A 57,671-nucleotide genomic window follows, 5' to 3' on the forward strand; every position below is an offset into this window, starting at 1 on the left:
AGTAGTGGGTGTCGTGGGCTACGAGATCAATTTCAACCGCTATTTCTATCGCTATCAGCCCCCTCGCGATCTGGAAAAAATCGACGCCGATCTGAAGGCTGTTGAAGCCGACATCGCTTCGCTTCTGGACGAGGTGACCGAATGAGCGAGATAGACTTTCTCGATGATTTCGCAGAGTCGTCGCTATGGTCGACAGTGCCAGCGAAACGTCGGTTCCAATACTCCAAAGAACTCAACGCCGGCATGAAGGAAAGCCATCGACTGGCTTTGACTATGAACGGAGTGGTCGATCGCGCTCTCGATGACGCAGAGGGTCTGCAAACTTCCGATTTTGATGGCTATCAGATCTTTGAAGAGGGGGATCTCGCTTTCAAGTTGATTGATCTGGAGAATATCAAGACCAGTCGTGTGGGGCTTGTTCCTCGACGTGGAATAATGAGTCCTGCTTATATTCGCCTAAGACCAAGTGATCTGGACGGGTGCTTCACGCCGTTCTATTACTGGTATTTCTACGCCGCCTATAGAGGCAATATCTTCAATGGCCTCGGGGGCGGAATTAGGCAAAGCCTGAGCCAGACCGAACTACTAAATTTTCCCATTCCAGAAATCGATTATGAAGACCAAGTTCGGATTTCTAATTATCTAGAACGGGAAATCGCACGGATCGATCAACTAATTTCCCGGAAAATTGGCTTCCAAACGCTGCTGGACGAAAAGTCGAAGGCGACTGCAGCCCATGCCATTACGGGCGGCATCTCAAAGCGTAACGACACCAGCATAGATGCCCCAGCGTGGCTTGGCCAAGTGCCTTCATATTGGAGAACTGTCCGCATCGCCGAACTCTTCCAGGAGATCGTTCGTCCCGCCGATACGAGCCTACCAGTGCTTGCTGTTTCAATTCGTGACGGCGTATCTGATAAGGAGTTGGAGGACGAGGATCGCGCACGCATGGTCAACCTCAGCGAAGACCGGACCAAGTATCAGCGCGTCCAACCCGGTGATCTCGTCTACAATATGATGCGTGCATGGCAGGGGGCTTTCGGCACCGTAACCGTCAATGGGCTGGTTAGTCCGGCGTATGTAGTCGCCGAGCCGAAGGCCGAATTCCGGACGAAGTTCATCGAGCTACAACTCCGCACGGCTTCTGGTGCAGAAGAGGTCCGGCGCTATTCCAAAGGTATCGCGGACTTTCGGCAGCGCCTCTACTGGGAGCATTTCCGGAACCTCAAAGTCTGCCTCCCGCCACTGAAAGAGCAGGACGACATCATTGCTCACATTGAATCGGAACAGGCTCGTTTAGCACTGCTGAAGACCAAGACGGAACGCAGCATCGAACTGCTTCGCGAACATCGCACCGCCCTCATCACCGCCGCTGTGACCGGCAAGATCGACGTCAGGAATGCCGCATGAGCGACCTTCACCACGAAAAGCACCTCGAAGCCTATATCGTTGACAAGCTCGACCAGCAGGGCTGGCTGGTCGGGGTTTCGTCCGAATATGATAAGGACTTTGCGCTCTACACCGATGATCTCGTCGAATGGATCAAGGAAACGCAGCCGGTCAAGTGGGACAAGCTTGTTGCCCTGAACGGCAACAATGCGCTCAAGGTGCTGAAGAACCGGCTCGACCAGTCTCTGGAGAAGCACGGAACCGTCCAGATCCTGCGCCGCGGCTTCGACATCGCCGGTTGCGGTCATATCGACGTGAGCGAGGCTGCTCCCGAGGATCAGCGCAATCAAGACGTGCTGGCGCGCTACGCCGCAAACCGCATCCGCGTCGTGCCGCAACTGCGCTACCATCACAGCGCCGACTACGAAATCGACCTCGTTTTCTTCATCAACGGCCTGCCGGTTGCCACGGTCGAGCTCAAAACTGACTTCGTCCAGTCAGCAGAAGCTGCCAAGCAGCAGTATCGCGAGGATAGGCTGCCGATCGATCCCCGCACGAAGCGAACGGAACCGCTCCTCACCTTCAAGCGCGGTGCCGTCGTCCACTTCGCCATGTCGGATAGCGAGATTTGGATGGCTACCAAGCTGGCCGGCGACAACACCTTCTTCCTGCCGTTCAATCAGGGGGGTAACGGCCGAGCTGTCAATCTGCCGAGAGATGATGGGGAATATCCGGTCGCCTACTTGTGGGAAGATGTGCTTCAGCGTGATGCCTGGCTGCGCATCTTCCACAGCTTCGTTTACGTCGAGAAAAAAGAAGTCGTCGACCTAAAGGGCAAATGGTCGACCAAAGAGACACTAATTTTTCCACGTTTCCATCAGTGGTCCGCGGTCAACAGAATGATCGATGACGCGAAGGAAAATGGCCCGGGGCAGGCTTACCTATGCGAGCACAGCGCTGGATCGGGTAAGACTTCCACCATTGCGTGGACGGCTCACGATCTCGTCAAGCTCCGAAAGGATGACGGCACACCAATCTTCGATGCTGCTATCATCGTCACCGACCGTAATGTGCTCGACAGCCAGTTACAGGATGCGGTCCAGCAGATCGATCATCAGGCCGGCCTCATCGCGGCGATAGACCGCGACAAGAGTTCAAAATCGAAGAGCCAGCAGCTGACAGAGGCGCTGCTGAAGGGAGTGCCAATCATTGTCGTTACGATTCAGACCTTTCCATACGCTATGGAAGCGATCTTGACCGACAATTCACTCAAAGAAAAAAGCTTCGCCGTGATAATTGATGAAGCGCATAATTCACAAACTGGAACGACGTCATCGAAGCTACAGGCGACCCTGGCGCTCAGTTCCAAGGCCGTGATGGAGCAGATGTCAGTGGAGGATCTACTTACCGAGATCCAGAATTCACGCGTGCGCCCAAAAAACGTATCTCAGTTCGCCTTCACGGCAACGCCCAAGCACTCCACGCTTATGCTGTTCGGAAGGCCATCAGATCCATCACAGCCGGCTTCAGACGATAACCAACCGGAGTCTTTCCACAAATATACCATGCGCCAGGCGATCGAGGAGGGCTTCATCCGGGATGTCCTGGAGGGCTATATCCCTTACAAAACTGCCTTCAATCTCGGGAAGGACATGATCGACGCCAAACGCGTTGACGGGAAAGCAGCCAAGCGCGCGCTCGCAAAATGGATGTCCTTGCATCCGACGAACGTGACCCAGAAGGTCCAGTTCATCATGGAGCATTTTGCGCGAAATGTTGCGGACCTCCTCGAGGGCAAAGCCAAGGCAATGGTCGTGACCAGCTCACGCTCGGCCGCAGTCCGTTACAAGAAAGCGTTTGACACTTTCATCGATACGCACCCGCAGTATAAAGACATACACACTCTGGTTGCCTTTTCAGGCCAATTAACGGGCAAGGAGGTTATGCACGCCGATGATGCCGGTAAGCATGGAGAAGCTTTCATTATTGATGATGAGGCGATCTTCAGCGAGGACTCCATGAATCCGGCGGTGCGCGGCCAAGACCTGCGTCTTGCCTTTGATCGACCTGAATACCGCGTGATGCTTGTGGCGAACAAATTCCAGACCGGATTTGATCAGCCCAAGCTAGTAGCAATGTATATCGATAAAAAGATCGCCAACGATGTAGAAATCGTTCAGACCTTCTCGCGCCTAAATCGGATGTTTCCGGGCAAGGACCGAACATTCATTATCGATTTCGTAAACGATCCAGACGTTGTGCGAGCCGCTTTCGCTCAATATGATGACGGTGCAAAAATTGAAGAGGTTCAAGATCTCAATGTAATTTATGAATTGCGCGATCAGCTCGACGCTGCCTTTATTTACACTGATAGACATCTTGAGCAATTCAAGCAAGCGCGGTTCAATACAGCGTTGGCGCTCGCATCTAATGAAGGCGCCCAGCATAAGCTGCTGTTTGCCGCAACGCAGGAACCAACTGACATCTACAACGGGATGCTGAAGGACAACCGTAAAGGTGTTCAGACAGCCGAAGCCGACTATCAGAGGGCAAAGGAAAAGGGCGATGTAGATGGCCAGGAAGCAGCCGACCATCGCCGGGAATTAGCATCTACGGTCATCGGCACCCTAACGGACTTCAAGGCCGGCCTGGCGCGCTTTGCGCGGACCTATGCCTACATTTCCCAGTTGGTCGAGCTCGGTGATCCGGATCTTGAAAATTATGCTACCTTTGCCAAATTGCTCTCCAAGAGGATCGATGGTGTTGCACCGGAAGATGTCGACTTGCGCGGCCTCACGCTGGCAGGTTTCGAAATCACGGAGCGGGATGACACAGGAGGCGGAACAACCACAGGCGAAGATCGTATCATTCTTAAGCCCATTGGCGCTGGCGGATCACCCATGCCAGGCAGCAAGCCAGTCTATCTTCAGGAAATTATCAAGCGCCTGAACAGCCTGTTCGGCGAAGTCGCACCGCTTCGCGATCAGGCACATTTCGTCAATCAGATCGCGGCTATCGCGCAGGAAAATGACATTGTGATGGCACAGGTAAGCCAGAGCGACAAGCAACTGGCAATGAAAGGCAACCTTCCCGGTTCCGTTCAAAGTGCTGTTGTTCGATCGCTGATATCAAACAAGAGTCTGGCATCGCTACTGTTGAAGGAGGATCGCCAGGCGATGGGGATCTTGACGAACATAATCTATGACATCCTGAAATCGGGCGACAAGCTCGATCTGGATTCGTTGACGTTCGATTGATCCTGTGGTGACCAAAAAAATCACTGCCAATCAGATCATTGGGGAGATCGGCGAAAATGAGGTCCGTGGACGGTTTCTGACACTAGGCTGGCAGTTCGATGGACGGTCCAGATTGGAAGCGGGCATTGATGGGATCGCGGAAGTCATGAACGAGGGCCAACCAATGGCCCGCATGATCGCAGTGCAAATAAAGTCCACCAAGGAGGGGAAATATACCTCCGAATCTGACACGAGCTTCACTTACCTTTTGCGCACCCAAGACCTTGCCTATTGGAGAGGGTCAAACCTTCCAGTCATCGTCGTTTTTTACAGACAGTCGGACCACAGTTTCTACTGGAAAGAAGTGTCGCGGGATGCTGGTCCCGGCGAGCGGCGACTGAATATCGACAAGGTCGCGGACCTCTTTAACGCTAGCACCGTGAACAAATTGGCCGCATTGACTGTCCCAAAAACCGGCCTGGGATATTACGTGCCTCCGCTCGGCGGTGGTGAAGATGCATTGATCAATATGCTCCCACTTACGCTTCCAAATGAAATGTATATCGCTTCGACGACATACGAGCCACGGAAGGCTATAGCGGTCATTCTTAATGGAGATGGCCCAAAGCGCTTCGACTGGGTGATCAATGGCGGAACGTTCTGGTCTTTCCATGACCCTAGAACTTCAGCATGCTCAGAGATTGTGGATATCGATCAAGTGGAAGCTATCAACACTAAAGAGTTGGCACTTCATGACGATATCGATGAGCAAAATAGATTTAGCCACCTCCTTCGCCAAACGCTCCGGTATCAAACTGATTCTGACCTCGGTTGGGATAAGGATCACAAAGCCCTTTATTTTCGCGCAATTGAAAGAGAAGTTTCCCGTAATTTTGCTTACACATCATCTAAAAAGAAAACCGACGCTAACGTTGTTAGCGTATTTAAAAACTCAAAAGATGAGACCAGGGTTTCCTTTGTGCGCCACCATGCCTTCAGCCCCCGGTTCGAACTCATGGCAGATCAGTGGTATCTAATCATAACTCCTACGTATTATTATACGACGAATGGATATGCTCCGCATCAATTTGCTGCCCCGCTTTTGGCAGGGAAAAAACGGCTCGATAAAAGCGCAGCTCTGAGGGGGCAGGTCATTATGTGGCATCGCTTTCTCACTCAAAGCGATCACGAAGATTTATTCCATAGTGAAGAAACGCCAGAGGCGTATTTGATGTTTGGCGAACCGCCTTCAATTCATTTGGATGTAAGGGTTCCTGAAGATGGCTGGGTGAAGGAAAAGGTCAAAAGGATCGACGAGGCGGCTCAGGGTGAGGGGTTGTTTTCCGATGACATTTGAAACGCGCATTTTCGATGAGCCAGAACTGGAATTTGGCGATCATCATCATCACCAAGATCCACGCCTGGGCTTATCAGAGGCGGGACCGCTTCAAACCTTCCTAGGGGATGTCATAAAAATAGGCGTTGTTGGAAACTCCAAGACAATCGAGGACACTCGAAAATTCATCGAGACCGTCAGTAGCGGTGTTGAGGGTAAGGGCGAAAAACACCCCAACATGCACCCGCCTTTTCCGGGACTTGGCAATCAAAGTCCATATCGATGCCGATTTGAGATCGAAGACGGTGCAACGGCTGCGTTGACCAAGAGCAAACTCGATAAGATCGGAAAGGAGCCCGACCACTACCGCGCTGTGGAAATGGCAGTCGACGAAATCATTGGCGAACTGCAGGCTATGGATGATGGCGGAAGCCGTCCTGACGTTGCAATCATAGCACTGCCAGTAAAGCTTCTGGAGCGCGTATGGAACGCAAAAGTCGATGCTCGTGGGACAACCGAGAAGTCGGACAGCAGTGGCTCTGACGCTCCTAATTTTCGCGGAATGCTAAAAGCGAAAGCAATGGGGCTAAGTTTTCCAATTCAAATTGTTTGGGAAGATGTGATCGACGACAAGGTTACGATCCCGCAGAAGGTCAAAGAAAGTAGCTCTCGCAAAATCCAGGATATTGCCGGTCGCACATGGAACCTAATGACCAGCCTCTATTACAAAGGGAGCGGACGTATTCCTTGGCGCCGTATGCCATTGGAGGGCGAATTTTCTGCCTGCTACGTCGGAATAAGCTTCTACCGTGAAGCAGACGGCCAACAACTTTTTACCAGTGCGGCCCAGATGTTCGACGAGCGCGGCCGAGGTTTTGTATTGAAGGGAAGGCGCGCACGGACCGAGAGTCGCGGCAGGCATCCATACATGGCTCGTGAAGATGCCAAAAAAATTATAGAGGATGTTCTGGCTGCCTATAAGCTTCATCATAAGACCCTGCCAGCCCGCGTATTCATCCTGAAGACCTCACGTTTTAAGGACGAGGAAGCGGACGGAATAATTGCTGCATTGGATGAGGCTGGCACCGAATTACGCGATCTGGTTTGGGTTCAAGAGTCCTATACTGCACGGATCCTACGCGATGGAAATTATCCCGTCTTGCGCGGCACGTTTGTTGATTTGCATGGTAAGGGATTGCTCTACACTAGCGGAAGCATGCCTTACTACGGCACCTACCCTGGCAAATACGATCCTAATCCGCTCTTGCTGTGCCCGCATCATACCAGTGAAAGCACGGTCGCCCAGCTGGCAGAAGAAATTTTCTCACTGACAAAAGTGAATTGGAATTCCACACAAATGAACCAACGTCTTCCGATCCCAATCAGGGCTGCGCGAAAGGTGGGTGAGGTCCTAAAATATGTTGGTGAGGGCGAAGTCATCAGCGCGGATTATCGGAAATATATTTGAGCATGCACTAATCCGATATCCATCCGGATTTGATTTTTTTGCGCCATAAGGGCGCATTTCCCCCGTGCCCTGTCGCGATCAGCTCAATCGCTTGCGATTCGCCTTCACGGTGCCGGCATAATGGCGCATCACCTGGCGCGATCCGGTGGCCGGATCGCTGGAGATTCCGCCGGTCAGGAACTTCATCTGAAGCTCGCCCATCGCCTGCATCTTTTCCTCGACCATGCGCTGCGATTCGCTCTGCGCCCCGGCACCGCCGCCAGCGATCTTCATCATCCGCAGGCCAATGACCGACCAGGCTTCCAGACCCAGCGACCAGGCTTCCATGCCAGCGGCCATCCAGTTGTCGTCCTGTTTCTTGGTCATACACAATCTCCGGCGGTCGCAAGACGCGACGCATGGACCATCTAGCAGACAAATGCGCAGGCAGCGCACCAATTATGCTGCACTGCAAAAAACTCCGTCGCCCGCTGGGGTCAGATCTTGTCCGCGTAGATCATGCTGCCGGGCGGCAGAGCCTCCATGACGGCGGGAAGATCGGCCGATGAAAAGGCAAAACAGCCCTGGCTGCGGCCAAGCCGCTTCTGCTTTGCCACCACATCCGGCTCGGCATACCAGGCATGGTGCATGACGATGGCCCTGCTGCGCGCGGTGCGATTGCTGGGATCCAGTCCGTCCAGCCGTTCGGCCTGCCCATATTTGCCGTCATAGACCTCCGCCGTGCGATAGGCCCCGCGCGAGGTGGCGTTGGAGCCATCCTCGTCCGAGAAGCGATCCAGATAGCCATCATGGTCGCGGTCCGATCCACTGCCATGGGTCACGCGCACCGCTTTGGCCGTGCGTTGCTCCAGATCGACGATGAAAAAGCGGGGCATGCTGCTGTGCGCGGCATAATCGGCGATGCCGATGGTGGTGGTGTTGGCCAGATCGCCCCGGTGCGTTTCCAGCGCGGCAAGCGCCCGGTGGAGCAGGGCGTCCGGCACCCCGGCGATGGATGACGGCATATCCGTGGTCGGCACGGCGCCGATCGACGGGACGGCAGCATGGGTTTCGGGACGGAAAGACGCCGCGCGCTCGTCAAGGTCCGGCGCGCTCTCGGCAGTAGAGTGAGACCCTTCGGCAGTGCTCGCGCTCCCTTCGACCGGGAATGCCGCGACCGTGGCGCCGCCTGCAAGCAGCAGGCCGCCGGCAGATGCCATCGTCCAGTGTCTCAAGCCCATATCGTCTCCAGATTGTCTGTCGAACCCGCCATGGCGTCAGTGTAGCACAGCAAAGCCGGGATCGCACATGTCAGCATCGCACAGGACCGTCGCCTGCGCTCGGTTGCCATCGGAATAGCGCGATGTCCTGAACACAGGCTGAAATCGAAAGGGGCCATGGAAGCGGCCACGCCCTTGACCATCAGCCCGGGGTCTGGCCGTCCCGCTTGCGCAGATCATTGTGCATGGTGGTGGCCGCGATCGCACCATGGCCCATCGCGACGCTGATCTGGTCCAGCGCGGCCACGATATCGCCCGCAGCATAGAGCCCGCGATCGTTCAGCCGCTGATGATCGTCCGCTGGCACGCATTGTTCGTCCACCAGGGATATATCGAGCGCCTGCAACAGCGCGCAATTGCCGTTCGAACCCAGCGCGGGATACAAGGTGTCGAACGTTCGGTCATGGCCGTCCGCGAAGGTTGCCGACAGCGTGTCCTCCGCAAAATCGAACGCCGATACGGGGCAGGGTTCCACCTCTATGCCCGCCCGATCGAGATCGGCGCGATCGCCCGCGTCCAGATCGGTGGCGATCAGGGTCAGCAGCGTCACCTTGTCGCTATAGGTGGAAAGGAACAGCGCTTCGGCCACGCCGTGGCCATCTGCGCCCAGCACTGCCACCCGCTGATCGCGCACTTCGAAGGCATCGCAGATCGGGCAATAGCGCAGCAATCCGGCCTGCAGGGCACGCTCATGGGTTTCCTCGTCCAGCGGCGGGCGGCGATTGACCACGCCCGTGGCGATCAGTACCGCCCGCGCTTCCAACGGGCCATCATCCGTCTGCATGCGGTAGCCATCCGCAATCATTTCGATATCGCGCACCTCGCCCACGCGAATTTGGGCACCGAACTGCGTGGCCTGATCGCGCATGCGCTCCAGCAGCGCCGGTCCGCCGATCCCTTCCGGAAAACCGGCATGGTTGCGGGAACGCGGGATCATGCTCGCACGGCTGTTGCCGGCGTCGATCACCACGACTTGCCGGCAAAAGCGCGCAAGATAAATGGCCGCCGTCAAACCGGCCGGACCACCGCCGATCACCACGCATTCTGTCTTTTCCACCATCCTGCCGCTGTAGTGCCGCCGGAGGGCGCAGCAAGGATAATGATTGATAGGGGCTTGCCGCCCACCGCACACCCGGCTAGGGGCGGCTGCAGTCGGGGAGTGGCGCAGCCTGGTAGCGCATCTGTTTTGGGAACAGAGGGTCGCAGGTTCGAATCCTGTCTCCCCGACCATCCTTCCATCATCACCATATCTCGGGCCCCAATATCTCGGGCCCATATCTCGGGCAGGGCGCTTTACGTGCAGCACCCGCCCTGTATGGTCCTCAGGCTGAGGATAGCCGAGGAGTGATTTGATGTGCGAGCGTGACGATCTGGCCGACATGGGCCGCAAGACTGCATTCGACTGGACACCCAATCGCCGGCAATTCGCCGCGCTCGGCAGCATGGTGACGCTGGCCGCCTGCACAACCGGCGCAACCGGCATGGGCGAGGCTACACTGGCCGAGGATATGGTCACGATCACCACGGCGGACGGCACGATGGATGCCTTCTATGTGCGGCCCAGCAGCGGCACCTATCCCGCCATTCTTACCTGGCCGGACATTGCCGGGCTGCGCGATGCGTTCAAGGTGATGGCGCGGCGGCTGGCGGGGCAGGGCTATGCCGTGCTCGTCGCCAATCAATATTATCGCAACGGCCAGGCGCCGATGTTCAAGGATTTTTCCGACTTTCAGGCCAATGACGGCTTCGCCAAGGCAGGCGAGATGCGCAAGCTGCTCGGCCCCGACGCGATCATGCGCGATGCCAAGGCGGCGGTCGCCTGGCTGGATGCCCGCGATGAGGTCGATACGGCCAAAGGCGTCGGCACCCATGGCTATTGCATGGGCGGGCCGTTCACGGTGTTTTCTGCCGCTGCAGTGCCAGAGCGCATTCGCGCCGCCGCGTCGCTGCATGGCGGCGGACTGGTACAGCCGGACAATGCGCAGAGCCCGCACAAGCTGCTGGCGCAGACCAACGCCAGCTATCTGTTCGCCATCGCGCAGAATGACGATGCGAAGGACCCGGAGGCCAAGACGGTCCTGCGCGAGGCAGCCGCCGCCGCCAATGTTCGGGCAGAGATCGAGGTGTATCCGGCCGATCATGGCTGGACCGTCATCGACAGCCCATCCTATGACCAGCCTGCTGCCGAGCGGGCCTGGGGCCGGATGAGCGCCCTGTTCCAGCGCGCTCTTTGAACGCCTTTAACCGGCCGAGCTGAAACCGGCTTACATGTGACCGGCCTGGCCGCGCAGCATCAGGGCTGGCGGTCACCCGGCTGCTGGCGCCCGCTGCCATCCGCCTGCGCGTCCTGCCCTGCATAGATGGCGGCAGCCGCCGCAGCCGCCTCCGCCTGATGGTCTTCGATCGACTGGGCGGTGTCTTCTTCCAAGATGCGCACCGCCTCGTCGGCGGCCTCGTCCAGCGACTGGGCCTCCGCCTCGATCTCCGCTTCGTCACCCAGATCGGGGTCGGACGCGGCAGGCTGCGCGCTACAGGCCGCGAGCAGTGCCGGCAGGAGCAGCGCGGGGCAACGCAGGGCCATCGCTCACATCTCCCCTGATGCCGCCATCGGCTCCGGCGCGATCGCGCCGTCATGATTGGCGACAATGTTCAGCACCGTGGTCCAGGCGGCGACATTCTGTGCCATCTGGGCCGGGTCCACCTTGTCCATCGTATCGTCGGGCGTGTGGTGCAGATCGAAATAGCGTGTGCCGTCCTGCTGCAGGTCGATCACTGCCGGCTTGGCCGCCTCGATAATCGCACCCACATCGGCGCCGCCATGCGCGTGCGCATCGCCGCGCTCGATCCCCAGTGGAGCCAACGCCAGGGCAATCTCATCTTTCAGCGCCGCATCGGCCAGGTGAAAGTCCACCTTCCAGACGCGGTCGGCGCCGAAATCCGATTCCATCGCCAACGCGTGCGGCTCATCGGCATGCGCCTTGCCATAAGCGGCGCCGCCGAACACGCCGACTTCCTCCGCGCCCGCCCAGAGAAGGCGGATGGTGCGCTTCGGCTGGCCTGCATCCATCACCCGCTTGGCCGCCGCGGTGACGATGCCGCAGCCCGCCGCATCGTCGAACGCCGATGGCGCCAGATCCCAGCTATCGAGATGGCAGGCGATCACGATGGGGGCAAGCGAGGCATCGCTGCCCGCCACCTCGGCGATCACATTGCCGCTTTCCTGCATGCCCATATCCCTGGGCGTCAGCACCAGCTTCATCCTGACCGGCTGGCCGAGCGCCACGAGCCGTTCCAGCGTATCCGCATCGGGATTGCTGATCGCGCCGGCGGGTATGTGCTTCACGCCCTCATCAAAGGTGGTGCCGCCGGTATGCGGATTGCGATGCTGATCGGTACCGATCGAGCGAATGACGATGGCCGATGCCCCTGCCTTGGCCGCAAAATTCGGGCCGCGCCAGCGCGCTGGGCCGGCAAAGCCATAGCCCGACCCATCCTGCGTCACGCGCATGTCATGCGTCACAAAGGCGATCTTGCCGTTCAGGCTGCCCGCAGGCGCGGCGATCAACTGGCTCATATTGGGGAAATAGACGATCTCGCCCTCGATCCCCTTGTCCCCGGTCGATCCACTGGTGCCCAGCGCGGTGATGTACATGTCCTGCGGCACCGGCGCGGTGACCTGTGCCATCTCCTTGCCGCGCACCCAAACGGGCATCTGGAACGGCTCCACATGCACATTGGCAAAGCCCAGCGCATTCAGCCTGCGCACCGCCCAGTCGCGCGCCCGCGCCTCGTCCGGCGTGCCCGCCATGCGGTGGCCGACTTCGGTGACCAGCCCTTCGGTGATGTCATAGGCGACATCGTCCGACATCGCGGCCTTCTGCATGTCGTTCAGGTTGCGAAGATCCTGTTGCGCCATGGCGGGCACGGCGCCTGCGCACAGAGGGGACAGGACGAGGGCGAGCAGGGGGAGCTGTTTGATCATGGGCTCCGGTGTATCGGCGCGCATGGCTCTTGCCAAGGATGGTTGAAGCGGACGCGGCACGGCGCTATTTGGCATCTGATCCTATTCACCAGCGTCATTCCGGCGAACACCGGAATCTCACCACACTCAAGCGTCAGCCTCGCTGAGATCCCGGCCTCCACCGGGATGACGATAGACCGAAAGCAACGAACATGGCCGCCCAGTACAGCTTCGTCATGAAGAACATGACCAAGACCTTCCCCGGGGCGCCCAAGCCCACGCTCAGCAATATCAATCTGCAATTCTATCAGGATGCCAAGATCGGCATCGTCGGGCCGAACGGCACCGGCAAGTCCACGCTGATGAAGATCATGGCGGGCATCGACAAGGAATTCACCGGCGAGGCATGGCCGGGCGAGAATATCACCGTCGGCTATCTGGCGCAGGAGCCGGACCTCGATGAGAGCAAGACGGTGAAGGAAAACGTCATGGACGGCGTTCGCCCCGTGGCGGATCTCGTCGATCGCTTCAACGAGATCAGCACGCTGATGGGCGATCCGCCCGAGGATGCCGATTTCGATGCGCTCATGGAAGAAATGGGCACGCTGCAGGAAAAGATCGATGCGGTCGACGGCTGGGCGCTCGACAGCCATCTGGAGCTGGCGATGGAAGCGCTGCGCTGCCCGCCCGGCGATTCGCCCGTCACCAAGCTGTCCGGCGGCGAGAAGCGCCGCGTGGCGCTGACCCGTCTATTGCTCGAAAAGCCCGATATCCTGCTGCTCGATGAGCCGACCAACCATCTCGATGCCGAAAGCGTCGCCTGGCTGGAAAAGCATTTGGTCGATTATGCCGGCAACGTCATCCTCGTCACCCATGATCGCTACTTCCTCGACAATGTGGTGAACTGGATCCTCGAGCTCGATCGCTCGCGCTACTTCGTCTATGAGGGCAATTACTCCACCTATCTGGAGAAAAAGGCCAAGCGACTCGAACAGGAATCGCGCGAGGACAAGGGCCGTCAGAAGGCGATCGAGGACGAGCTGGCCTGGATCAGGCAGAGCCCCAAGGCGCGCCAGACCAAATCCAAGGCCCGTATCCGCGCGTTCGACGAACTGGTCGAAAAGCAGGAAAACCGCGCGCCGGGCAAGGCGCAGATCCTGATCCAGACGCCCGAACGTTTGGGCGGCAAGGTGATCGAGGCGGACGGCCTGACCAAGGCGTTCGGCGACAAGGTCCTGTTCGAGAACCTCACCTTCAGCCTGCCGCCGGGCGGCATCGTCGGCGTGATCGGCCCCAATGGCGCGGGCAAGACCACGCTGTTCAAGCTGATTACCGGCAAGGAACAGCCCGACAATGGCTCGATCGAAATCGGCGAGACGGTGCATCTGGGCTATGTCGACCAGAGCCGCGACCATCTCGATCCGTCCAAAAATGTCTGGGAGGAAATCTCCGACGGCCATGACTTCATGAAGCTCGGCAAGCATGAAATGGCGACGCGCGCCTATGTCGGCGCGTTTAATTTTAAAGGCGGCGACCAGCAGAAGAAGGTCGGCAAGCTATCGGGCGGTGAGCGCAACCGCGTGCACATGGCCAAGATGCTGAAGGAGGGCGGCAACGTCCTGCTGCTAGATGAGCCGACGAACGATCTGGATACCGAAACCCTCGCCGCGCTGGAAGAGGCGCTGGAAAGCTTCGCCGGCTGCGCCGTGGTCATCAGCCATGACCGCTTCTTCCTCGATCGCCTGGCCACGCACATCCTGGCGTTCGAAGGCGACAGCCATGTCGAATGGTTCGAAGGCAATTTCCAGGAATATGAAGAAGACAAGATCCGCCGCTTCGGTGAGGACGCGCTGAAGCCGGGCCGGACCAGCTACAAGAAGCTGACGCGCTGAATTATTGGCACGAACAAGGATGCAGAAGCGCTGCCACGACCCGTCTCGGGGCGGCGCTTCTGCAATACCGGTTCGGTGGACGTCTGCTTGTGGGCATCGACCAATTCGAACGGCCTGAAAGGTCGCAGGATGTGCGATATGTCCACCGCCTATGATCCCAACTTCTTGCCAGCGCACAGTGATTTTGCCATCGCGCGTTGATGCAGCCTGATCCTCATGCCCAGCGGCATGACAAAGGAACCCTATCCAACATGGCCAACCAAGAGATATCCCAAGGGTCTGGGCGCACCCGCTTCAAGCGAAAATTGCAGCAGTCCTTGGGGGGCTGGGGAGTCTTCCTGCAGGGTTTCGTCGAGCATCCGGTCATGGTCGGTTCGATCATACCGTCGTCACGCTTCACCATCAGGAAGATGCTGGCACCGGTCGATTGGGATCACTGCCGCCTGTTCGTGGAATATGGACCAGGGGTTGGCACCTTCTGTCGTCCCGTGCTCGATCATTTGCGCAAAGATGGCACGCTGATCGTCATCGATACAAACAAGCTGTTTATCGACTATCTCAATCGCCAGATTGTCGACCGTCGCTTCATTGCCGTTCATGGCTCGGCAGAGGATGTCGAGGAGATCATTCGCGCGCATGGCCACAGCCATGCCGACTATATTCTGTCGGGGCTTCCATTCTCCACATTGCCGGCCGGGGTAGGACACCGCATCGCCGCTGCCACCTACCGTGGCATTCGCCAGGGCGGTGCATTCCTGACCTATCAGTTCAGCAAGGCGGCACAAAATTTCACCGAACAATATTTCGACCGGGTGGAGAGTGGATTGGAATGGAGAAACGTTCCACCATGCCATCTCGCCTGGAGCTGGAAGGGCGAGGCCTAAGCGGCGTGTTTTTGGCTCTCATTTGGCTCAGACCCTAGGATGGCCACTTCCGGGAATCGCGTATGATGTAGTCCGTGTTCGCGATTGAGGTGGCAAGCGGGCGTTTATTCAAAGGCCGTGGGTGGCCACTCGCTGGTGTCATGATCCGGATGCTGGAACGAGATGATGCTTGCCAAGTGGGCAGCGGCTCGTGGTTCGTCCGTCGGATGTTCCGGCAACCCTCTCAGTGCCTCGAAATCAGCGATCCGGTCGGGTGAAGCCAGTTGTTCGGTCAGATTAAGCACAGGCGGTTTGTCCATCGCGCCAAGCGCGAAACTGATGTGCCCTTCGCCGTACTCGAAGGTGAGAGGCGTGCCGCAATCCTTACAAAAGCCACGACGCACCTTGTTGGAACTCCGGAAATATCGGGGATGACCTCTGCTCCAGATCACAGCATCGAACGGCGCGCCGACATAAGCACCGAAGAGCCCGCCTGTCGCCTTCTGGCACATTCGACAGTGACAAATGGACGCTTCTTCGAGTTCGCCCTTGATCCGGAAGCGCACCGCTCCGCACTGACATCCTCCAGTATTGGTCGTCATCGCAAGAGCGTCTCCTTTTTGCGGAATGTCCGTAAAGTTGTCTTTAGCTGCCAAGCAGGTTTCTTAAGCGAGAAATCTTTGACGGACCGTCAGCATTAAGACGCACTATGCCGGGGGTATCGCAGAATGCTGCGCCTAGCGGGATTTCGGTAAACTAGTGAATTCATCGAAAGACAGTCGACATGCGATGAAGGGACGTCCCAGCTCAGAGATACGCCGATTTACGATAACCGGATCGTTAAGGAGTGAGCCTTTCGAAACGGCAAGTCCGAGCCGAGCAGCATCGCGGTCGCCGAAAAAAACGAAATTCCGCGAAGAGATTGTGTCCTCGCCACAAAGCTTGGCTGGCAACATCGCCGTATCTGTCGCATCGACTGCGTAGATTATCGCGGGATCCACACCTGCGCCACGCAGGAGAGTATCTTGTCTCATCCTGTTATTGTCAAAGGTGTCGAGTAGTCGTTGTCGATCAGCGCTAGGATCGGGTATTTTATCTCCCATTTCAGCATATAGTCGATCTAAGCTTGATTCAATTCGAAACCGTGATTGATCAGAGAAGCCGCCGTGAAAAAGGACAAGGGTGTTAGGCGTGGTCTCGCGGTGTGGAACGCCGGAGAAAAGATAGTTGGCACAGGATGATGCACATAATTCGTGAGCAAGAACGACGCTTCTCTGTCGTTGCAAATCTTCCGCTATCGTCAACGCAACCTCGGCGTCGCCACCATGTGATCGGATGACGAGCATCTTGCCAGTTTGTTCGGGACCACTCGCCCATTCTGCCAGAGCAAGAGATCCAGAACCGGCATCTTTGCGTTCGATGGTACCATCAAAGCAACCTAATGAAGGATTGGGTGCAAAAAATACGCCAGGCTCTGTCATCTTGGTGGCATGACGGCCTTCGAACCAGCTTAAACAGGCTGCTTCGGGCGCGACCTGTCGATCAGACTTATGGCTATTGAAAGAAACGCAGCCGGCCACCATCGGCGACGCCAACAGCAGTAGATTGAGAATCCACTTCACCGTGCTGAACACCTGGTGTCCCCTGTTTAGGTCGATCACTGATCGATATTGCAAAGCAATTCTCAAAGCAACAAACTGAGAGAGCTAATCCGTTGGCGCTTGGAAGGGAGAGCCAGCGAGCAAGAAACAGCCGGTTTTCGTTTCGCTTCTGCAAACAAACGATTACTGGTTTTTTTGGTACGGACGATAGGTGTTCCTGGAAGCAGACGCTAAATGCTGGCGCTCATACCTGCGTATAGCAATGCTAGCTGTGCCACTTTAGAGAAACGCCGAACCTCCTAGCAACGCAGGCAAAAGATCATGGCACGTAAATATTCCAGAGGTGGCTATCAGCCCGATGCTCCAGCCGAAGAAGCCGCTGCGGAGGAACCGCCGGTGCCGTGCTGGCTATGTGGCCGCCCCACGGGGGAGACCATTGTCTGGCATCATCCGGTGCCCAAGAGCCGGGGCGGGCGGGATGTGGTGCCGATGCATCCGATCTGTCAGCAGACGCTTATAACGAATTTCACCAATAGCGAACTGCAGCGCCATGGCATGGACGTGCAGGCGCTGCTGGACGATCCGGCCGTGCGCAAATTTGTGGACTGGGTTGCGAAAAAGGACCCCGATTTCAACGCTGGTATAGCGAAGAAACCGAGGTCCTGATCTGGCGTTCGCGCCGTTCCGGCCTGTCGCGGTGACCGCCTAGCGGCGCTTCTCGAATGCCATATGCCCCTCTGCGGGTACGACGCTTCTGTCGATCTTGATAACATCGGCAGCAGGCGGGCCGTCCTGCGCAAGTACGGTCAAGCGGTCCAAGGCCTCTTCCTCGCCTTCGGCATGGATTTCCACCGTGCCGTCGTCGCAGTTTCGGACCCAACCTGTCAGGCCAAGATCTTGCGCGGCGTTGACCGTCCAGTTGCGATACCAGACGCCCTGGACGCGCCCGTGCACCGTCAGGCGATTGGCGGCGGGCATTGGTTCAGGTCGCTGCGCTTTCATTGGGCTTGGTGTCGGCGCGGTCGTCGCCCTTGTCCACGCCGGTGCTGGCTTCGGGTTCATCCACACGCTTGGCTTCGGCACGCGTGCCGACGGCGGTCTGCTTTTCGCCGCCTGCGCGGCTCTGCTCGGCACCGGCGCCCAGCGCATCCTTCTGCGCGGCATCGATGATGCGGCTGTCGTCATGGTCGCGGGCGGTTTCGGTGCGCTTGTTTTCGTCGGTCATGTTGATCTCCTTGTGATGTGGAGGGTCAACGGACGGGCAGGGAAGGGCGTTCCAGACAGCGTCGGAAGTCGTGCGGAAGAAGGAAAAAACGCTGTCCTACAGGGGCGTTGGGCATCTAAGCAGGGTGCAGCTCTTTCAACTTGTTCGATATTGCCTGGGTTTGCCGGTCACACCGAGGCAGCTTTTACGCCGCATTCGGGGGTCTCCATCCGGCGGCACGTTTCCCCGCCTGGACTGTGTGACCTGTGTGAACCTGGCGGCCCCGCGTCCCGTGCTTATCGCAGGCGTTTGACCCACAGCTGGTTGTCGTCACGGCGTTCGGTGTTGAAGTTGGGCACGGCTTCGAACAGGTCGCTGAGGCGCGAAAAGCCGTAGTTGCGCACGTCGAAGCTCGACCGGTTGCCGGCGCGCTGGCCCACCTGCGACATGTTGGCGAAGCCGCGTTCGTCCCGGTCGCTGGCGTTATACGCATCGACCAGCAGCGCGATCAGCTTGTCGTCCACCTGGCCGCGCTTGCCATTGCCGCTGGGGCTCTCGCTGTCGCCGCTTTTGGCCGGGCCTTCGCGGCGCGTGCTGTCGCTGCGGGTCAGCGCATCGACGTCGATGAAGCGGCTGCAGGCGGCCTTGAACGCCTCGGGCGTCTTGGCGCTGCCGAAGCCATAGACGGGGTAGCCATCCTGCCGCAGCCGCATGGCCAGCGGCATGAAGTCGCTGTCCGAACTCATGATGCCAAAGCCATTCACCCGGCCGGAGAAGAGCATGTCCATCGCATCGATAGTCATCTTCATGTCGGTGGCGTTCTTGCCCTTGGTCATGTCGAACTGCTGCTGCGGCTCGATGCCGTAGACGTGCAGCTTGTCGACCCAGCCCTTGAGCGCCTGCTTGCGCCAGTTGCCATAGGCGCGGCGAATATTGACCTCGCCCAGCTCGGCCATGACGGTGAGCACGGCGTCGATGCCATGGTGGGACGCGTTGTCTGCGTCGATGAGGAGTGCGGTGTTGCGATTGCCTTCGGTCATGGCGCGGACTTGGACCGCGCAGGCGTTCAGATCAACCCGCTTTGCGCGGGGGGGAGGTCAACCCGCTGTGCGCGGGGGGAGATCAACCGGCGTCGCGTGCGGGGATCGGTTCGCCCGGGCGGGCATCGGCGTGGGGCGAGGTGGCCAGGCTGACACCGACGATCGCCGCCATGGCCGCCACGAAGCCAGGGATGATCTCGTAGATCCCTTCGCCGCCCAGGAACGCCGCGTTCCAGCCAAGCGCGATCCACGCGATGACCACCACGGCACCCGTCACCAGGCCGGCCACGGCGCCCGCGCCGGTCATGCGCTTCCACATCAGCGAAAGAAGGATGAGCGGGCCGAAGGCAGCGCCGAAACCGGCCCAGGCGTTGGAGACGAGGCCCAGCACTTCGCTCTCCGGATCGAGCGCGATGACGCAGGCGACCAGCGCAACGAGCAGCACGCAGACGCGGCCGATGTTCACCATCTCGGTCTCGCTGGCATGTTTGCGGATGAAGAGGCGGTAGAAGTCCTCTGTCAGCGAGCTGGAGGCGACCAGCAGCTGCGAGGAGATCGTGCTCATGATCGCGGCCAGCAGCGCAGCCAGCAGGAATCCGGTGATGAGCGGGTGGAACAGAAGGTCCGCCAGCACGATGAAGATGGTTTCCGGATCCTCGATCGGCAGCCCGTTGCGCTCCATGAATGCGCGGCCGGCAATGCCGACGCCGAGCGAGCCGAGCAACGCCACGCCCATCCAGGTCATCCCGATATTGCGGGCACGCGGGACATCCTTGACCGAGCGCAGCGCCATGAAGCGCACGATGATGTGCGGCTGCCCGAAATAGCCCAGGCCCCAGGTGACGGCCGACAGGAAACCGATGAAGGTCAGCCCGGCGAACAGGCTGAGAAAGTCCGGATCGATCGCAGTCACTTCGCGCACCATCTGGCCCACACCGCCTTCGCCCATGGTCGCCACCACCGGCATGAGGACGAGGGCCACCACCATGATGCAGCCCTGCACGAAATCGGTCAGGCTGACGGCAAGGAAGCCGCCGACCATGGTATAGGCCAGCACGACGCCGGCGGTGATCCAGATGCCGAAGGTGTAGTCGCTACCGCCAAGCTCCTGCGGCAAGGTGCCGAACAAGCCGGCGAAGCTGGTGGCGAACAGCTTGCCACCGCCCACCAGGCCTGCCGCCGTGTACACCGCGAAGAAGACCACGATGATGACCGCCGAGATGGTCCGCAAGGCGAGCGCCTGGCTCGGGAAGCGGCGGGAGAGGAACTGCGGAATGGTCAGGCTGTCGTCCAGATCGGCCGTCTGCTGCCGCAAGCGCGGCGCGACGAGGATCCAGTTGGCAAACGCGCCCAGAAACAGGCCGATGCCGATCCATGCCTCGACCAGACCGGTCGCATAGAGCGCACCTGGCAGACCGAGCAGGAGCCAGCCACTCATGTCCGACGCGCCAGCGGACAAGGCGGCGACCGCGGGAGTCAGCTGCCGTCCACCGAGCAGATAGCCCTCGCTGCTGTCCGTCGATTTCCACCAGGCATAGGCGCCAATGGCGATCATCAGGATGAAATACAGGGCTAGGGAGATGAGTGTACCGGTCTGCATGGCGACCGTGGATAAGCATCGCGAACGCTATGTCCACCCTGGCGGCGACATCAGGGGACGAGCCATTGGCCTTCCCACCGGTCACCGGTCCAATCGAAGCGCGCACGACGATGCCCCTGATGGGCAAGATAGAGATACTCTATCCGTTCGATGGTGACCCGTAGAATGGAGAAATTCGGCCGGGCTGGCGCAAGCTGCTCGTCCGTGGGCTTCACGCCCTCCAGCTCCGCGCGCAGCCCGGAGGTTGGATGCGCCACCATCGTACCCGGCGCCGGATCTGCAAGATAGCAGCGGCGGGCATAATTGTCCGCGTTATCCCATGCTTCATCAGCGGCTGCTGAGCGTGTCTCAATCTCGCTATGGCCATGCAGCCGAAGCTGGATCTTGGCATCGGCATCGTACAGGAGGATGCCGGTACGGGCATCCTCCTGCAGCTCATCTACTTTGTCGGCGCGCGAATCGGTGTGGAAACGCAAGCGGCGATCGGCCCGCCGGGCCTCCCGCATCACCATGACACGCAAGGATGGCGCGCCGGACTGATCGAGAGAGGCAATGGTCGCCGTGTGGCACGGACTGTGCCGGTCCGCCGCGCCTTCCTCGATCAGCGCCCATGAGCGCGACAGCGAGCCGGCAAGATCGTCATAATATGCCGGCAGCGCATCGCTCATCGTACGGTTTCGAACTTGTCCGATTCCTTGTTGAGCACATGCAATTCGCCGTCTTCGATAGCGAAATAAGCGCCTTGCAATTTGAGCGAGCCATTCTCGACCTTCTCGGCCACATAGGGAAAAGTCATGAGATTGTTCAGGCTGACGCGCACGCCGGCCAGCTCCATGGCACGGCCGGCCTCGCGGCCCTCCTCGCCATATTGCTCGACCACGCCCTTGCGCGCCTCACGCAGCATACGGACCCAGTCCGCAATATGCGCGCCCTCACCATGATCGGCATCGGCAACATTGCCGGACAGCGCCGCGTTGCAACCGCCGCAGCGACCATGGCCCATGACGACGATTTCCGGCACCTTCAAGAATTGCACCGCAAATTCGACGGCGGCGGAAACACCGTGGAAACCGGGGCTGGTTTCATAGGGTGGAACGAGCGCCGCCACATTGCGCACCACAAAGATTTCGCCGGGCTTGCTGTCGAATACCAGCGCAGGATCGACCCGGCTGTCCGAACAGGCAATCACCATGACCTGCGGGGCCTGGCCTTCGGTCAATTCCTCCCAGCGTGCACGATGTGCCTCCCAATCGCTGCTGTAGAAATGACGGTATCCATCGATCATGTTGCTAAAGTCAGTCATGGAAATCCTTTACCAGTGGTGTGTCGGAAGGGGTGGCAAGCGCGGCCCACCATCGCTATCTCGCCTCATATGAACGACATGACCAATCCCCCGGTTCCCGAGCCCCGTCGCGAGCGCATCCGTAAACCTGACTGGATCCGCGTCAAGGCGCCCACCAGCAAGGGCTTTGCCGAGACGCGCAAACTGATGCGGGAGCTGAACCTCAATACCGTTTGCGAAGAGGCAGCCTGCCCGAATATCGGGGAATGCTGGACCAAGAAGCATGCGACGGTGATGATTTTGGGTGACGTATGCACGCGCGCCTGTGCCTTCTGCAACGTCAAGACCGGCATGCCGCGCGTCGTGGACAAGACCGAGCCGGCGCATGTCGCTGAAGCGGCGGCCAAGCTTGGCCTTGAGCATATCGTCATCACTTCGGTGGACCGGGATGATCTGCCGGATGGCGGCGCAGACCAGTTTGTGCGCGTGATCCGCGAACTGCGCGATCAGACGCCAAGCACCACCATCGAAATTCTGACACCGGATTTTCGCAACAAGCACCGGCAGGCGATCGAGAAGATCGTTGCCGCCGGTCCGGACGTATATAATCACAACCTGGAAACGGTGCCGCGGCTTTATCCCACCATCCGCCCTGGAGCGCGCTATTACGCATCGCTGCGCCTTCTGGACGAGGTGAAGCAGCATGATCCGTCGATCTTTACGAAGTCCGGCATCATGCTGGGACTGGGTGAGCAGCGATTGGAAGTGCATCAGGTAATGGATGACATGCGCTCTGCCGATGTCGATTTCCTCACCATGGGCCAGTATCTACAGCCAACGCCGAAGCATGCGGAAGTGATCGACTTCGTCACGCCGCAGGCGTTCGATGCCTTCGCCGCCATTGGGCGCGCTAAGGGTTTCTTGATGGTCGCCTCCAGCCCGTTGACCCGTTCCAGCTATCATGCTGGCGATGATTTTGCGCAGATGCGCGCGGCGCGGGAGGAGAAGCTCGCAAAGGCAAAACTGCGCTAATGCCTCGTCACAGCGAAAAACGGCGCATGCCCTATACGCCCATTCAGATGTATGAGCTGGTGGCAGACGTGAAACGCTATCCCGAGTTCTTGCCTTGGGTAATCGCCATGCGCTTGCGCAAGGACAGCGATACCGAAAGCATTGCCGATATGGTCGTGGGCTTCAAGGCCATTCGGGAAACCTTCACGTCAAAAGTCGTCAAGGTGCCCAAGACCAAAATTCACGTCGAATATGTCGATGGTCCGCTGCAATATCTGCGCAATGACTGGAGCTTCGAAAGCGATGGCGACGGCGGTTGCGTGGTACATTTCGAAGTCGATTTCGCTTTCAAGAACCGATTGTTCCAGACGATTGCCGGGCAATTTTTTGAAAAGGCGTTGATGCGGATGATCGGGGCGTTCGAAATGCGCGCCCAAGCGCTTTACGGTCCGTCTGGAAGTAGCAGCTCGAGCGCGCAGATTACGGCCTGAAGCCGGATGTCGGCGCGGCTCTTGTCCTCGCCGAAATCCTTGCGATCGGCCTGGATATTCTCGGGATCCTCGCCTCGCCCGGCCTTGGCGAACACCACCGTGCCCACCGGTTTCTGCTCCGTTCCACCGCCGGGGCCAGCCACGCCGCTGATGGCTACCGCAACATCGGCATCGCTATGCGCCAACGCGCCTTGCGCCATGGCCCATGCAACCGCCATCGATACTGCACCGAAAACCTCGATGAGGTCCTGTGGCACGTCCAGCATTCCGATTTTCGCGTCGTTGGAATAGGTCGTGAAGCCGCAATGGAAAACGGCGCTGCTGCCGGGGATCTCTGTCAAAGCGGCTGCGACCAGACCACCGGTGCAGCTTTCCGCCACGGTGACCGTGCGGCCTATCGCCTTGTTTTCATCGATGACTCGCTGCGCAAGTTCGTAAACATCTGGCGGAAGGATGTGGCTGTCCATATCAAGTCCTTTGTTCGAGCAGGGCGGTGGCCTGCGCGGCGATTCCCTCGCGCCGGCCAGTATACCCCAGTCCTTCGGTTGTCGTGGCCTTGATACTGACCCGTCCCGTTTCGACACCCAGAATTCCGGCGACCTGCGCGCGCATGGTTTCGCGATGCGGACCTATCTTTGGCGCTTCGCAGATAATCGTGCAGTCGACATTGCCGATGGCGTAGCCAGCCTCTGCCGCAAGTGAAACGGCATGGGCCAGGAAACGATCGGATCGCGCGCCACGCCATTGCGGATCGCTGGGCGGAAAATGGCTGCCGATATCGCCCGCGCCAATGGCACCCAGAACGGCGTCCGTGATGGCATGGAGCGCCACATCGGCGTCGCTATGGCCCGAAAGGCCGAAGTCATGTGGAATGGCAATGCCGCAGAGCCACAGCTCTTCCCCGGCCAACAGACGATGGACGTCATAGCCGCTTCCGATACGCACGGCAGGCGATCGAGATGAGGCGCCTGCGGCGGGCTCATCGAAATCTTCTGCAAAGGTGATCTTCTTCAACCGTTCGTCACCAGGTACCTGCTTCACCTCTCCGCCGGCCGCGCGCAGTATCTGGGCATCGTCTGTGGCCTCGGCACCTGATGGCCAGGCGCGATGGGCTTGCAGAATTGCTTGCAGGTCGAAGGCTTGCGGCGTCTGCACGCGGCGAACGGCCTCGCGATCGAACGGGCTGCCATCGGTAGCCATGATCAGGCTGTCGGGCACTGGCAGCACGGGGATTGCCCCGGGCGCGGTAATCAGAGCCTCCAGAAGGGTAGATACCACATGGTTCGGCACATCCGGCCGCGCCGCATCGTGGATCAGCACCAGTCCATCGGCCCCATTCGCGCAAAGATGTTCCAGGCCATTTTGGACGCTGTCTCTTCGCGTTGCGCCGCCAATAATGATGACGACGTCCATATCACGCAGAAGCTTCTCTGCAATCTCCCGCTGCCCGTCGCCCACCACCACCGTGAGGCTTTTGAGCGGGCGGTACGCGCACAGGCTCTCCACGCTCCGACGCAGCAGGGCCTTGCCGTGATAGGGGCGAAACTGTTTCGGCACGTCGCCGCCCGCTCTGCTTCCCGTACCAGCTGCGACGATCAATCCGTGGGTATTCTGCGCCATGGCGGTCCTGTAGCCCCCCATGAACTTGTCCGCCAAGGCATTTCACGCTAAATGCAGGGCAAATAGCGGTCACATCCGCTTCCCATTTCTGTTCTGGATCAAACGGCATGCGGCTTTCGCCCATTCAAATCGGTGACATCACGATCGCGGAACCGGTTATCCTGGCGCCAATGACCGGGGTGACGGACATGCCGTTCCGGCGGATGGTGCGTCGCTATGGCTCGGGCCTGAATGTCACGGAAATGATCGCCAGCCAGGCGATGGTGCGTGAGACCCGTCAGTCCGTGCAAAAGGCAGCGTGGCATCCGGTGGAAGAGCCGGTGTCGATGCAGCTGGCTGGTTGCGATCCGGAAGTGATGGCGGAGGCGGCCAAGCTCAACGAGGATCGCGGCGCCGCGATTATCGACATCAATATGGGCTGCCCGGTCAAAAAGGTGGTGAATGGGGATGCAGGTTCGGCGCTGATGCGCGATCTGCCGCTGGCCACCAGATTGATCGAAGCCACCGTTAAGGCGGTAAAGGTGCCCGTGACGGTCAAGATGCGCATGGGCTGGGATCATGGCAGCCTGAATGCGCCGGAACTGGCGCATATCGCTGAAGATGTCGGCGCCAAGCTGATTACCGTGCATGGCCGCACGCGCAACCAGATGTACAAGGGCAGCGCCGACTGGTCCTTTATTGCCAAGGTCAAGGCGGCGGTATCGCTGCCCGTCATCGTGAACGGCGATATCTGCTCCATCGAAGATGCGGACATGGCGCTGCAACAAAGCGGCGCGGATGGCGTGATGGTTGGCCGCGGGGCCTATGGGCGCCCGTGGTTGCTTGGCCAGATCATGCGGTGGCTGGCAGACGGCACTCGCCTGCCGGATCCGTCGCTGTCGGAGCAGTATAGACTGATCGATGAGCATTATCGCGCGATGCTCGATCATTATGATGTCGATGTCGGCGTGCGCTGCGCACGCAAGCATCTCGGCTGGTACGTCAGGGGGCTGCATGGCTCGGCCGAATGGCGCAATGCCGTCAATCAGGAGGCCGACCCTGCCAAGGTGCTCGATATGCTCGCGCGCTTTTACGAGCCCTATATCGAGCGCGCCGAAGCGGCCTGATCGCTCAGGCGTTCCGGCGACGCGCCGAAGCCCGCTTCTTCTGCTGTTTTGTGGTGAAACGGCCACGGATATCCGCTAACCGTGTCATGATGGCAACAGCACTGCCCGATATTGACACGCCGGATGGCTCCAACGGGCCGCGGTTGCTGTCACGCGTGAAAGCCTGGGCCAGCGACGATCGCGCTGTGCCGGTCTGGGAATGGATCAGCACGCTGTCGCTTATCGTTACGGCGGCGATTACCTATTGGGTGTTGACCGGTCAGACCAGCAACAATGTTCCGCTCAGCCCGGTCGTAATGGCGGCTTTGCTGGTGGCCAACCTGCTTGCTGCGACATCGATCCTGTTTCTCATCGGGCGGCGCATGGCGGTGCGCCGTGCCGAACGCTCATCGATCGGTAGCAAGGGCCGTCTGCACGTGCGGCTGGTCGCCCTGTTTTCGCTGATCGCCGCGGTACCGACTCTTCTCGTCGTTATATTCGCCTCCATCCTGTTTCAGAGCGGGGTGCAATTCTGGTTCTCTGACCCTGCGCGCGGAATGATCGAGAATTCGGTTTCTCTCTCGAAGGGTTATTACGCGGAGAAACTCAACGACGTGCGCAACGAAACGCTGACCATGGCCAGCGATCTGCGCACGGTGCTGAGCGAGACCAATTTGCAGTCGTCGGCGTTCCAGGAAGTCTATGTGCTCCAGACCATCGGGCGAAAGTTCGATCAGACGGTGGTCGTGCAATTAGGGGCCGATGGAAAGCAGCGCACCGGCGCCGTCATCGGCACCGTGGATCGCGAGAATCCGGACCGTCAGTGGCTGTCGCCCGAAATGCTCCAGCTTTTGCGATCGGGCGATCCGGTCGTGGTCCAGGCGGATGCGGACAAGATCGAATCGGCAACGCCCATTTTTGCGGACTCCGGCCTCTATCTCTATGCCGTGCGCGAGGTGAATTCCGCGGGGTTCGAGATGGGTGACCGCGCGCAGGAGGTGCTGAACGATTACCGCGCGCTGGCCGAACGGTCCCGGCGCCTCCAGCTGCAGTTCAATGCCGCTTTGTTCCTAATCTCGCTCATCATCATTGGTGCCGCCGTCTGGGTGGCGCTGCTGGTTGCCGATCGCCTGGTCAATCCCGTCACCGAATTGGTGCATGCCGCGCAGGACGTGGCCAATGGCAAGTTGTCGGCACGCGTGCCCATTGTTGGAGATCGGCCGGACGAAATTGGAATTTTGCGCCGTTCGTTCAATCAGATGACCGAACGGCTCGAGGCGCAAACCGGTGATCTGCTGGCGGCCAACAGCCAGCTTGAAACTCGGCGAGCCTTTATCGAGACCGTTCTGGAGTCGGTCACGGCCGGCATTATCAGCCTTGGCGATAACGGCCGTATCCGGCTGGCCAATAGCATTGCGCAGCAGCTGCTGGGCGGGGAAGGCGAGGATTTGATCGACCGGCCGTTGCGCGAGGTGTCGCCAGCCATGGCCGATCTGGTCGAAGGTGGCGATCAGCGTGCCGTCCTTCAGATTGGCAGCGGTGACGATGCGCGGACCTTGTCCGTCACCCTGTCGGTCCGCCCCGATGCCAAGGTGCTGACGTTCGAGGACATCACCCAGCAACTCGTCGATCAGCGCCGCGCCGCCTGGGCCGATGTGGCCCGGCGCATTGCTCATGAAATCAAGAATCCGCTCACGCCCATTCAGCTTGCCGCGGAACGGCTTAAGCGCAAGTTCGGAAAGACCATCCTGGAAGATGAAGCCGTCTTCTCCGAGCTGACGGCGACGATCATCCGTCAGGTTGGCGATTTGCGAAACATCGTGGATGAGTTCTCTGCGTTTGCACGCATGCCGAAGCCGGTCTTCCGCCGCGAAGTTCTACAGGACATGGCCAAGCAGTCGCTTTTGCTGCACGAAGTAGCCCATCCGGATATTCGTTTCGCAATGATTGCGCCCGATCACGACGTTGAACTTGTGTGCGACCGCCGTCAGATTGGGCAGGCCCTGACCAATATCATCAAGAACGCCGTGGAAGCGGTCGGCGAGCGCGCTGCGTCTCATGATGATTTCGAACTTAGCGACGGTGAAATCACCGTTCATATCCTCTGCGCGGATGACAAGCTTGCGATTGAAATTTCCGATAACGGCATCGGCTTGCCGGCTGATCGTGACAGGATCGTCGAGCCTTATATGACGACGCGCGCAAGCGGGACCGGACTGGGGCTCGCTATCGTCAAAAAGATCGTCGAGGAACATTTCGGCGAAATTGAATTCAGCGACTCCGCATCTGGCGGAACTGCCGTCGCCCTGCGCTTTTCGCCCGCTCGTCTGGGCCATCCCGGGAGCGAAATTCTGCGCGATACCGATACTGGACCGAAGGACCATATATAATCATGTCGCTCGATATTCTCATCGTCGATGACGAAAAAGACATTCGCGATCTCGTTGCCGGCGTGCTGTCCGATGAAGGCTATGAAACGCGCACGGCGGAAAATAGCGATAGTGCGCTGGATGCCATCACCGACCGCCGGCCATCGCTTGTTCTTCTGGATGTCTGGCTGCGTGGATCGAAGATGGATGGCCTTGAAATCCTGAAGGAGGTCAAGGCTGCCGACCCCGATCTGCCGGTTATCGTTTTTTCCGGTCACGGAAATATCGACACGGCCGTTGCGGCGGTGGGCCTGGGGGCCATCGACTTTATCGAAAAGCCGTTTGAAGCCGAACGGCTCATTCATCTGGTCAATCGCGCCACCGAGACCGAGCGTCTGAAGCAGGAAAATGCTGCTTTGCGCGAGAAAGTCGGACAGGCGGAAGAGCTGACCGGCAATTCGAGCGCTATCAACAATGTTCGCGCGACGCTGAAGCGTGTCGCAGGCACCGGAAGCCGGCTATTGATTTCCGGGCCGGCCGGTGTGGGCAAGGAAGTTGCCGCCCGCCTTTTGCATGGCTGGAGCCCTCGCGCATCGGCGGCCTTTGTCACCGTCAGTGCGGCGCGCATGACGCCAGATCATGTCGAGGAAGAACTTTTTGGCATCGAGCGCGAAGGCAAGCTGGTGCAGGCCGGGCTGCTCGAACGGGCCCATGGCGGAACATTGTTCATCGATGAAGTGGCGGACATGCCGCTTACCACGCAAGGCAAAATCCTTCGGGTGCTGACCGATCAGAGTTTTATCCGTGTTGGTGGCAGTCGGTCCGTCCGTGTCGATGTACGCTTTGTCACGTCCACGGCCCGGAACCTGTCCGACGAGATCGAAGCCAAGCGTTTTCGCGAGGATCTATATTATCGCCTGAATGTCGTGCCAGTCGATCTGCCGCCGCTGATTGACCGGCGTGAGGACATTCCCGCGCTCGTTCGACATTTCGTGGCACGCTTTTCCAACGAACAGCGTGTCGTTCCGCCCGACATCACCGAAGAGGCGATGGCAGCGCTGCAGTCTTGCGAGTGGCCAGGAAATGTTCGGCAATTGCGCAACGTCATCGAACGCACGATCATTCTGGCGCCGGTCGAACGCCGAGAAAAGATTGAGCTCGACATGCTGCCGCCTGAGGTGATCGGAGAAGAAAATGGCGGCGGCGGCGCCATTACCAATCTGATGGGATCCCCCTTGCGAGAGGCGCGGGAGACCTTCGAGCGCGAATATCTTCGCGTGCAGATTCGGCGTTTCTCGGGGAACGTGTCGCGAACAGCCACGTTTATCGGCATGGAACGCTCGGCTCTTCACCGAAAACTCAAATTGCTCGGCATCTCCGATCGCAAGAAAGACGATGGTGAAGACTGACCGCGGAGGGCAACATCAAACCGTGATGTTTCACTAGGCATTTTTCATGCGAGAACTGATCTCGCCAAATTCGAGGGAACAATCGAATGGCAGAAACCAACAACGGCCTACAGGACCTATTCCTGAACGATTTGCGCAAGACCAAGACGCCGGTGACGATGTTTCTGGTCAAGGGCGTGAAGTTGCAGGGGATCATTACCTGGTTCGATAACTTCTCCGTCTTGCTACGACGGGACGGGCAAGCGCAGCTAGTCTACAAACATGCCATTTCCACTGTGATGGCGTCCGAGCCGCTTGATCTGGAGCCATTTGACAAGATGATGGCGTCCGGCACCCATCGTAAAGGCGTGCTGCAGGAGGTGTTCCTGCACGCCGTTCGCGATACTGCCGAACCGGTGACGATGTTCCTGGTAAACGGCGTGATGTTGCAAGGCACGATCCGGGCTTACGACCTTTTTTCCTTGTTGCTGGAACGCGAAAATATGTGCCAGCTTGTCTACAAGCATGCGATTTCGACCGTGCAGCCGCTGCAGCCGATCAGTTTGGCCGATTATAACCGAACCGATGAGGACGAAGATTGAGCGGCTTTTCGCTCGACCGCGAAGATGAATTTTCGCGCGGCGCTCGTACGGTTCTGGTCCTTCCGCAGATCGACCGGGATAGCAGCTTTGACGTTTCTGCGCGGCTGGAAGAGGGAAGGGGGCTTGCGCTTGCGATTGGTCTGAATGTAATTTCGTCTCACGCTTATCGCGTTCGTGCACCGCGCGCCGCGACCCTTCTAGGCGGCGGGCAGGTGGAAGAGATCGCGCAAATTGTCGCGGACGGTGAAGCAGAATTGCTGATCGTCGATGCGCAGTTGAGTGCCATCCAGCAGCGCAATCTGGAAGACAAGATTGGCGTCAAGGTGATCGACCGGACCGTTCTCATTCTCGAAATCTTCGGCGAGCGGGCCGCTACGGCGGAAGGTCGTCTTCAGGTGGAACTCGCGCATCTGGATTACCAGGCCGGTCGGCTGGTGCGAAGTTGGACGCATCTGGAGCGGCAGAGAGGCGGCTTCGGTTTTCTCGGCGGCCCCGGCGAGACCCAGATCGAGGCCGATCGGCGATTGATCCGCGACCGTATGGCAAAGCTGCGGCGCGAACTGGAAGATGTCCGGCGCACCCGCACATTGCATCGTGACCGCCGGCAGCGCGCGCCATGGCCGGTCATAGCGCTGGTCGGTTATACCAACGCGGGCAAGTCCACCCTGTTCAATCGACTGACGGATAGTGACGTCATGGCGGAAGACCTCCTGTTCGCGACACTCGATCCCACCATGCGCCAGATAGCCTTGCCGGGTCTCGACAAGGCGATCCTGTCCGACACGGTCGGTTTTGTGTCGGATTTGCCGACAGAGTTGATTGCTGCGTTCCGGGCTACGCTCGAAGAAGTCACCGCGGCGGACCTGATCGTTCATGTCCGCGATATCGCGCATGAAGAGAGCGAAGGGCAGCGTGACAATGTCATCGCGATCCTGAAAGATCTCGGCGTGAATGGGGAAGGGGAAGACGACCCCATTCCGATGGTCGAGGTCTGGAACAAGATCGACCTTCTGCCGGAAGAGCGGCGGGACGAATTGCACGCCATCGCCCAGTATGACGATAATGTGCTCATGATATCGGCTGCCGAGGGCACGGGCGTCGAGAATATGGCAGAGGCGTTGTCCGCGCGCCTCACCGAACATGATGTGGAGCGCAGTATCATTCTACCGTCAGCGGACGGCAAGATGCTTGCCTGGCTTCATGAAAATGGCCGCGTGATCGATCAACAGGTGCGCGGTGAGGATATGGTGATCGATGTCCGCATGTCGCTAAGGAACTGGGGCCGCTTTCGGCGCTTCGATCAGGATCTCGACGCCCGCTGAACCTCTTTCGCCGCTATCCACAGGTCGTCGAGGGAAGGCGCGTCCAGCGATGCCAGATCCTGTGTTGAACGGTCTTCCATAATCCGGAAACGCCCTTCAAACTTCTCCGTGGCTGACTTGAGAGCGGCTTCAGCATCTACCCCGTGATGGCGTGCGTAGTTGACTACTGAGAACAGCAGATCCCCAATTTCTTCCTGCACATCGGCAGGGGTGATGGCCGTTTCGACCTCGGCCAGTTCTTCGGTAATCTTTTCCCGCGCTCCAGATATATCGGGCCAGTCGAAACCGACCCGGGCCGCTCGTTTCTGTATCTTTTGCGCGCGCAGGAGAGCGGGAAGGGCGCGTGCAACTCCGTCCAGCGCGCCACTGGCTCCGCGTTCCGTCGCCTTGATCTCCTCCCAACGACGTTCCACCGATACAGGATCGGTGGCACCGTCCGCCGCAAAAATATGCGGATGGCGCCGGATCATCTTTTCGCAAATGGATTTGATCACATCGCAGATGGCGAAAGCACCCTGTTCCTCTGCGATCCGCGCATGAAACACAACCTGTAGCAAAAGGTCGCCCAATTCAGACTGTAGGTCTTCCATGTCCTGCCGATCAATGGCATCGGCCACCTCATAGGCTTCTTCTATCGTATAGGGCGCGATGCTGGCAAAATCCTGCGCAAGATCCCATTCGCAGCCATCTTCTGGATCGCGCAGGCGAGCCATGATGCTTAGCAGATCATTGAGCGATGAATTTGGACTGGTGGTCATCGAGCGCGATAATGCATATTATGTTAAACCAAGGATCAGTCGGATGAGCAGGAAAGCGGCTAGAAAGATGGCTATCCAGATCAGCGCTATTCTCAGCGCGCCTTTCATTGGCACGCGCCGCGCCACCAAAGCGCTGATGCACAAGACCAGCATACCGATCGCCCAGATCAGCTGCATGCCATAGCCGCCGCTCATCCCAGATCGATTTCCAGACCGTCATAAGCCGGCTCGACATGTTCCGGAAGTTCGGCGAGCAATGACAGATAATCCATCGACTGATCCAGATGGGTCAATACCGCGCGCTTGGGCTCCAGTTTGCGTATCCATCCCAGCACCTGATCAAGATGGGCATGGGTGGGATGCGGCCGACGGCGTAGGCAATCGACAATCCATAGATCCACATGCTTGAACAGCTTGGCATCTTCAGCCGGTAAATCATTGAAATCCGTGCAATAAGCTATGGACATGCCATCGATATCGAAGCGCATACCGGCAGATGTGATCGGTCCATGTGGCAGATCGACCGCCCGCACGCGGAAACCCGCTATTTCGTTATCATCGCCCAGCGCACCGACCTTGGCATAAGCTGGATAGCTGTTAAAACCCTGGAATGCATAGGGAAACCGATCGATAAGGATCTCTCGCGTACGGTCTCTGGCATATCCCTGCACCGTATCGCGATTGTTGAAATAGACCGAACGTAGCTCATCGATGCCATGACAGTGATCGGCATGCTCATGCGTCCACAGAACCGCGTCCAAAGTTGCGACCTGGGCGTCAAGAAGCTGCTCGCGCAGATCCGGGCCGGTATCTACAAGAATGCGCTTGCCCTGATGCTCGACAAGGATGGAGGCGCGGCGCCGGCGGTTCTTGGGATAATCCGGATCGCAATCACCCCAATCGTTGCCGATCCTGGGCACGCCGGAACTGGTACCGCATCCGAGAATTCTGACCTTCATCGCTGCGCCTTATTGAACAATCGATAGAAATTGTCGGACGTAGTTTCGGCCAGCGATTCCAGTGAGACGCCACGCAGTTCCGCTACATAGTTTGCCGTATCAACAACAAAAGCCGGTTCGCACGGCTTGCCGCGATGCGGCACTGGAGCAAGAAACGGGCTATCTGTCTCCACGAGCAGGCGGTCGGCCGGGACCGTTGCTGCCACCGCCTTCAATTCCTTGGCATTCTTGAACGTCACAATGCCGGAAATGGAAATATACAATCCCAGATCGAGCACTTTTTGTGCGAAATCGGCGCTGGCCGTGAAGCAATGGATCAGAGCGGGAAAAGCCCCCTTCCCCATTTCTTCGTTCAGGATAGCAAAGCTGTCATCCTCGGCCTCGCGCGTGTGAATGATCAAGGGCAGGCCAGTGTCGCGGGCAGCGGCAATATGGGCCCGGAAACCGCGCTTCTGCTGATCGCGGTCGCTATGATCATAATAATAATCGAGACCGCTTTCACCCAAAGCTATCACGCGCGGATGATCTGCACGCGCAACCAGTTTCGCCCGGTCCATGTCGGGATGCGCATCAGCTTCATGCGGGTGAATACCGATCGATGCCCACACATCCGCTTCGCGGGTGGCGGTGGCCACGACGGCGTCCCATTCGCTTTCACGAGTCGAGATGTTGAGCATGGCCGACACACCGCGAGCCCGCGCGGCCGCGAGCACTTCCGGCTGCCGATCGATCAGCCCTTCATAGTTCAGGTGGCAATGACTATCGACCAGCATCGGCAGCCTCCTCCAGTTCCAGCCGTGGGAAGATGCCGGTGGGCTTGTCCAATGCTGCACCGTCCCGCACACGCGTCTCGAACCATGCCATGCTGCCATCGAGATTCTGCCAATCGCGCTCGATCACGCCCATTTGATCGAGCAGCCTTGTGGCGGACTCCGGGATAACCGGGGCGATCGCGATCGCGAGCGTGCGAAGGCAGATGAACAGCTGATTGAGCACGGCCACCATGCGGTCAGGATCCGTTTTCTTTAGCGTCCACGGTGCCTGATCATCGACATACTGGTTGCACGCAAAGACCGCCCGCATCCATGCTTCAAGCCCTTGCGAGAATGCGAAGCGTTCAAATGCATCCGGAAGCTCTGTTCCGCAGGCCTGTTCCACCAGCGCGTAAAGTTCGCGATCAGCATCATTCTGTTGCCAATCTCTCGAAAGAACTCCGCCCAGGTTCTTGTGAATCATCGACAATGTTCTCTGCGCCAGATTGCCGAAGCTGTTGGCCAGATCGGCATTGGCGCGCGTGACAATGGCTTCATCGGAAATGCTGCCGTCTTGTCCGAAGCTGACATCGCGGATCAGGAAATAGCGAATGGCATCGGCGCCGAACCGGTCGACCAGGGCAATGGGATCGGTAACGTTCCCAAGCGACTTGGATTCCTTCTGTCCGCGGTTCAAGATAAACCCATGGGCATTGACCTGCTTGGGCAAAGCAACGCCGGAGCTCATCAAAATGGCAGGCCAGTAGACGGCATGGAAGCGCACGATATCCTTGCCGATAAGATGCACGTCGGCCGGCCAATATTTCGAGACGAGCCCCTCCGCGTCATCCGGAAAGCCGAGCCCGCTGAGATAATTGGTCAGGGCATCGATCCACACATACATGACATGCGCCGGGTCCCCCGGCACCTTCACGCCCCAATCGAAACTGGTTCTCGAGATGCTGAGATCGTTCAGACCGCCTTCGACAAAGCGAATAACTTCGTTGCGGCGGCTGTCAGGCTGGATAAATTCCGGCTGCTCTGCGTAGAGCTCCAACAGCTTTTGCTGATAGCTGGACAGCCGGAAGAACCAGCTTTCCTCCACGGTCCATTCGACTGGCGTGCCTTGGGGGGAAAGTTTCGTTTTGCCCTCCCCGTCCAGCAGTTCACCCTCCGCATAGAAGGCTTCATCGCGCACGGAATACCAGCCTTCATAGCGATCTCGGTACAGATCGCCCCGCGCCTCCATACGGCGCCAGATTTCCTGCGCAGCGACATGATTGGCTTCTTCGCTGGTGCTGATGAAGCGGTCGAAGGAGATCGCATAACACTCGCAAAGCTCGGTAAAATGCGGCGTCATTTCCGCAGCAAAGGCTGCAGGCTCCATGCCTTTTTCGCGCGCAGTCTTGACCATCTTCAGGCCGTGAACATCCACGCCGGTCTGAAATCGAACGTCATAGCCTTGCGAGCGACGAAAGCGGGCGATCACATCGGCGGCAACGCCCTCATAGGCATGGCCGATATGCGGCTTGCCATTGGGATAGTTGATCGCGGTGGTGATATAAAATGGGGTTCGGTCTGTCATTGCCGAGCATCCCTATGGGTTGATAGCCCTGCCAGCAACCGTGCCATGCGAAAAACCACAGACTGTTTGTCCAGCGTGAGAGGAATGGCGCGGGCAGCCAGATCGGTGGCCTCCCGCCAGGCATCGATAACCGGCGCCACGTCCGAAGGCTGCCGTTCCCGCGCAATTGCGGCGAAATAGGCCGGCGCCTGCTCCAGAAAGGCCAGATAGCGCTCATTCGCCGCCTTCAGTGACAGCTTCTGCGCGAGCGCCGAGCCCAGGCGTCCGCTACGGTCACCTTCCCGGTAAATCGTGCCGAGCTGCTGCGTTATATCAGCCATATCGAGACCATGCATGGCCAGCGCCCGTCCGGGAGAGCCTTCTGCTGCCAGAATGAGCGCTGAGCGTTCGGAAACTCCAAGGTCCGGCAATCTTTCCGACAGAAAGGCTTCCATTCGCTCTGTCGTCAACGGATCGAACCGCTGCACGCGGCAACGCGAACGAATGGTAGGAAGCAAGCGCTGCGGTGCGTGGGAGACGAGGAAAAACACCGTATTTTCAGGCGGCTCTTCGAGGTTCTTCAACAACGCATTGGCTCCGCCACGCTCCAGATCATCGGCGGCGTCGATGATGATCACACGCCGCGACGCAATCGCGGTTTTGGATCCAAGCAGCGGCTGCAATTGCCGTACCTGATCCACGCTGATGTTTCGCTTCAGATCCGTTTCATCGGTGACGTCTTCCAGATCCTGACCGTCTTTCTTTGGCAGGCGCTGTAGAATTTTCAGGTCTGGGTGCGATCCAGCGCGCATGAGCGCGGACGCCGGGCCGGTATCGGCGGAATCAAACCCATCCGCACCATCGCTGTCACTCAGAAGCAATCGCGCTGCTCGAACGGCGAAGCTTGCCTTGCCCATGCCCTTTGGTCCGCTGAGCAACCAGGCGTGATGCAACCGAGATTCGCTGAGACCGGCCAGAAGGGCTGCTTCGGCTGTGTCATGTCCAATAAAGTCTGCCATATCTCAGGAGATATAGTCGGACAGCGCCGACACCAAGGCCTCGGTCACTTGCTCTGGCGAGCCGGTGGCGGGCACAATGCAAAAGCGATCCGGATCGGCCGCGGCAAACCGGTTAAAAGCATCGCGCACGCGCTGGTGAAAGTCGCCGTCCCGGCCGCCGAACCGATCGCTCAGGCCGCCGTCCCGCATCGTGGCACGCCGATCGGCCTCCTCAGCCGGCAGTTCCAGCAAAAGCACGCAATCGGGCAGAAGACCGCCGCTGCCGATCCGATGAAGCGTCAGCAAGTCTTCGTCCGAAAGACCGGAAGCGCTCTGATATGCGCGGCTGCTATCGAGAAAGCGATCACTAATGACCCACTGCCCGCGTGCCAGCGCCGGCCTGATCAGCCGCGCGACGTGATCTGCCCGTGCCGCAGCAAACAGCAGCGCTTCGCCTTGTGGCGTCCAGCGATCCGCTTCACCGGAAAGCAGCAGATCGCGAACGGCCTCTGCTCCAGCAGTGCCGCCCGGTTCCCGGGTCGTCACCACATCCAGTCCCTTTCGGGAAAGCTCGGCGGCGAGCGCTTTCACCTGAGTGGACTTACCCGTCCCCTCACCTCCTTCGAGGGCAATGAAACGCCCGCGCCTCATCACGCGAAAAGGGACAGAAAACCGTTCCAGATGCGCGCAAACACTCCGGCTTCGCCAACCTCTTCGCCAGCCACCAGAGGCATGCGTTGCATGCTGCCATCCGCAGTGGTCACGATGAGTTCGGCCACCTTGGCGCCCTGTGCGATCGGGGCCTTTAACGGGCCTTCATATTGCACGGACAGCTTATAGTCTCCGCCTTGCGTAGCCGGCAGGGTGACGGCCAGATTGCGCGGCGCCACCAGCGGCACGCTGCGCGATCCGCCCTGCTGCACGGCGGCCGTGGCGACCTGCGCGCCCTTTTCGAACAGCGGCTTGGTCGTCCAGGCACCAAAGCCCCATTCCATGAAGGACACCGCCTCCTTGATGCGGCCATTATAGCTATCAAGACCGGCGATCACTTCGACCAGTCGGCGACCGTTCTGCTCTGCTGATCCGGTAAAGCCATAGCCGGCTTCTTCCGTATGGCCTGTTTTCAATCCGTCGGAGCCCTGCACCTTGCCGATCAGGGGATTGCGGTTGGGCTGCTTGATGCCCTGCCAGGTAAATTCATGCTGGCCATAAAATTCATTATAGAGGGCCGGATGCTCTTCAAACGTCGCCTTGGCGAGCGTCGCCAGATCGCGCGCTGTCACATACGTTACGCCTTCGTCCGGCCAACCATTGGCGTTGCCAAAATGGCTGTTCTTCATGCCAATGGCACGGGCCTTCTCGTTCATCATGCCAACGAACGCCTGCTCCGATCCAGCGAGGCCCTGTGCGAGCACCACGCTGGCGTCGTTGCCAGACAGGGTCACCACGCCGTGCAGCAACTGCCCGACGGAAACCTGTTCATTGACGCCGAGAAACATGGAGGAACCGCGGTTATTCCATTCGCGCCAAGTATCCTCGCGCACGCGGATCTTCTTGTCCTTGGACACCTTGCCGCTGTCGATCATGTCGAACGCCACCAGCACGGTCATCATCTTGGCCATGGACGCGGGCGGGATCCGCCTGTCGGCGTCTCGCGCATAAAGTTCGGCGCCGGAGCTTAGATCGACCATATAAGCGATCGGCGCCGCGCTGTCATAACTCGGCGCGGCAGCCGATGCGGGAACAGCCAGGGAAAGTGCGGCGGCAAGGGTAAGGAAAGAACGCATGAAATTCCGTTTGATCTGGTTGGCCGCCAGCGCGCCGGCAGCAGGGACGATTAGCGATTCACCAATCTGGCATCCGAATAGCCCGCACGGCGCGCCTCTTCCAGCCCTTCCCTTGCACCATGCTGATCAGGATAGGGGCCGAGGAGCACTTGCCAGATGCCCGATGGTGCCCGGTGCATCGATGCCCCCAGCTTCTCTGCGAGGAGCGCGGCGTAATCGTGGTTGGAAAAACTTGCCACCTGCACGGCAAAGCCAGTGGCCGAATGGATAGATGCGACAGGGCCGTCATTGGTCGGTTCATTCAGGCGCGCACGCAGCGAACGCAACTTTTGTTCAGGCAGCGTCGGTCGCGCGGCGGCCGCCCTGCCCGCGCGCAGCGCGGCGCGTTCACCCTCGTCGGGTTGAACGCGCTTGACCCGCACAGGCGCCACCCCGGCAGCTTGAATGCCCAATATCCGCGCAGCTCCCTCGGACAGATCGATAATGCGCTCGGGCAGAAAGGGGCCACGATCGTTCACGCGCACCAAGATGGTGCGTCCGGTATCGAGCGAGGTCACCTCGACATAGCTGGGCAGCGGCAGGGTCCGGTGGGCGCCACTGATGGCATTGCGCCGAAAGGCTTCTCCGCGCGCCGTTGGCCGCCCCTCATGATCACGCCCATACCAGCTCGCATATCCCACCGCGTCATAATCCGCATCGTCCACGGGCACATAGGTTGCACCGCGCACGGTATAGGGATGGCCGATTTTTACCGGATAGTCGCTGACCGGCTTGTCCGCGATTTTCGAGGGCCCGGTTCCGCCCGAGCAGGCGCCCAGAAGCAGCAATAAACCGGCGCTGAACGCGATTTCAAGGCTGTATCTGACTCGCAAGCAGGCCAACTCCCATGGCGTAGAAATTCGAGCAATTATAATCCAGGATCGCGCGATAATTCTGCGTCAAAAGATAGGCCGTATTGCCTGGGCCATCGGGCTCCAGCAACGTCGCCAGAATTTGCTCTTTTTCCTGTGGCCAATAGCCTTGCTGGGCACGAAAGCCGAGGCGATCCCACTCCGCCAATGTCATCCAGCGGCTATGTCGCTCGAATACGCGTGGGCAACGGGTCGGGACGGTCTTGTTGCGGTAGGCTTGCCGGTCGAAACCTGACGGCACATCGACGGCCACGCCCCATGGGCGATCACGCCGCCAGCCCGCCGCCACCAGATAATTGGCGATCGACGCCATGGCGTCGGCTTCGCTATCCCAGATGTCGGCAAAACCATCGCGGTCCTCGTCGACTGCCAGGCGAAGATAGACGGACGGCAGGAATTGCGGTTTGCCCATGGCGCCCGCCCAGCTGCCCGTGAGCTTGTACCGTGGTACGCCGCGATCAACCATTTTCAGCGCGGCGACCGCTTCGCTTTCGAACAAGGCACGGCGGCGACCTTCATAGGCCAGTGTCGCCAGAGCGCCGATGGTATCAAAATTGCCGGTGTAGCTGCCAAAATTGCTTTCCTTGCCATAAATGGCAAGGATGATGCCCGGCGGCACGCCCAATTCACGTTCGATCTGATCGAGTTGCGGCTGCAACTGCCGGTATTTGTCGCGGCCCGGCCCGGCTTTGCCGACAATGGCACGCTGTTCGTCCGATCCTGTGAACATCGGGATGGGGCCACTGCCCCCGCCGCCGCTTGCCCGCTGATCGATGCTGATGGCGGTTTCGCTGAACTCCAGCGTCGGCAGCACGCGGTCGAGCGTCTGTGCGCTGACGCCATCAGCCAAAGCAGCAGCACGCAGCTGCGGCAAGTAAGCCTGAAAGCCAGTTGCGTCCTGTGCCAGGACCGGCTGGGAGCCTGCCAGAAAAAGCGACCCGAAACAGGCGGCGGCTAAGATAATGTTACGCGGCATGAGCATTCCTTCTGCGCCAATCGAACACAGGCGCATGCGTCTTCTTGCACGGATCAAGGCAATGGCAAACCGCAAATGGACCGATCGCATGCACGGCTGGCCGCGGGACTTTGCAAGCGCCCCAGACCAAGCTATGGGGCTCCCGCCGGAAGGGTGGCAGAGTGGTCGAATGCAGCGGTCTTGAAAACCGCCGTGGGTGCAAGCTCACCGTGGGTTCGAATCCCACCCCTTCCGCCACTCTTCAATCCGCATTGACCCATTGTCGTCCGCAAACCGCGCGACAAGACTGACGAGCTGGCCGATAGGAACAACCTGTTTCTTCATGTGACCGCCAAGGGGTATAAGATCTTCCACTACACATACCGATAAGACGGCAAAGAGCAGTGCCGGTCATCGGCGCATTTCCGGACGTAGGATGGAGCGATGCGCGCGAGGCGATGGATAATGCGCGCAAGCTGCTGAAGGAAGGGTGCAGCCCGAAGCACGCCATCGCCAAGAAGCACCTGATTGGAGAAATGAGCTTCCACTAAAGCTTCGAGAGAATTGCGCGCCGCTATATGCGCAGCATCAAGCGCGACCTGATCCCCGAACCGGCGTATGTGGTGCTGGAAGGCATCAACTTTTCCGTCCTTTTGCGAGGGTCGGCCTCTCATCGGACGTGGATGAACATCAGGGGCCACCTCGCAAGCGCCGCGCGAAGACCACAGTATCGCACCGGCGGATTGTACCGGGCATAGTTTGAACATCGTCGTGGCTGTCTAAACTTCGCAAGGACCAACCAGCCATGTCGCCTGCCGCAGCCCACCAGTCCGCTTGGGGTTGGTGGACAGGGCATCAGACAAGGACAGGCCTGCGGCGGGCTTGCGGTCTTCAGATATGCCGGAATGGAGCCCACCGAAATGCGCCATAGCTTCCACACCAAACTCCCAATTGCCCTATGCTTTTCGGGTGCCCTTGCTGCCTGTGCAGGGCAAACCAATGCGTCCTCCGAAACGCATGGCGTGGCGACTGGCGCGCTGGACCAGGTCGATATTGCCAGCATGCCTTTGCCCAGTGGTGCGCGGCTGCTCAGTGCGACATATACGCCTTCCGGCAAGGTGCTGGTGACACTCGACAGCGGCGGCGATGAGGGCGGTGAACAGGGGCGCTCCATCAACCTCGCCACGGCCAATGATGACGGCAGCGAGATGCGGTCTTTCTTTTCGGGCAACATTCCCGAACGCCCGCTGGACAACGGCTTGCGGTACATGGTCTTTCCCGACAACCGCCGCATATTTATCGGTGATTTTGTAATCGAATGCTCGACATCGCTCGAAACTTGTAGTGACGCGCGCCTTCTTCCTGTCGCCTATCCAGCCGAGATCGCTAGTGGCGCCCATGTCGCCTATCGATGGTCCGAAATGGTTGTCGCCCCGGACAATCGCTCCGTTGCCTGGACCACGCTGCTGGCAAACTATTCCGCCATGGTTTTCGTCGGAGAATTGCTCCTGAAAGATGACGGATATGTAATTACCAAGACGCAGATCGTGAGCACGATCAATCCGTTCTCCGCCGATCCGGAGCATCCCGATGGCGTCATCCCGCAAACAGTCCGTGGCGGCGAGGTGAAACAGTTCATGCACGGCGGCACGTCGCTTTCGCTTGCCGGACTCCTGCAGCGCGACATCGCCGATTCCGTGGTCCATCATCTTGCGACGGGTGAAATGGAAGCCGTTACCCTGACCCCAGGGTATACCGAAACCACCATATTTTCGCCGGACGAGCGACTTGGCGTCACCATGACCACGCGATTTTCGCCGCGCAGCGATCCCGCCATATTTGGACTGGTGCCTCGCCCCTATCCCGATAGCCTTAATATAAACCTCAACATGCTCGCCTATAGTTATGGCGTAACCGGCGTACGGAGGCAGAGGGCGGGCAATATCGGTCCTGCGTTGATCGACATCGAACGGTCCAAGATCGGCGGTACCGATTATCATGGCACCAACCTCAACAGCGATCCGGAATGGGTCTATAATTCGCCGTTATCATGGCACCCGAGCAGCACGCGGGCCATGTGGATCGAGCAAAATCGCGATACCGGAAAGCGGCGAATTCAGGTCATGCACATCCCTGAATACAGGCCAGGGAAAACGGTTGCGGCCAAGCCCACGCCAACCAGCCTTCCATATGCCATTACCGATTTATCCGTTGCCAAAAGCTATGCGCGCTCCGGCCAGGACATTGACGTCAAGGTGTATGGAAAAGCTTCCGGATATATCAGCTATCAACGTGGCGCCGGATTGGTCAGAAAAACCTATGTTGATTTCAGCGACGATGGCACTTCCGTTTATTCGGGCACTGAGACGACCAAAGCCAATCCCCGTGCGAATTCGACCTATTCGGCGGACATGACGCTTTCCGGACCGAAGCCCGGGCGCATGCGTTTGTCGGTCACCTTTGGGCCCATTACCGGCGATTTGCCGGCGAAGATCCTTTTCGACAAGGGAGACGACGGCAAGCGGATCTCAGCAGGATTTGCCGAATATGATGGACGCCGATTGCAGCTATCAGACCTGCAACCATGACACCGCTGATTGGCGACCATGCGCAGGCGCTCTTGAGCGCGCGCCTCATCGGCGGAAAAGCTGCAACCGATCATCGTTTCGTAGGATGCGAAACCAGAAGATCGATCATCCTTTTTTTCAGAGCCTTGCTAGCCTGACCTCCTGTTTTACGACGAGACTGAACCATCGCGATGACCAATGACCCGACAGCCGAATGGGCCGGCCCGCTTGCCGGCATCCGTGTGCTGGACTTCTCACGCGTGCTTGCCGGCCCTGCGGCATCGCTGGCGCTGGCAGACCTTGGCGCGGAAATCATCAAGATCGAACCGCCGGGCACAGGGGACGAGACTCGCACCTTTCCCCCGATGCGGGGCGGCGAGAGCCATTATTTCCTGGGCAATAATCGCGGCAAGAAAAGCATCGTCATCGATCTGAAAACCACCCAAGGGGTCAAACTGGCGCGCGATCTGGCCAGCCGCTGTGATATTCTCGTGGAGAATTACCGCCCTGGCGTGATGGACCGCCTGGGCCTTGGCTACGACGTCCTTTCCGCGCTCAATCCGCGCCTGATCTATTGCGCCATCTCCGGCTTCGGCATGACCGGGCCGCTGCGCGACCGCCCCTCGTTCGACATTGTGGCGCAGGCGCTATCGGGCGTGCTCAGCGTGAATGGCGAGAAAGATTCGCTGCCGGTCAAGCTGGGTTTGCCGATGGGTGATCTGGTTGGCGGAATCAACGGACCGATCGGGATTCTGGCCGCGCTGCACGAGCGGCACAGCACCGGGCGCGGTCGGCTGATCGATGTCAGCCTGATGGACGGCCTTATCGGGCTGCTGGGATATATCGCCCAACTGAGTTTCTTCACCGGAGAAGACCCGAAGCCGCAAGGCTCCCAGCATGCCAATCTGGTGCCCTATGGCGCCTTCCCGGCCAAGGATGGCGCAATCATCATCGCTTGCCTGACCAACAGTTTCTGGACACGCATCTGTGACGCGCTGGGCTTCCCCGAAGCTGGCCCGGACCCGGCTTATGACAGCGCAGAAAAGAGGCGCGATCTGCGCGATCAGGTGAACGCCATGATTGCCGCCAAGACCGAGACGAAAACGATCGACGAACTCGTCACCATCTTTACCGAGCATCAGGTGCCGCACGCGCCGATCCTGGGGGTCGGCGACGCCCTGCGGCAGCCGCAGGCTGTTGCGCGCGAGATGGTGGTGGAAGCCGATCATCAGACGCTCGGCAAGATTCCGATCGTTAATCGCCCGATCAAGTTTCCCGGACATCCTCAGCCAAAACCGACCGCCCCACCAACATTGGGCCAACACACGAATGAGATTCTCGGGGATATCCTTGAGCTGGATCCGGGTGAAATCGCGGAACTGCGCAAGACGAATATCATCGCCTGATTGCGTTCCATACCCGCATCACGGCTGTGCATGGCCGCCACGGTTTCCTGCTGTAGGGGCAACGACTGGGCCGCGATAAGATCGCATCCAGACCGTTGCATTGCCGGATCAAAAAATCATACTAATTGCAGGCTTTGTTCCCTGCGCCCGGCAAGGTGATGAAGCTGATCGACGTACCAGGGATTTGAACCGATCCCACGGCATCCTTACCCTCCAGTCCCGCCAAGGTTTCGTCCGCCAATAGTTCAGGCAGATGTCCGTTGATCGACACCGTCTTCGCGGTCGTCTCAGCTGCCGTCATGGTCCAGCTTTGCGCGCCTGGCCCCGTGATCAGTCGGTGCCGTTCTTCTCCAAGATTGATCACAGCCACGGTCACGCCGCCCGGCTTGCCCTTCTGGCATTGCGCATAAAGTTTCAGGTCACGCGATGGCGATTCCGGCGACGCCAGAACCGTTTGGCCCATGGTCCTGTCCCAGAGCAGCGCGGCCCAGTAATTTGGCCGCGGTGCAAAATTTTCATCATCCAAAAGTGCATAATCCGAAGCTGCAAGGGTGTTGTGAAAGATCACATCGACGCCATTTTGGGCATGCAGCGCCATCTGATTGACATAGCGAAAACTGTCGAGAAAGCTGGATGCCCATGGACTGCCACCGCAAGCGGCCTGTGCCGTCTCCGTTATCCAAATCGGATCGCCAGGTTCATAGGCATCCCGCAACTTGCGTATGTAGACGAGGTCTACGAGACTGCCGTCTAGCCACGCTGGCGTCAGTGCATCTTCCTGTTTCGCGGGCTTCAGGCGTGAGCGGCCGGCGCAACGCTGCGAGATCGTGCCGTAGAAATGATAGGATACGCCGTCCAGCATGCCGGAAATGCTCGGCATCACATCCTTGCTGAAGATGATCGACGTGCCTTTCATCGCCACCGGTACTTCGTCTCCATTGGAGCCCTCGTTCACATTGCCAATGCCAAAGATTTTCGCCTTGGGCAGCGCCTTGCGAACCCAGTCGTGAAAGATACGGAAATCGCGAACATAGTCGGTAGCACCATAGTTTTTGGGCAGACTGGATAGGAAGGCAGCGTTGGGTTCATTGAAAAACTCGACGGCGGCGATGGTCCCGCCCTCCTGTTTCGTCAGATCCGCCAGACGTTGCGCTTGATCGGTGTTCCAGATGCCGTCTTCGTCGCGAGCGCCTGGGCCGACGGCGAAGCTCAACATGATGGGTGCATCGACGGCTTTGGAAAACGCGATGACCTCGCGCCACTGATCCCGTGTCAGAATACCGTCATAGCCATCCGGTGCTTCGCTGATGTGTTCACCTTCGAGGGGCAGATAGGTCTTGTTGGCCCAAGTCCCGCTGACGCGCATATAGGCTGGCGAAAGTTGCCGCGTGAGCGCACGCAATTTGGGATCGCCAAGCGCGATCGGCGGGCGCATGCGATACACCTCGTCTTCCGGTCCGCCATATGGTGCCCAGAAACGACCGCCGGTCACTTCGACCATCTCGACATTGTAGGATTGAAACCGCTCGTCGACCTGCCCAATGGCGGGCAAGGATGCATAGGGACCGGCCTGCGCCATAGGCGGTGCAACCTTCTCTTCGGCCTTTGGTACCGCTGCGCATCCGGCGAGCATGGCTGCCAGAACCGCCGCGGGCCCTATATGGTACATTGGGCTTTTCATGACCGGCTCTCCCAGGCGTGGCGCGCGCAAATGCGCCGACTTGTTTGGGAAATCCTATGCGCGTTTGCGCCGCCTGGTTAGACCCCAGGAATCTCATCGCCGGGCCGATACATAGCGGCATTGACCGGCGGAATAGCGCCACGCTGCTGTACGACCCAGCTCGCCAGTTTATTCCCGGCTCTGGCGGCCTCGATCCGAGACTTTCCATGCAGGCGCGCGGCCAGATATCCGCCATTGAACGCGTCTCCCGCGCCCGAGGTGTCCGTGGGCTGCTCTATCGCCTGGTCCGGCGCCAACATTGCGCCATCGACCAAGGCGCCCTGCCGACCGGCTTTTACAACAATTTCTGCTACGCCGTGATCGTGCCAATGGGCCGCGACCGACGCATGATCGCTCGCGATGCCGAGGGCGATATCATCGTCCATCGTTGGCAGGCCGATAGAGACGCAACGCAGGGCGCGCCCGTGCCATAAGCGGGCTTCTTGCGCACTGCCCCAAAGCTGTGGCCGATAATTATTGTCAAAAGCCACCGCCTTTCCGGCCGCACGGACTTCGCCAAGCGAATCCAGTAAAGCTTGCCGGTCGGGTTCGGCTAAAATTGCCAGACTGATGAGGGAAAAATAAATGAGATCGGCGGACATCAGGGCTTTCCTCAGCGCCTGTTCGTCCGCGAGCTGCATCATTAACGTCGCCGCACTGTTTTTGCGCCGATAGGTAAATGTGCGCTCACCATGCGCATCGACAGCAATAAAATACACACCGCAATCTGCCTGTGCGGTACGCGACACATAATCGAGCTGCAGTCCCTCGCCCTGCCATTCCCCAAACAAATAATCGCTGAACGCCCCCAGCCCCAAAGCGCTGAATAACGCGCTACCGAACCCAAACCGCGCGAGATGAATTGCGGTGTTGACGACGTCACCCCCATGCGCACGCTGCCAGCCTCCAGCGCTATCCTGGCGAAATTCTACCATCCCCTCGCCAATGGCCAGTACGCGCATCACCAATTCCACATGGTTCCGTCTGATAGACGGGCAACCGGCAAATAGGCGGGCTTATAGGGATATTTCGCCGCCAGATTCTCATCGATGTCAACGCCATGGCCAGGCGTTTCGCCGCAGACCAGATATCCATCCTCAAAACGGTAATCATGGGGGAACACGGCATCCGTTTCTTCGCTGTGCCGCATATATTCCTGAATGCCGAAATTGGGCACCCAGCTATCGAAGTGCAGCGCGGTGCCCATGGTCACCGGCGAGAGATCGGTGGCGCCGTGACAGCCGGTGCGTACCTGATACAATGCCGCCAGATCAGCAATCCGCCGCAGATGGGTGATGCCGCCAGCCCCTACGATCGTGGTGCGAATATAGTCGATCAACTGGTTCTGGATCAGATCCTTGGCATCCCAGATGCTGTTGAATATTTCCCCCACGGCCAGCGGCGTAACGGTGTGCTGACGGATCAGCTTGAACGCTTCCTGATTCTCGGCCGGCGTCACGTCTTCAAGCCAGAACAGCTGGAACGGCTCGAGCATCCTGCCCAGATTGGCCGCCTCCTGCGGGGTATAGCGATGATGGCCATCGTGCAGAAGATGATGATCGAAGCCATAGGTATCGCGCAGCTTTTCAAACAATTTCGGCACGTGATTCAGGGCCTTGCGCGTGTCCCAGCCAGTCTCGCTCGGCAAGGCGGCATCGGCAGGCTCGTAATAAAGTTTGCCGCGGCCCACGCCATACGCATCCTTGATGCCCGGCACGCCGGTCTGTGCGCGGATCGCCTTGTACCCCATGTCGATATAGTCGCCGACGGCATCCACCGTCTCTGCGATATCGCTGCCATTGGCGTGACCATAGACCATGACGCGGTCACGGCTTCTGCCACCCAATAACTGATACAAAGGCATGCCCGCCATCTTAGCCTTGATGTCCCATAGCGCCACATCCACCGCCGCGATCGCGCGCATGGTGACCGGGCCACGCCGCCAATAAGCACCGCGGTACAGATACTGCCAGATATCCTCGATCCGGCGGGGATCCTTGCCAATCAGCGTGGGAAGCACATGATCTTCCAGATAAGATACCACGGACAGCTCGCGCCCATTCAGGGTCGCGTCGCCGATGCCATAGACAGCTTGATCGGTTTCAATCTTCAACGTGACGAAGTTGCGGCCGGGGCAGGTCGTGATCACCCGGGCATCGGTAATCTTCATAGCGGCGATCTCCTGTTGGTAGGCGTCACTTCTGGTGTCGGACAATCTTTACTAGATTGGTCTGACACTATCTGGCAAGGAACTTGAGACAGGAGAGGAGCAAATGATGACGAAGCTGTCACTGCATGAGGACCGGCTGCTGCCAGCGGATGCGTCTGTTCGCGCGCTTGCACGGGACCTGTATCGCTCCGTTGCCGATCTGCCGATCATCAGTCCGCACGGGCATACCGATCCGATGTGGTTCGCCACCAATGCCAACTTCACCAACGCCACCGATCTGTTGCTGGTGCCGGACCATTATGTGCTGCGGATGCTGTATAGTCAGGGCATTGCGATGGACGCGCTGGGCGTGCCCGGTAAAACCGGCGCGGCGGCCGATCCGCGCGAGGCGTGGCGGTTGTTTGCGGCCAATTATCATCTGTTTCGCGGCACGCCATCGTGCATGTGGCTGGACTGGGTGTTTGCCGAGCCCTTCGGCATGGACGTACGGCTGGAGGCCGAGACGGCGGATCTCTATTTCGATACCATCGGTGACAAGCTGGCGCAGGATGACTTCACGCCCCGCGCGCTGTTCGATCGGTACAATATCGAGGTGATCGCCACCACCGAAGCGCCGACCGATCCGCTGCAGCATCATCAGGCGATCCGGGACAGCGGGTGGAAAGGCCGGGTCATCACCGCCTACCGCCCTGACCCCGTCGTCGATCCCGAGTTCGAGGGCTTTCTGCACAATCTGGATGTGTTTTCCGAATTGAGCGGAAAGGATGCGCGAAGCTATGACGGCTATCTCGCCGCGCATCGCGAGCGGCGGTCTTTCTTTGCGCAGATGGGCGCAACCTCCACCGATCACGGCCATCCTACCGCCCGTACCGCCGATCTGTCCGACAGCGAGGCGCGGGCGCTGTTCGCGCGCGTGACCGGTGGTGCTCCCAGCGCTGCCGATGCCGAGCTGTTTCGCGCGCATATGCTGACGGTGATGGCGGGCATGAGCGTGGAGGACGGGCTGGTGATGCAGCTGCATCCGGGCGCCTTTCGCAACCATAATCCGTGGCTGTTCGATCAATATGGCCGCGACAAGGGCGCGGATATCCCGATGCGCACCGAATATGTCGCAGCGCTGCGCCCACTGCTTGCCAGATATGGCAATGATCCGCGGCTCACGCTGATCCTGTTTACGCTGGACGAGACCAGCTACAGCCGCGAACTGGCCCCGCTTGCGGGCCATTATCCGGCGCTGAAGCTGGGCCCGGCATGGTGGTTCCATGACAGCCCGGAGGGGATGCGTCGGTTCCGCGAGAATATGACGGAGACCGCGGGCTTCTACAATACGGTGGGGTTCAACGACGACACCCGCGCCTTCCTGTCGATCCCCGCCCGCCATGATGTCGCGCGGCGCGTCGATTGCGGTTTTCTGGCACGGCTGGTGGCCGAACATCGGTTGGAGGAATGGGAGGCGGCAGAGCTGGCGGCCGACCTGGCCTATAATCTGGCCAAACAGGCTTATAAACTGTGAGGCTGAGCCGCGACACGCAGGAGCAGCTGCCCGCCGATGTGGTACGCCCCGGCTATGATGTGGCCGCCACCCGCACCGGGATCGTGCATCTGGGTATCGGCGCGTTCCACCGCGCGCATCAGGCGGTCTATACCGATGATGCCATGGCGATGGCGGGCGGCGACTGGCGCATCATCGGCGTATCGCTGCGCAGCGATACGGTACGCGATCAGCTGGCACCGCAGGATGGTCTCTATACCGTCACGCAGCGCAGCGCCGATGCGCCGCAAACCCGCCTGATCGGTGCGATCGCGCAGGTGATCGTAGCCCCCGAAGAGCCGGAGGCGGTGATTACGGCGCTGGCAGATCCGCAGACGCGGATCGTGACACTGACGGTGACGGAAAAAGGCTATTACCAGACGGCGGAAGGCGGTCTGGACATCGATCACCAGGCCATCGCGGGCGAGCTGGCCGGCGGCAAACCGGTAACGATCTACGGCTTCCTGGCCCGCGCCCTGCAGCGCCGGCGCGCGGCCGATGCGGGCGGCGTCACCCTGCTCAGTTGCGACAATCTGTCGGAAAACGGCCAGCGTCTGCGCGCGCTCCTGCTCGATTTTCTGGAGCGGAACGATTCGGGTCTGGCGCAATGGACCGCCGACCACTGCTCCTTCCCCAGCTCCATGGTCGACCGTATCGTGCCGGCCACCACCGATGCCGATCTGGAATCGCTCACCGGGCGCATCGGCATGCAGGATAAGGGCGCGGTCTTCACCGAACCGTTTACCCAGTGGGTGATCGAGGACCGGTTCGCCGCCGGACGGCCCGCATGGGAGCAGGCGGGCGCGCAGATGGTGGCCGATGTCCGGCCCTTTGAAACCGCCAAACTGCGCATGTTGAATGGCGCCCATTCGGCGCTGGCCTATATCGGCCTGCTCAACGGCCATGACTATGTCCATCAGGCGGTGAACGACCCTGCGATCCGTCCGCTGATCGAGCGGCTCCTGCTGGAGGAAGCGGCCCCCACCATCGATGCTGCCGAGGGACAGGATCTGGAAGCCTATGCCGCCGATCTGCTGGCCCGCTTCGAAAACCCGGCGCTCAACCATCGGCTGATTCAGATCGCCATGGATGGATCGCAGAAAATCCCGCAGCGCTGGCTGGAAACGCTCCGCCATCATCAGGTCGAAGGACGCCGTTGCCCGGCCATTCTGCGCGCGCTGGCCGCGTGGATCATCCATGTGCGCGGCGCTCGCCATCAGGTCGACGATCCGATGGCCGATCAGCTGGCAGCGCTCTGGCAACGCCATGGCACGGACGGCATCGCGGCGGCGCTGTTCGGGGAGGAAGGTCTGTTCGCGCAGCGCTTTATTGCGGACGATGACACCATAGACCTGCTGCGCCAGCACGTCGCGAAGGATAGCCAGGGTGGCTGACTGGAACAGGCGCGCGGTTCTGAAGCGAGGAGGCGCGCTGGCGGCTGCCGGATCGATCCTCCCGTCATTGGCTGGCTGCGGCATTCTGGGCCACCCCCTGCTGGCGGCTGACAGCCAGCCAAATGGTTATCCGACGGTCGAGGCACTGCGGTTTTTTGCCAGGGACTTGGCGAGCCGCACCGATGGCCGCCTGAACGTACAGGTCTATCCGTCGGAAACGCTGGGCAGTCAGAATGACAGTATGGAACTTGCCCAATTTGGCGGCGTGGACTTCATCCGTCTCAACATGGCCCCGTTGAACGTGCTCGTTCCGGAAACGAGCGTGCCCGCCCTTCCCTTTTTATTCCGCTCTATCCAACATATGCGCACGGTAATGGACGGTCGGATTGGCCGCGAAATTCTGGATGCGCTGGCAGGCTATGGCCTGATCGGGCTGGCCTTCTACGACAGCGGGGCACGGTCCATTTATACCGTCGATCGGCCGATCCACACACCATCCGATATGCGCGGGCTGAAAATCCGCGTGCAGACGTCGGATCTTTTCGTTGCGATGATCGAAGCGATGGGCGGGAACGCTACCCCCATGGCCTATGGCGAGGTTTATCAGGGGCTCGTGCAGGGCGTTATCGACGGGGCGGAAAACAACTTTCCCTCCTACGAAAGTTCCCGGCATTTCGAACCGGCTCCGGTCTACAGCCTGACGCGCCACGTCATGGCGCCAGAGGTGTTCGCCATGTCGCTGCGCAGCTGGAACAAGCTGTCATCCATAGACCAAGCGCATGTACGCGCCTCGGCGCAGGCTTCCGTCCCGGTGATGCGGAAATTATGGGACGATCAGGTGGCGACTTCCCGCAACATTCTGGACAAGGCCGGCGTGCAGATCTTTGCCGATATCGACCGGCCCGCCTTTGCCGCTCGCATGGAGCCGGTGTGGGATCGGTTCGCCGACCAGCCGCGACTGCGTCAGATGGTGGAGGATATTCGCGCATCCGGTCCATTCGAGGAAAATGACGATGATTGATCGCCTGGTCCTCGGCATCAGCCGAACCCTGTTGCTGGGATCCGCCATCGCGCTGGCGTTGATGATGGTCATTCTGTGTTGGCAGGTGCTGGCCCGCTATCTGCTCGGCAACAGCCCGGCCTGGGCGGAACAATCGGCGCTGCTACTGATGATCTGGATGACCTTTCTGGGTACTGCGTCCGGCATCGCCAGCGGTTTTCACATACGTATCGCGGAAGGCGTAACCAGCCTGCCGCCACCTTGGCATAGCCGCGCGGTGGCGGTCGCCAACCTTCTGATCATGCTGGCCGGAATGATGATCCTCTGGTTCGGTGTCGTCCTTGTCACCGAAACCTGGAATAATGCCGTGCCCACTCTGCCGCTCTCCCGCGGCATGGTGTATATCGTGATTCCGATATCCGGACTGCTCATAGCGTTGTTCGCGTGCCATCATCTGGTGCGCGGCGAGGAAACGGGCGGAAGCCTGGGCAGCGCATGACCACGATCCTGCTTCTCCTGCTTTTGCTGGCGGTTCTGTTATATCTCGGACTGCCCGTTGCGCTGGCCCTGTTCCTGTCTGCATCGGCCATTCTGGTCGCGCTCGACATTCCTCTGGTGGTCGCCGTGCAGCGCATGTCGGCCGGGGTCAATGTCTTCACGCTGATGGCGATCCCGTTGTTCATTCTGGCTGGGGAAATGATGACGCAGGCGGGCATCGCCCGGCGCATGGTGCGCCTCTCCGAGAATCTCCTCGGCCCTGCCCCGGGCGGGCTCGGCCAAGTCACCATCCTGTCCTCCATGCTATTCGGCGCCGTCTCGGGCTCGGCTCTTGCCAGTGCTTCCGCGATGGGCTCCGCACTGGGCCCGGAGATGCGCAACCGGGGATATGACGCAGACTTTACCGTGAACGTATCGACCACCGCGTCGATCACTGGTCTGCTCATCCCGCCGTCCCATAACATGATCATCTATGCCACGGCGGCGGGTGCAGGAATTTCAATCGGCGATCTGTTTATCGGCGGCGTCATTCCGGGAGTCGTAACTGGTATTGCATTGATGGTTGTGGCCGCGATTATTGCCACCCGGCGTGGTTATCCACGAGGCAGTTTTCCAGGCTTAGGTCCACTTCTGCGATCGGCAGCCGCTGCTTTTCCCGGCATTTTGACCGCGCTCATTATCCTCATCGGCATCTTGGCCGGCATTTTCACCCCCACGGAGAGCGCTGCGATCGCCTGCGCATACACGCTCCTCGTGGGTATGTTTCTCTACCGCGAGCTCAACTGGCAGCGGCTGAAGCTTGCCTTCATCAACAGCGCGCGCACCACGGTGATGGTGATGTTTATCATCGCCGCCGCGTCGCTGTTCGGTTGGATCCTTGCCGTACTCAAGGCGCCGGAACAGCTTGCCGAGTTTCTGGCACCCGCCATGGTCAGCCCTGCCCTCACGCTGCTGGTGATCGCCGCCATGCTGCTGCTTCTGGGTACTTTCATGGACATGGCGCCGCTGATCCTCATCACGACGCCCATCTTCCTGCCGATCGCCACCTCCGTCGGCATGGACCCGGTGCAATTCGGCGTCATGCTCATGTTGGCGCTTGGCATCGGCTTGTTGACGCCGCCTGTCGGATCGGTGCTGTTCGTCGGCTGCGCAGCGCAGGGTATTCCCATGGGGCAGGCGTTGAAGACCATCTGGCCTTTCTATCTGGCCCTTCTGGTGGCGCTGATGCTGGTCACCTTCGTTCCTGCTCTCACCCTTTGGCTTCCCACGCTATTTGCATGACGCCCGCTACTGACGCATGGACGAACCGGATGGCTTATCGAGGATGTGCAAATGGACAGTTTTACAAAGGAAAGACTGTATAGATATGTGGCGCAGCGCATGCGCGACGATTTTACCAGCGGGCAGTATCGATCAGGCGATCGTTTGCCGTCCGAGCGTGAATTGTCCGCCAGATATGATGTGAGCCGCCCGACCATTCGCGAGGCTGTGATTGCTCTGGAGGTTCAGGGCGTCCTTGAAGTACGTTTGGGTTCGGGAGCCTATTTTTGCGCTATCCCCGAGGCGGACGCGCCGCCAGTATTCGATGTCAGTGCCTTCGAGCTTACAGAGGCGCGTTTGCTCGTGGAAGGAGAAGCGGCGGGTCTGGCGGCACATTATATCAATGATGCGGAGATCGCCGAACTTGGCGCCCTGGTGGACGATATGGAAAGCGAAAATCAGCGCAATGCCGGCACGGAAATCGCCGACCGGGAATTTCACATGACCATCGCGCGCGCAACGCGGAACATGGCGATGGCCATGCTGATCGAAAATCTGTGGGACGTGCGGGAGAAATCCAAGCCGACCGCGCTGTTATACACCAAGGCGCGTGCCGCCGATGTAAAACCGGTCGTGGCCGAACATCGCGCCATCGTAACCGCTTTACGAAACCGGGACGCAGCCCAGGCCCGCGCGGCCATGCGCGCCCATCTTAGCGCAGTGCTCGACAGCTTGCTGTTCGCCATGGAGGAGCAACATATCAAGCAGGCGCAGGAAGACGCTGCCGACCGGCGAAAACGTCTGGCGAAGACCATGCTGGGCTGAACCGATTGACCGGATCAGACTCCCGCTATGGTTAAATCGATTTCCTGTCAGGCCAGCAGCGCGAGCGGCTGTTCGATCAATCCCCGCAGAACGGACAGCAGCTTCGCTCCATCGGCCCCATCGATCGCGCGATGATCGAAGCTGCCGGTGGCACTCATCACCGTTGCAAGTTCGATGGCCTCCCCCACGACATGCGCTCTTTTCTCGCCCGCGCCGACAGCGAGGATCATGGCCTGTGGCGGATTGATGACCGCATCAAATTGCTTGATGCCGAACATGCCCAGATTGGATAACGACGCCGTACCGCCCTGAAATTCATGCGGCTGCAGCTTGCCGTCGCGTGCCTTCGCCGCCAGCATCTTCATCTCAAGACTGATCGCGGACAGGCTCTTTGCGCCAGCGTCGCGGATGATGGGGGTAATCAGCCCTGAAGGTGCTGCAACGGCAACCGAAATGTCCTGACGCGCATAGGCAATGATGCGTTCTTCCTGAAAGCTGACATTGCAGGACGGCACCTGTTTCAGCGCCAACGCCAGCGCCTTGATCAGAAGATCATTCACCGACAGCTTCAGATCTTGGCTTTCAAGACTGTCATTCAGCGACGTGCGCAATTCCAGAAGCGGATCGAGCTGGATATCGAGCGTCAGATAGATGTGCGGAATGGTCCGCTTCGCGTCAGTCAAGCGCCGGGCGATAGTTTTGCGTACATTGCTCAGCGTCTGGATCTCATGCGGAGGCTGCATGCCATGTCCGGTGGCCGCATGGTTGGTCTGTGCGCCGGTATCGGCCGGCGGAGCCTTCAGGGGTTGCTCCTGTACCCTTGCCGGATCGTAGTTTTCGATATCCGCCTTGACGATCTTGCCCTTCGGCCCACTGCCGCTAACGGACGCCAGATCGATGCCTCTCTGCTCGGCCATCCTTCTGGCCAGCGGCGAGGCGGAAATGATATCGCCGCCTTCTTCTTCGCCAGTCTTCGGCGGCGAGCCTTCGGCGTCTGCCGTCGGTGATGAAAAAACGCGTTGGCCAGCGTCTTCCACGTCCTGCTTCGTTATCTTGCCGCCTGGTCCGGTGCCGGTCAGCGCTTGCAGCGCAATACCGCGCTCAGCCGCCATGCGCCGCGCCGACGGCGTGGCCGGAGGATCTTGATCAGCCGGCTTGTCCAGGTCGGTAGGAGCGGTCGCCATATTAGGAGGACTTTCTGGCTGGAACTGGTGGAAACCGGACTGCGCCGGTCAGCCCATGGTCGGGATGACAAAGGCGTCCTTGTTGTCGGCTTCGGCAAAGCCATCCGGCCAGCGCTGCGTCACCGTTTTCACCTTGGTCCAGAAACGCAGACCTTCTTCGCCATATTGATTGGTGTCGCCGAAGGCGGAACGCTTCCAGCCGCCGAAGCTGTGATAACTGACGGGCACCGGAATCGGCACATTGATGCCGACCATGCCAACATTGACCCGCTGGGCAAATTCCCGCGCCGCATGGCCATTGCGTGTGAAAATAGCGACGCCATTGCCATATTGGTGCGCGCTGGGCAGGTGCACCGCCTCCTCGAAATTCTTTGCCCGCACCATCTGCAACACCGGCCCGAAAATCTCTTCGCGATAGCTTTCCATCGCGGTGGTCACGTGGTCGAGCAGTGTCGGTCCAACAAAGAAGCCGTTCTCATGACCTTGCAGCGAAAAGCCGCGGCCGTCGATGACGACTTCTGCGCCCTCGTTTTCCGCTGTATCGATCCACTGTTCGATCCGCTGTTTATGTTCCGGCGTTACCACCGGACCATAATGGGCTTCTGGATCGCTGGAGACGCCGACGCGCAAGGCATGGATAGCCGGGATCAATTTTTCACGAAGCCGGTCCGCCGTGTCTTCCCCCACCGGCACTACAACGGGGAGCGCCATGCAGCGTTCGCCAGCGCTGCCGAACGCCGCGCCACATAGATCGTTGACCACCATGTCGAGGTCCGCATCGGGCATGACGATACCATGATTTTTGGCACCGCCCATCGCCTGCACGCGTTTGCCCGCTGCTACGCCGCGCTTGTAGACATAATGCGCGATGTCCGACGATCCGACGAAGCTGATCGCGGGAATGTCCGGATGATCGAGGATGGCGTCGACCATCTCCTTATCCCCATGCACCACTTGCAGCAGCCCTTCCGGCGCACCGGCCTCCAGGAACAGTTCCGCCAGCCGAACCGGCACGCTGGGATCGCGCTCCGACGGTTTCAGGATGAAAGCATTGCCCGCGGCGATTGCCATCCCGAACATCCACATCGGGATCATCGCCGGAAAATTGAACGGTGTGATACCAGCACCGATACCCAGCGGCTGCCGCATCGAATAGACATCGATACCCGGCCCTGCGCCTTGGGTATATTCACCCTTTGAGACATGCGGAATACCGCACGCATATTCGATCACTTCGAGCCCGCGCTGCACATCGCCTTTCGCGTCATCGACCGTCTTGCCATGTTCGCTCGACAGCAACTCGGCCAGCTCCTGCATATGGTCTTCGAGCAACTGCTTGAAGCGGAACATGACCCGCGCTCGCCGCTGCGGATTGGTCATCGCCCAAGCGGGCTGCACCTTTTTGGCGTTCTC

55 protein-coding genes and 2 tRNA genes (2 of these 57 only partly in view) are annotated in these 57,671 nt (G+C 59.3%); 27 read left to right on the forward strand and 30 right to left on the reverse strand.

Annotation, left to right across the window (positions count from 1 at the left end; genetic code table 11):
* The 5 genes in view from G410_RS0111160 to G410_RS0111180 are tightly spaced (at most 7 nt apart) and all read left to right on the forward strand, a layout consistent with a single transcriptional unit that may run on beyond the window.
* Positions 1-145, forward strand: the final stretch of a protein-coding gene (locus tag G410_RS0111160) for a type I restriction-modification system subunit M (RefSeq protein ID WP_022673739.1). The gene continues 1,880 nt to the left of window position 1, outside the view; 145 of the gene's 2,025 nt are visible here — the last part of the coding sequence; its start codon lies off the left edge, out of view; it ends in the stop codon at positions 143-145.
* The gene (locus G410_RS17450; protein WP_022673740.1) at positions 142-1,410 is read left to right on the forward strand and encodes a restriction endonuclease subunit S; all 1,269 of its coding nucleotides are present in this window, start codon (positions 142-144) and stop codon (positions 1,408-1,410) included. Before G410_RS0111160 ends, G410_RS17450 begins: the two co-directional genes overlap by 4 nt.
* Positions 1,407-4,646 carry a type I restriction endonuclease subunit R gene (locus G410_RS0111170; protein WP_022673741.1) on the forward strand — a complete coding sequence of 1,080 codons (3,240 nt, stop codon included), beginning with the start codon at positions 1,407-1,409 and terminating at the stop codon, positions 4,644-4,646. The genes G410_RS17450 and G410_RS0111170 overlap by 4 nt, the downstream gene beginning before the upstream one ends.
* Before the next feature lie 7 nt (positions 4,647-4,653).
* Positions 4,654-5,982, forward strand: coding sequence for a DUF4365 domain-containing protein (locus G410_RS16475; protein ID WP_033317603.1), 1,329 nt, complete (start codon positions 4,654-4,656; stop codon positions 5,980-5,982).
* On the forward strand, positions 5,972-7,429 hold the full coding sequence (locus G410_RS0111180) for an argonaute/piwi family protein (protein WP_022673743.1): 1,458 nt from the start codon (positions 5,972-5,974) through the stop codon (positions 7,427-7,429). Before G410_RS16475 ends, G410_RS0111180 begins: the two co-directional genes overlap by 11 nt.
* Positions 7,430-7,507: 78 nt before the next feature.
* Here G410_RS0111180 and G410_RS16480 read toward each other — a convergent pair whose 3' ends face one another.
* From G410_RS16480 to G410_RS0111195, 3 genes are all read right to left on the reverse strand, one after another.
* On the reverse strand, positions 7,508-7,795 hold the full coding sequence (locus tag G410_RS16480; protein ID WP_022673744.1) for a hypothetical protein: 288 nt from the start codon (positions 7,793-7,795) through the stop codon (positions 7,508-7,510).
* 110 nt (positions 7,796-7,905) lie between these two features.
* On the reverse strand, positions 7,906-8,628 hold the full coding sequence (locus G410_RS16485) for a murein L,D-transpeptidase catalytic domain-containing protein (protein WP_022673745.1): 723 nt from the start codon (positions 8,626-8,628) through the stop codon (positions 7,906-7,908).
* Positions 8,629-8,830: 202 nt separating this feature from the next.
* Positions 8,831-9,748, reverse strand: a complete 918-nt coding sequence (locus G410_RS0111195; RefSeq protein ID WP_022673746.1) for an NAD(P)/FAD-dependent oxidoreductase — start codon at positions 9,746-9,748, stop codon at positions 8,831-8,833.
* Positions 9,749-9,841: 93 nt separating this feature from the next.
* Between G410_RS0111195 and G410_RS0111200 the strand changes: the two genes are divergently transcribed.
* Positions 9,842-9,918, forward strand: a tRNA-Pro gene (locus G410_RS0111200).
* 122 nt (positions 9,919-10,040) lie between these two features.
* Positions 10,041-10,922 (forward strand): dienelactone hydrolase family protein, encoded by an 882-nt coding sequence (locus tag G410_RS0111205; protein ID WP_022673747.1) that lies wholly within the window; start codon positions 10,041-10,043, stop codon positions 10,920-10,922.
* A gap of 59 nt (positions 10,923-10,981) precedes the next feature.
* Here G410_RS0111205 and G410_RS0111210 read toward each other — a convergent pair whose 3' ends face one another.
* A complete protein-coding gene (locus tag G410_RS0111210; protein ID WP_022673748.1) occupies positions 10,982-11,269 on the reverse strand; it encodes a hypothetical protein in 288 nt (95 codons plus the stop codon).
* Between the two features lie 3 nt (positions 11,270-11,272).
* Positions 11,273-12,670, reverse strand: a complete 1,398-nt coding sequence (locus G410_RS0111215) for a M28 family peptidase (protein WP_028971371.1) — start codon at positions 12,668-12,670, stop codon at positions 11,273-11,275.
* Positions 12,671-12,861: 191 nt separating this feature from the next.
* Between G410_RS0111215 and ettA the strand changes: the two genes are divergently transcribed.
* Both ettA and G410_RS0111225 read left to right on the forward strand, forming a co-directional pair.
* Entirely contained in the window at positions 12,862-14,541 is a 1,680-nt protein-coding gene (gene ettA / locus G410_RS0111220; protein ID WP_022673750.1) for an energy-dependent translational throttle protein EttA, read from the forward strand.
* Positions 14,542-14,792: 251 nt separating this feature from the next.
* On the forward strand, positions 14,793-15,425 hold the full coding sequence (locus tag G410_RS0111225) for a class I SAM-dependent methyltransferase (protein WP_028971372.1): 633 nt from the start codon (positions 14,793-14,795) through the stop codon (positions 15,423-15,425).
* A 104-nt stretch (positions 15,426-15,529) separates the two neighbouring features.
* Here G410_RS0111225 and G410_RS0111230 read toward each other — a convergent pair whose 3' ends face one another.
* The gene (locus G410_RS0111230) at positions 15,530-16,060 is read right to left on the reverse strand and encodes a GFA family protein (RefSeq protein ID WP_245559348.1); all 531 of its coding nucleotides are present in this window, start codon (positions 16,058-16,060) and stop codon (positions 15,530-15,532) included.
* Positions 16,061-16,141: 81 nt separating this feature from the next.
* Positions 16,142-17,038 (reverse strand): hypothetical protein, encoded by an 897-nt coding sequence (locus tag G410_RS18005; protein ID WP_156851937.1) that lies wholly within the window; start codon positions 17,036-17,038, stop codon positions 16,142-16,144.
* A 288-nt stretch (positions 17,039-17,326) separates the two neighbouring features.
* On the opposite strand from G410_RS18005, the gene G410_RS0111235 reads away from it, so the two are divergent.
* Positions 17,327-17,671, forward strand: a complete 345-nt coding sequence (locus G410_RS0111235) for a hypothetical protein (RefSeq protein ID WP_022673753.1) — start codon at positions 17,327-17,329, stop codon at positions 17,669-17,671.
* Between the two features lie 39 nt (positions 17,672-17,710).
* Here G410_RS0111235 and G410_RS0111240 read toward each other — a convergent pair whose 3' ends face one another.
* The 6 genes from G410_RS0111240 to G410_RS0111265 form a co-directional block, all read right to left on the reverse strand.
* A complete protein-coding gene (locus tag G410_RS0111240; protein ID WP_022673754.1) occupies positions 17,711-17,983 on the reverse strand; it encodes an acylphosphatase in 273 nt (90 codons plus the stop codon).
* A 4-nt stretch (positions 17,984-17,987) separates the two neighbouring features.
* The gene (locus tag G410_RS0111245) at positions 17,988-18,230 is read right to left on the reverse strand and encodes a hypothetical protein (protein ID WP_022673755.1); all 243 of its coding nucleotides are present in this window, start codon (positions 18,228-18,230) and stop codon (positions 17,988-17,990) included.
* A gap of 275 nt (positions 18,231-18,505) precedes the next feature.
* Complete coding sequence (locus G410_RS0111250) at positions 18,506-19,249, reverse strand: NYN domain-containing protein (protein WP_022673756.1); 744 nt, start codon at positions 19,247-19,249, stop codon at positions 18,506-18,508.
* A gap of 82 nt (positions 19,250-19,331) precedes the next feature.
* On the reverse strand, positions 19,332-20,849 hold the full coding sequence (putP, locus tag G410_RS0111255) for a sodium/proline symporter PutP (RefSeq protein ID WP_022673757.1): 1,518 nt from the start codon (positions 20,847-20,849) through the stop codon (positions 19,332-19,334).
* Between the two features lie 50 nt (positions 20,850-20,899).
* The gene (locus G410_RS0111260) at positions 20,900-21,517 is read right to left on the reverse strand and encodes a pyridoxamine 5'-phosphate oxidase family protein (protein WP_022673758.1); all 618 of its coding nucleotides are present in this window, start codon (positions 21,515-21,517) and stop codon (positions 20,900-20,902) included.
* Positions 21,514-22,152, reverse strand: a complete 639-nt coding sequence (locus tag G410_RS0111265; RefSeq protein ID WP_022673759.1) for a carbonic anhydrase — start codon at positions 22,150-22,152, stop codon at positions 21,514-21,516. Before G410_RS0111265 ends, G410_RS0111260 begins: the two co-directional genes overlap by 4 nt.
* 69 nt (positions 22,153-22,221) lie before the next feature.
* Between G410_RS0111265 and lipA the strand changes: the two genes are divergently transcribed.
* Both lipA and G410_RS0111275 read left to right on the forward strand, forming a co-directional pair.
* Positions 22,222-23,163 carry a lipoyl synthase gene (gene lipA, locus G410_RS0111270; RefSeq protein ID WP_022673760.1) on the forward strand — a complete coding sequence of 314 codons (942 nt, stop codon included), beginning with the start codon at positions 22,222-22,224 and terminating at the stop codon, positions 23,161-23,163.
* On the forward strand, positions 23,163-23,633 hold the full coding sequence (locus G410_RS0111275) for a type II toxin-antitoxin system RatA family toxin (protein ID WP_022673761.1): 471 nt from the start codon (positions 23,163-23,165) through the stop codon (positions 23,631-23,633). The genes lipA and G410_RS0111275 overlap by 1 nt, the downstream gene beginning before the upstream one ends.
* Here G410_RS0111275 and G410_RS0111280 read toward each other — a convergent pair.
* Both G410_RS0111280 and G410_RS0111285 read right to left on the reverse strand, forming a co-directional pair.
* Entirely contained in the window at positions 23,585-24,100 is a 516-nt protein-coding gene (locus tag G410_RS0111280) for a CinA family protein (protein ID WP_022673762.1), read from the reverse strand. The genes G410_RS0111275 and G410_RS0111280 overlap by 49 nt on opposite strands.
* 1 nt (position 24,101) lies before the next feature.
* Positions 24,102-25,253, reverse strand: a complete 1,152-nt coding sequence (locus G410_RS0111285) for a bifunctional 2-C-methyl-D-erythritol 4-phosphate cytidylyltransferase/2-C-methyl-D-erythritol 2,4-cyclodiphosphate synthase (RefSeq protein ID WP_022673763.1) — start codon at positions 25,251-25,253, stop codon at positions 24,102-24,104.
* Positions 25,254-25,360: 107 nt separating this feature from the next.
* Between G410_RS0111285 and dusB the strand changes: the two genes are divergently transcribed.
* The 5 genes from dusB to hflX all read left to right on the forward strand — a co-directional run bounded on the left by dusB (position 25,361) and on the right by hflX (position 32,019).
* On the forward strand, positions 25,361-26,359 hold the full coding sequence (dusB, locus tag G410_RS0111290) for a tRNA dihydrouridine synthase DusB (RefSeq protein ID WP_022673764.1): 999 nt from the start codon (positions 25,361-25,363) through the stop codon (positions 26,357-26,359).
* 86 nt (positions 26,360-26,445) lie between these two features.
* On the forward strand, positions 26,446-28,728 hold the full coding sequence (locus tag G410_RS16490) for a sensor histidine kinase (RefSeq protein WP_022673765.1): 2,283 nt from the start codon (positions 26,446-26,448) through the stop codon (positions 28,726-28,728).
* A 2-nt stretch (positions 28,729-28,730) separates the two neighbouring features.
* Positions 28,731-30,116 (forward strand): nitrogen assimilation response regulator NtrX, encoded by a 1,386-nt coding sequence (ntrX, locus tag G410_RS0111300; RefSeq protein ID WP_022673766.1) that lies wholly within the window; start codon positions 28,731-28,733, stop codon positions 30,114-30,116.
* Between the two features lie 86 nt (positions 30,117-30,202).
* The gene (hfq, locus tag G410_RS0111305; protein WP_022673767.1) at positions 30,203-30,697 is read left to right on the forward strand and encodes an RNA chaperone Hfq; all 495 of its coding nucleotides are present in this window, start codon (positions 30,203-30,205) and stop codon (positions 30,695-30,697) included.
* Entirely contained in the window at positions 30,694-32,019 is a 1,326-nt protein-coding gene (gene hflX, locus G410_RS0111310; RefSeq protein WP_022673768.1) for a GTPase HflX, read from the forward strand. The genes hfq and hflX overlap by 4 nt, the downstream gene beginning before the upstream one ends.
* On the opposite strand, the gene mazG is transcribed toward hflX, so the two are convergent.
* From mazG to G410_RS0111360, 10 genes are read right to left on the reverse strand one after another with little or no spacing between them, the layout of a single operon-like run.
* A complete protein-coding gene (mazG, locus tag G410_RS0111315) occupies positions 31,998-32,777 on the reverse strand; it encodes a nucleoside triphosphate pyrophosphohydrolase (RefSeq protein WP_022673769.1) in 780 nt (259 codons plus the stop codon). The genes hflX and mazG overlap by 22 nt on opposite strands.
* 18 nt (positions 32,778-32,795) lie before the next feature.
* Positions 32,796-32,972 carry a hypothetical protein gene (locus G410_RS18010; RefSeq protein ID WP_022673770.1) on the reverse strand — a complete coding sequence of 59 codons (177 nt, stop codon included), beginning with the start codon at positions 32,970-32,972 and terminating at the stop codon, positions 32,796-32,798.
* Positions 32,969-33,736, reverse strand: coding sequence for an MBL fold metallo-hydrolase (locus G410_RS0111325; protein WP_022673771.1), 768 nt, complete (start codon positions 33,734-33,736; stop codon positions 32,969-32,971). Before G410_RS0111325 ends, G410_RS18010 begins: the two co-directional genes overlap by 4 nt.
* Positions 33,733-34,509 carry a TatD family hydrolase gene (locus G410_RS0111330; RefSeq protein ID WP_022673772.1) on the reverse strand — a complete coding sequence of 259 codons (777 nt, stop codon included), beginning with the start codon at positions 34,507-34,509 and terminating at the stop codon, positions 33,733-33,735. Before G410_RS0111330 ends, G410_RS0111325 begins: the two co-directional genes overlap by 4 nt.
* Positions 34,496-36,073 (reverse strand): methionine--tRNA ligase, encoded by a 1,578-nt coding sequence (gene metG / locus G410_RS0111335; protein ID WP_022673773.1) that lies wholly within the window; start codon positions 36,071-36,073, stop codon positions 34,496-34,498. Before metG ends, G410_RS0111330 begins: the two co-directional genes overlap by 14 nt.
* The gene (locus G410_RS0111340; protein WP_022673774.1) at positions 36,070-37,071 is read right to left on the reverse strand and encodes a DNA-directed DNA polymerase; all 1,002 of its coding nucleotides are present in this window, start codon (positions 37,069-37,071) and stop codon (positions 36,070-36,072) included. Before G410_RS0111340 ends, metG begins: the two co-directional genes overlap by 4 nt.
* A gap of 3 nt (positions 37,072-37,074) precedes the next feature.
* Positions 37,075-37,701: a dTMP kinase gene (gene tmk, locus G410_RS0111345; RefSeq protein ID WP_022673775.1), complete on the reverse strand. Its 627-nt coding sequence runs from the start codon at positions 37,699-37,701 to the stop codon at positions 37,075-37,077.
* Positions 37,701-38,837, reverse strand: coding sequence for a D-alanyl-D-alanine carboxypeptidase family protein (locus tag G410_RS0111350; RefSeq protein WP_022673776.1), 1,137 nt, complete (start codon positions 38,835-38,837; stop codon positions 37,701-37,703). Before G410_RS0111350 ends, tmk begins: the two co-directional genes overlap by 1 nt.
* 50 nt (positions 38,838-38,887) lie before the next feature.
* Complete coding sequence (locus G410_RS17455; RefSeq protein ID WP_245559349.1) at positions 38,888-39,709, reverse strand: SPOR domain-containing protein; 822 nt, start codon at positions 39,707-39,709, stop codon at positions 38,888-38,890.
* The gene (locus G410_RS0111360; protein ID WP_051137282.1) at positions 39,687-40,724 is read right to left on the reverse strand and encodes a lytic murein transglycosylase; all 1,038 of its coding nucleotides are present in this window, start codon (positions 40,722-40,724) and stop codon (positions 39,687-39,689) included. Before G410_RS0111360 ends, G410_RS17455 begins: the two co-directional genes overlap by 23 nt.
* A 147-nt stretch (positions 40,725-40,871) precedes the next feature.
* On the opposite strand from G410_RS0111360, the gene G410_RS0111365 reads away from it, so the two are divergent.
* The 4 genes from G410_RS0111365 (at position 40,872) to G410_RS0111380 (ending at position 44,676) form a co-directional block, all read left to right on the forward strand.
* Positions 40,872-40,961: transfer RNA gene (locus G410_RS0111365), tRNA-Ser, on the forward strand.
* Between the two features lie 146 nt (positions 40,962-41,107).
* On the forward strand, positions 41,108-41,254 hold the full coding sequence (locus tag G410_RS18015; RefSeq protein ID WP_022673779.1) for a hypothetical protein: 147 nt from the start codon (positions 41,108-41,110) through the stop codon (positions 41,252-41,254).
* A 573-nt stretch (positions 41,255-41,827) separates the two neighbouring features.
* Positions 41,828-43,291: a hypothetical protein gene (locus tag G410_RS16500; RefSeq protein WP_156851939.1), complete on the forward strand. Its 1,464-nt coding sequence runs from the start codon at positions 41,828-41,830 to the stop codon at positions 43,289-43,291.
* 170 nt (positions 43,292-43,461) lie between these two features.
* Complete coding sequence (locus G410_RS0111380; RefSeq protein WP_022673781.1) at positions 43,462-44,676, forward strand: CaiB/BaiF CoA transferase family protein; 1,215 nt, start codon at positions 43,462-43,464, stop codon at positions 44,674-44,676.
* Between the two features lie 121 nt (positions 44,677-44,797).
* Here the strand turns inward: G410_RS0111380 and G410_RS16505 are convergent, their stop codons facing one another.
* The 3 genes from G410_RS16505 to manD form a co-directional block, all read right to left on the reverse strand.
* Positions 44,798-46,255, reverse strand: coding sequence for a hypothetical protein (locus G410_RS16505; RefSeq protein ID WP_156851940.1), 1,458 nt, complete (start codon positions 46,253-46,255; stop codon positions 44,798-44,800).
* A 179-nt stretch (positions 46,256-46,434) separates the two neighbouring features.
* Complete coding sequence (locus G410_RS0111390; protein ID WP_156851941.1) at positions 46,435-47,370, reverse strand: sugar kinase; 936 nt, start codon at positions 47,368-47,370, stop codon at positions 46,435-46,437.
* Complete coding sequence (manD, locus tag G410_RS0111395; RefSeq protein ID WP_022673784.1) at positions 47,358-48,566, reverse strand: D-mannonate dehydratase ManD; 1,209 nt, start codon at positions 48,564-48,566, stop codon at positions 47,358-47,360. The genes G410_RS0111390 and manD overlap by 13 nt, the downstream gene beginning before the upstream one ends.
* Positions 48,567-48,669: 103 nt before the next feature.
* Here manD and uxaC point away from each other — a divergent pair, with 103 nt between their 5' ends.
* The 6 genes from uxaC to G410_RS0111425 are packed head-to-tail and all read left to right on the forward strand — an operon-like array spanning position 48,670 to position 55,074.
* A complete protein-coding gene (gene uxaC / locus G410_RS0111400; protein ID WP_022673785.1) occupies positions 48,670-50,079 on the forward strand; it encodes a glucuronate isomerase in 1,410 nt (469 codons plus the stop codon).
* Positions 50,076-51,491, forward strand: coding sequence for a mannitol dehydrogenase family protein (locus G410_RS16510; protein WP_022673786.1), 1,416 nt, complete (start codon positions 50,076-50,078; stop codon positions 51,489-51,491). The genes uxaC and G410_RS16510 overlap by 4 nt, the downstream gene beginning before the upstream one ends.
* Positions 51,484-52,512: a TRAP transporter substrate-binding protein gene (locus tag G410_RS16515; RefSeq protein ID WP_051137275.1), complete on the forward strand. Its 1,029-nt coding sequence runs from the start codon at positions 51,484-51,486 to the stop codon at positions 52,510-52,512. The genes G410_RS16510 and G410_RS16515 overlap by 8 nt, the downstream gene beginning before the upstream one ends.
* Positions 52,505-52,990, forward strand: coding sequence for a TRAP transporter small permease (locus tag G410_RS16520; protein WP_051137276.1), 486 nt, complete (start codon positions 52,505-52,507; stop codon positions 52,988-52,990). Before G410_RS16515 ends, G410_RS16520 begins: the two co-directional genes overlap by 8 nt.
* Positions 52,987-54,270 carry a TRAP transporter large permease gene (locus G410_RS0111420; protein ID WP_022673789.1) on the forward strand — a complete coding sequence of 428 codons (1,284 nt, stop codon included), beginning with the start codon at positions 52,987-52,989 and terminating at the stop codon, positions 54,268-54,270. The genes G410_RS16520 and G410_RS0111420 overlap by 4 nt, the downstream gene beginning before the upstream one ends.
* A 51-nt stretch (positions 54,271-54,321) precedes the next feature.
* Positions 54,322-55,074, forward strand: a complete 753-nt coding sequence (locus G410_RS0111425; RefSeq protein ID WP_022673790.1) for a FadR/GntR family transcriptional regulator — start codon at positions 54,322-54,324, stop codon at positions 55,072-55,074.
* Between the two features lie 47 nt (positions 55,075-55,121).
* On the opposite strand, the gene G410_RS16525 is transcribed toward G410_RS0111425, so the two are convergent.
* On the reverse strand, positions 55,122-56,258 hold the full coding sequence (locus tag G410_RS16525) for a 2-oxo acid dehydrogenase subunit E2 (protein WP_051137277.1): 1,137 nt from the start codon (positions 56,256-56,258) through the stop codon (positions 55,122-55,124).
* A 48-nt stretch (positions 56,259-56,306) separates the two neighbouring features.
* On the reverse strand, positions 56,307-57,671 hold the 3' portion of the coding sequence (locus G410_RS0111435; RefSeq protein WP_022673792.1) for a CoA-acylating methylmalonate-semialdehyde dehydrogenase. It continues 138 nt past the right edge of the window; 1,365 of the gene's 1,503 nt are visible here — the last part of the coding sequence; its start codon lies beyond the right edge, outside the window — the gene reads right to left on this strand; it ends in the stop codon at positions 56,307-56,309.

This window comes from Novosphingopyxis baekryungensis DSM 16222 (assembly GCF_000420305.1).
Taxonomy (GTDB): Bacteria; Pseudomonadota; Alphaproteobacteria; order Sphingomonadales; family Sphingomonadaceae; genus Novosphingopyxis; species Novosphingopyxis baekryungensis.

Coding starts and splice junctions, on each gene's coding strand:
- G410_RS0111170 (WP_022673741.1), top strand. CDS start 1,407: ATGAGCGACCTTCACCACGAAAAGCACCTCGAAGCCTATATCGTTGAC.
- G410_RS0111215 (WP_028971371.1), bottom strand. CDS start 12,670: ATGATCAAACAGCTCCCCCTGCTCGCCCTCGTCCTGTCCCCTCTGTGC.
- putP (WP_022673757.1), bottom strand. CDS start 20,849: ATGCAGACCGGTACACTCATCTCCCTAGCCCTGTATTTCATCCTGATG.
- G410_RS0111205 (WP_022673747.1), top strand. CDS start 10,041: ATGTGCGAGCGTGACGATCTGGCCGACATGGGCCGCAAGACTGCATTC.
- G410_RS16505 (WP_156851940.1), bottom strand. CDS start 46,255: ATGGCGCAGGCCGGTCCCTATGCATCCTTGCCCGCCATTGGGCAGGTC.
- lipA (WP_022673760.1), top strand. CDS start 22,222: ATGAACGACATGACCAATCCCCCGGTTCCCGAGCCCCGTCGCGAGCGC.
- metG (WP_022673773.1), bottom strand. CDS start 36,073: ATGACAGACCGAACCCCATTTTATATCACCACCGCGATCAACTATCCC.
- G410_RS16525 (WP_051137277.1), bottom strand. CDS start 56,258: ATGGCGACCGCTCCTACCGACCTGGACAAGCCGGCTGATCAAGATCCT.
- G410_RS0111325 (WP_022673771.1), bottom strand. CDS start 33,736: ATGAAGGTCAGAATTCTCGGATGCGGTACCAGTTCCGGCGTGCCCAGG.
- ntrX (WP_022673766.1), top strand. CDS start 28,731: ATGTCGCTCGATATTCTCATCGTCGATGACGAAAAAGACATTCGCGAT.
- G410_RS0111425 (WP_022673790.1), top strand. CDS start 54,322: ATGGACAGTTTTACAAAGGAAAGACTGTATAGATATGTGGCGCAGCGC.
- G410_RS0111245 (WP_022673755.1), bottom strand. CDS start 18,230: ATGACCGACGAAAACAAGCGCACCGAAACCGCCCGCGACCATGACGAC.
- G410_RS0111195 (WP_022673746.1), bottom strand. CDS start 9,748: ATGGTGGAAAAGACAGAATGCGTGGTGATCGGCGGTGGTCCGGCCGGT.
- uxaC (WP_022673785.1), top strand. CDS start 48,670: ATGATGACGAAGCTGTCACTGCATGAGGACCGGCTGCTGCCAGCGGAT.
- manD (WP_022673784.1), bottom strand. CDS start 48,566: ATGAAGATTACCGATGCCCGGGTGATCACGACCTGCCCCGGCCGCAAC.
- G410_RS0111275 (WP_022673761.1), top strand. CDS start 23,163: ATGCCTCGTCACAGCGAAAAACGGCGCATGCCCTATACGCCCATTCAG.
- G410_RS16490 (WP_022673765.1), top strand. CDS start 26,446: ATGATGGCAACAGCACTGCCCGATATTGACACGCCGGATGGCTCCAAC.
- hfq (WP_022673767.1), top strand. CDS start 30,203: ATGGCAGAAACCAACAACGGCCTACAGGACCTATTCCTGAACGATTTG.
- mazG (WP_022673769.1), bottom strand. CDS start 32,777: ATGACCACCAGTCCAAATTCATCGCTCAATGATCTGCTAAGCATCATG.
- tmk (WP_022673775.1), bottom strand. CDS start 37,701: ATGAGGCGCGGGCGTTTCATTGCCCTCGAAGGAGGTGAGGGGACGGGT.
- G410_RS17450 (WP_022673740.1), top strand. CDS start 142: ATGAGCGAGATAGACTTTCTCGATGATTTCGCAGAGTCGTCGCTATGG.
- G410_RS18010 (WP_022673770.1), bottom strand. CDS start 32,972: ATGAGCGGCGGCTATGGCATGCAGCTGATCTGGGCGATCGGTATGCTG.
- G410_RS0111330 (WP_022673772.1), bottom strand. CDS start 34,509: ATGCTGGTCGATAGTCATTGCCACCTGAACTATGAAGGGCTGATCGAT.
- G410_RS16485 (WP_022673745.1), bottom strand. CDS start 8,628: ATGGCATCTGCCGGCGGCCTGCTGCTTGCAGGCGGCGCCACGGTCGCG.
- G410_RS0111250 (WP_022673756.1), bottom strand. CDS start 19,249: ATGACCGAAGGCAATCGCAACACCGCACTCCTCATCGACGCAGACAAC.
- G410_RS0111380 (WP_022673781.1), top strand. CDS start 43,462: ATGACCAATGACCCGACAGCCGAATGGGCCGGCCCGCTTGCCGGCATC.
- G410_RS0111350 (WP_022673776.1), bottom strand. CDS start 38,837: ATGCGTTCTTTCCTTACCCTTGCCGCCGCACTTTCCCTGGCTGTTCCC.
- G410_RS0111240 (WP_022673754.1), bottom strand. CDS start 17,983: ATGCCCGCCGCCAATCGCCTGACGGTGCACGGGCGCGTCCAGGGCGTC.
- G410_RS0111285 (WP_022673763.1), bottom strand. CDS start 25,253: ATGGCGCAGAATACCCACGGATTGATCGTCGCAGCTGGTACGGGAAGC.
- G410_RS16520 (WP_051137276.1), top strand. CDS start 52,505: ATGATTGATCGCCTGGTCCTCGGCATCAGCCGAACCCTGTTGCTGGGA.
- G410_RS0111265 (WP_022673759.1), bottom strand. CDS start 22,152: ATGACTGACTTTAGCAACATGATCGATGGATACCGTCATTTCTACAGC.
- G410_RS0111420 (WP_022673789.1), top strand. CDS start 52,987: ATGACCACGATCCTGCTTCTCCTGCTTTTGCTGGCGGTTCTGTTATAT.
- G410_RS16480 (WP_022673744.1), bottom strand. CDS start 7,795: ATGACCAAGAAACAGGACGACAACTGGATGGCCGCTGGCATGGAAGCC.
- G410_RS0111225 (WP_028971372.1), top strand. CDS start 14,793: ATGGCCAACCAAGAGATATCCCAAGGGTCTGGGCGCACCCGCTTCAAG.
- G410_RS0111360 (WP_051137282.1), bottom strand. CDS start 40,724: ATGCCGCGTAACATTATCTTAGCCGCCGCCTGTTTCGGGTCGCTTTTT.
- ettA (WP_022673750.1), top strand. CDS start 12,862: ATGGCCGCCCAGTACAGCTTCGTCATGAAGAACATGACCAAGACCTTC.
- G410_RS0111210 (WP_022673748.1), bottom strand. CDS start 11,269: ATGGCCCTGCGTTGCCCCGCGCTGCTCCTGCCGGCACTGCTCGCGGCC.
- G410_RS0111180 (WP_022673743.1), top strand. CDS start 5,972: ATGACATTTGAAACGCGCATTTTCGATGAGCCAGAACTGGAATTTGGC.
- G410_RS0111280 (WP_022673762.1), bottom strand. CDS start 24,100: ATGGACAGCCACATCCTTCCGCCAGATGTTTACGAACTTGCGCAGCGA.
- G410_RS0111340 (WP_022673774.1), bottom strand. CDS start 37,071: ATGGCAGACTTTATTGGACATGACACAGCCGAAGCAGCCCTTCTGGCC.
- dusB (WP_022673764.1), top strand. CDS start 25,361: ATGCGGCTTTCGCCCATTCAAATCGGTGACATCACGATCGCGGAACCG.
- G410_RS0111260 (WP_022673758.1), bottom strand. CDS start 21,517: ATGAGCGATGCGCTGCCGGCATATTATGACGATCTTGCCGGCTCGCTG.
- G410_RS0111235 (WP_022673753.1), top strand. CDS start 17,327: ATGGCACGTAAATATTCCAGAGGTGGCTATCAGCCCGATGCTCCAGCC.